General features: G+C 66.8%; 35 protein-coding genes and 2 pseudogenes (1 of these 37 only partly in view). 33 read left to right on the top strand and 4 right to left on the bottom strand.

The genetic code is table 11. The features are described 5' to 3' along the window. The 3 genes from ACZ69M_RS39350 to ACZ69M_RS39360 all read left to right on the top strand — a co-directional run. Positions 1–1,193, top strand: the 3' portion of a protein-coding gene (locus tag ACZ69M_RS39350) for a CocE/NonD family hydrolase (protein WP_470057647.1). It extends 472 nt beyond the left edge of the window; the window shows 1,193 of its 1,665 coding nt (coding positions 473–1,665); its start codon lies off the left edge, out of view; the stop codon is at positions 1,191–1,193. A gap of 297 nt (positions 1,194–1,490) precedes the next feature. After that, the gene (locus tag ACZ69M_RS39355; protein WP_470057649.1) at positions 1,491–3,050 is read left to right on the top strand and encodes a carboxylesterase/lipase family protein; all 1,560 of its coding nucleotides are present in this window, start codon (positions 1,491–1,493) and stop codon (positions 3,048–3,050) included. Between the two features lie 185 nt (positions 3,051–3,235). Continuing rightward, complete coding sequence (locus tag ACZ69M_RS39360) at positions 3,236–3,364, top strand: hypothetical protein (RefSeq protein WP_470057650.1); 129 nt, start codon at positions 3,236–3,238, stop codon at positions 3,362–3,364. Here ACZ69M_RS39360 and ACZ69M_RS39365 read toward each other — a convergent pair. Then, positions 3,358–3,990 (bottom strand): TetR/AcrR family transcriptional regulator, encoded by a 633-nt coding sequence (locus tag ACZ69M_RS39365; RefSeq protein ID WP_470057652.1) that lies wholly within the window; start codon positions 3,988–3,990, stop codon positions 3,358–3,360. The genes ACZ69M_RS39360 and ACZ69M_RS39365 overlap by 7 nt on opposite strands. Before the next feature lie 153 nt (positions 3,991–4,143). Here ACZ69M_RS39365 and ACZ69M_RS39370 point away from each other — a divergent pair, with 153 nt between their 5' ends. The 3 genes and pseudogenes from ACZ69M_RS39370 (at position 4,144) to ACZ69M_RS39380 (ending at position 7,406) form a co-directional block, all read left to right on the top strand. Continuing rightward, positions 4,144–5,883 (top strand): carboxylesterase/lipase family protein, encoded by a 1,740-nt coding sequence (locus tag ACZ69M_RS39370; RefSeq protein ID WP_470057718.1) that lies wholly within the window; start codon positions 4,144–4,146, stop codon positions 5,881–5,883. 33 nt (positions 5,884–5,916) lie between these two features. After that, positions 5,917–6,093, top strand: a pseudogene (locus ACZ69M_RS39375) (histidine kinase); the annotation flags it as partial. 83 nt (positions 6,094–6,176) lie between these two features. Further along, a complete protein-coding gene (locus ACZ69M_RS39380) occupies positions 6,177–7,406 on the top strand; it encodes a cation:proton antiporter domain-containing protein (protein WP_470057654.1) in 1,230 nt (409 codons plus the stop codon). A 508-nt stretch (positions 7,407–7,914) separates the two neighbouring features. Here ACZ69M_RS39380 and ACZ69M_RS39385 read toward each other — a convergent pair. Beyond that, positions 7,915–9,144, bottom strand: coding sequence for a hypothetical protein (locus ACZ69M_RS39385; protein ID WP_470057656.1), 1,230 nt, complete (start codon positions 9,142–9,144; stop codon positions 7,915–7,917). 602 nt (positions 9,145–9,746) lie between these two features. Here ACZ69M_RS39385 and ACZ69M_RS39390 point away from each other — a divergent pair. The 24 genes from ACZ69M_RS39390 to ACZ69M_RS39505 all read left to right on the top strand — a co-directional run bounded on the left by ACZ69M_RS39390 (position 9,747) and on the right by ACZ69M_RS39505 (position 36,078). Next, positions 9,747–10,526 carry a GntR family transcriptional regulator gene (locus ACZ69M_RS39390; RefSeq protein WP_470057658.1) on the top strand — a complete coding sequence of 260 codons (780 nt, stop codon included), beginning with the start codon at positions 9,747–9,749 and terminating at the stop codon, positions 10,524–10,526. A gap of 28 nt (positions 10,527–10,554) precedes the next feature. Then, entirely contained in the window at positions 10,555–11,061 is a 507-nt protein-coding gene (locus tag ACZ69M_RS39395; protein ID WP_470057660.1) for a VOC family protein, read from the top strand. 234 nt (positions 11,062–11,295) lie between these two features. After that, on the top strand, positions 11,296–12,366 hold the full coding sequence (locus ACZ69M_RS39400; protein WP_470057661.1) for a hypothetical protein: 1,071 nt from the start codon (positions 11,296–11,298) through the stop codon (positions 12,364–12,366). 99 nt (positions 12,367–12,465) lie between these two features. Beyond that, positions 12,466–13,251: an SDR family NAD(P)-dependent oxidoreductase gene (locus tag ACZ69M_RS39405; protein ID WP_470057663.1), complete on the top strand. Its 786-nt coding sequence runs from the start codon at positions 12,466–12,468 to the stop codon at positions 13,249–13,251. A 96-nt stretch (positions 13,252–13,347) separates the two neighbouring features. Next, a complete protein-coding gene (locus ACZ69M_RS39410) occupies positions 13,348–14,157 on the top strand; it encodes an SDR family NAD(P)-dependent oxidoreductase (protein ID WP_470057665.1) in 810 nt (269 codons plus the stop codon). Positions 14,158–14,195: 38 nt separating this feature from the next. Next, positions 14,196–15,266 (top strand): hypothetical protein, encoded by a 1,071-nt coding sequence (locus ACZ69M_RS39415; protein ID WP_470057667.1) that lies wholly within the window; start codon positions 14,196–14,198, stop codon positions 15,264–15,266. A gap of 79 nt (positions 15,267–15,345) precedes the next feature. Next, positions 15,346–16,512, top strand: coding sequence for a mandelate racemase/muconate lactonizing enzyme family protein (locus ACZ69M_RS39420; protein WP_470057669.1), 1,167 nt, complete (start codon positions 15,346–15,348; stop codon positions 16,510–16,512). A gap of 22 nt (positions 16,513–16,534) precedes the next feature. Continuing rightward, the gene (locus ACZ69M_RS39425; RefSeq protein WP_470057671.1) at positions 16,535–17,005 is read left to right on the top strand and encodes a VOC family protein; all 471 of its coding nucleotides are present in this window, start codon (positions 16,535–16,537) and stop codon (positions 17,003–17,005) included. Positions 17,006–17,071: 66 nt separating this feature from the next. Beyond that, complete coding sequence (locus ACZ69M_RS39430) at positions 17,072–17,836, top strand: IclR family transcriptional regulator (protein ID WP_470057673.1); 765 nt, start codon at positions 17,072–17,074, stop codon at positions 17,834–17,836. A gap of 390 nt (positions 17,837–18,226) precedes the next feature. Beyond that, positions 18,227–20,437 (top strand): glycoside hydrolase family 2 TIM barrel-domain containing protein, encoded by a 2,211-nt coding sequence (locus ACZ69M_RS39435; protein WP_470057674.1) that lies wholly within the window; start codon positions 18,227–18,229, stop codon positions 20,435–20,437. A 305-nt stretch (positions 20,438–20,742) separates the two neighbouring features. Next, positions 20,743–22,695: an alpha-ketoacid dehydrogenase subunit alpha/beta gene (locus ACZ69M_RS39440; protein WP_470057676.1), complete on the top strand. Its 1,953-nt coding sequence runs from the start codon at positions 20,743–20,745 to the stop codon at positions 22,693–22,695. Next, on the top strand, positions 22,692–23,660 hold the full coding sequence (locus ACZ69M_RS39445; protein WP_470057678.1) for a muconolactone Delta-isomerase: 969 nt from the start codon (positions 22,692–22,694) through the stop codon (positions 23,658–23,660). Before ACZ69M_RS39440 ends, ACZ69M_RS39445 begins: the two co-directional genes overlap by 4 nt. Before the next feature lie 257 nt (positions 23,661–23,917). Further along, positions 23,918–24,856 carry an ABC transporter permease gene (locus tag ACZ69M_RS39450; RefSeq protein ID WP_470057679.1) on the top strand — a complete coding sequence of 313 codons (939 nt, stop codon included), beginning with the start codon at positions 23,918–23,920 and terminating at the stop codon, positions 24,854–24,856. Between the two features lie 11 nt (positions 24,857–24,867). After that, positions 24,868–26,655 carry a dipeptide/oligopeptide/nickel ABC transporter permease/ATP-binding protein gene (locus ACZ69M_RS39455; RefSeq protein ID WP_470057720.1) on the top strand — a complete coding sequence of 596 codons (1,788 nt, stop codon included), beginning with the start codon at positions 24,868–24,870 and terminating at the stop codon, positions 26,653–26,655. After that, complete coding sequence (locus ACZ69M_RS39460; RefSeq protein ID WP_470057681.1) at positions 26,652–27,497, top strand: ATP-binding cassette domain-containing protein; 846 nt, start codon at positions 26,652–26,654, stop codon at positions 27,495–27,497. Before ACZ69M_RS39455 ends, ACZ69M_RS39460 begins: the two co-directional genes overlap by 4 nt. 124 nt (positions 27,498–27,621) lie before the next feature. Next, entirely contained in the window at positions 27,622–29,133 is a 1,512-nt protein-coding gene (locus ACZ69M_RS39465; RefSeq protein ID WP_470057682.1) for an ABC transporter substrate-binding protein, read from the top strand. 157 nt (positions 29,134–29,290) lie between these two features. After that, positions 29,291–30,067 (top strand): SDR family NAD(P)-dependent oxidoreductase, encoded by a 777-nt coding sequence (locus ACZ69M_RS39470; RefSeq protein WP_470057684.1) that lies wholly within the window; start codon positions 29,291–29,293, stop codon positions 30,065–30,067. A 5-nt stretch (positions 30,068–30,072) separates the two neighbouring features. Then, a complete protein-coding gene (locus tag ACZ69M_RS39475; protein ID WP_470057686.1) occupies positions 30,073–30,963 on the top strand; it encodes an SMP-30/gluconolactonase/LRE family protein in 891 nt (296 codons plus the stop codon). Between the two features lie 146 nt (positions 30,964–31,109). Beyond that, positions 31,110–31,916, top strand: a complete 807-nt coding sequence (locus tag ACZ69M_RS39480; protein ID WP_470057688.1) for an SDR family NAD(P)-dependent oxidoreductase — start codon at positions 31,110–31,112, stop codon at positions 31,914–31,916. A 47-nt stretch (positions 31,917–31,963) separates the two neighbouring features. After that, positions 31,964–32,824 carry an SMP-30/gluconolactonase/LRE family protein gene (locus ACZ69M_RS39485; protein WP_470057690.1) on the top strand — a complete coding sequence of 287 codons (861 nt, stop codon included), beginning with the start codon at positions 31,964–31,966 and terminating at the stop codon, positions 32,822–32,824. A 23-nt stretch (positions 32,825–32,847) separates the two neighbouring features. After that, complete coding sequence (locus tag ACZ69M_RS39490; protein ID WP_470057691.1) at positions 32,848–33,867, top strand: zinc-dependent alcohol dehydrogenase; 1,020 nt, start codon at positions 32,848–32,850, stop codon at positions 33,865–33,867. 42 nt (positions 33,868–33,909) lie between these two features. Further along, positions 33,910–34,347, top strand: a complete 438-nt coding sequence (locus ACZ69M_RS39495; RefSeq protein ID WP_470057693.1) for a hypothetical protein — start codon at positions 33,910–33,912, stop codon at positions 34,345–34,347. A gap of 271 nt (positions 34,348–34,618) precedes the next feature. After that, positions 34,619–34,987: a Mur ligase domain-containing protein gene (locus ACZ69M_RS39500; protein ID WP_470057694.1), complete on the top strand. Its 369-nt coding sequence runs from the start codon at positions 34,619–34,621 to the stop codon at positions 34,985–34,987. Then, positions 34,957–36,078: a Mur ligase family protein gene (locus ACZ69M_RS39505; protein WP_470057696.1), complete on the top strand. Its 1,122-nt coding sequence runs from the start codon at positions 34,957–34,959 to the stop codon at positions 36,076–36,078. The genes ACZ69M_RS39500 and ACZ69M_RS39505 overlap by 31 nt, the downstream gene beginning before the upstream one ends. On the opposite strand, the gene ACZ69M_RS39510 is transcribed toward ACZ69M_RS39505, so the two are convergent. Further along, complete coding sequence (locus ACZ69M_RS39510) at positions 36,075–36,731, bottom strand: glutamate ligase domain-containing protein (RefSeq protein ID WP_470057698.1); 657 nt, start codon at positions 36,729–36,731, stop codon at positions 36,075–36,077. The genes ACZ69M_RS39505 and ACZ69M_RS39510 overlap by 4 nt on opposite strands. Positions 36,732–37,074: 343 nt before the next feature. On the opposite strand from ACZ69M_RS39510, the gene ACZ69M_RS39515 reads away from it, so the two are divergent. Both ACZ69M_RS39515 and ACZ69M_RS39520 read left to right on the top strand, forming a co-directional pair. Next, on the top strand, positions 37,075–38,301 hold the full coding sequence (locus ACZ69M_RS39515) for an IS110 family RNA-guided transposase (RefSeq protein WP_470057700.1): 1,227 nt from the start codon (positions 37,075–37,077) through the stop codon (positions 38,299–38,301). Between the two features lie 128 nt (positions 38,302–38,429). Next, the gene (locus ACZ69M_RS39520; protein ID WP_470057701.1) at positions 38,430–39,683 is read left to right on the top strand and encodes an IS256 family transposase; all 1,254 of its coding nucleotides are present in this window, start codon (positions 38,430–38,432) and stop codon (positions 39,681–39,683) included. A gap of 61 nt (positions 39,684–39,744) precedes the next feature. Here ACZ69M_RS39520 and ACZ69M_RS39525 read toward each other — a convergent pair whose 3' ends face one another. Beyond that, the gene (locus tag ACZ69M_RS39525) at positions 39,745–40,485 is read right to left on the bottom strand and encodes a class I SAM-dependent methyltransferase (RefSeq protein WP_470057703.1); all 741 of its coding nucleotides are present in this window, start codon (positions 40,483–40,485) and stop codon (positions 39,745–39,747) included. Between the two features lie 58 nt (positions 40,486–40,543). Here ACZ69M_RS39525 and ACZ69M_RS39530 point away from each other — a divergent pair. Next, a pseudogene (locus ACZ69M_RS39530) lies at positions 40,544–41,053 on the top strand (transposase); the annotation flags it as partial.

Genomic DNA, 41,053 nt, shown 5'->3' on the forward strand with positions numbered 1-41,053 from the left:
GGGTAACGCTGGGTGCGATGCCGCTGTTCGGTCTCCTGTACTACCTGGGGTTCTGGAGCGACCGTCACACGTACGAGTTCGAACCGGATCTCGCCCGCCGGCCGCTGGTGGACGCGCTGGAGGAGGTCGTTGAGGCGATCGGCACGCGGATGACGATGTGGGAGACCACGTTCCCCGAGGTCAAGCAGGTCGACGCCTACCCCTTCGGTCACCCCTTCGACGGGCCGCCTCTTCCGGTGCTGCACCAGGTCGGCTGGTACGACAACTGCCTGCCGTTCAGCATCGGCGATTACGTGGAGCTCGCGGGCCGCGCGGACTGGGCCGCTCTGCAGTACCTCGACGCGGACTCCGTCGACCATGAGAATCATCATCTGGACGACTGGCCGATCACCGAGGACATGGACCACGCCGTCAGCGATGAGGCTCTGTCTGCGATGCTGCCCCGCTACCTGGACTCGCTGATCGCGTTCTTCGATGTCTACGTGAAGCAGGTCGCGGCTCCCGAGGTTCTGCCGCGGGTGCGGTGGCACCAGGGCAACCTCGGCTACCGCACCGCCGCTTCTTGGCCGCCGCCCGGCACGCGCACCCTCGATCTGCACCTTGGCGCAGCCGACACCGCCGGAACAAACGAGGCCGGCGGCGCGCTGACGGCCGAGCCGCCTGCCGGGGCCTCGGCCGGAACGTGGACGCATGATCCGCAGGATCTGGTCCCCAGCGTGGTGTCGGAGTCGTTCGGCCAGCTCGTCCACAGCGCCGACGAGACTGGCGTGCTCGGCCGGCCGGACGTGCTCACGTTCACCACCGAGCCCGCCCTCCAGCCGCTCGACCTCGCCGGACCGATCACCGCGACGCTGACAGTGGGCACCGACGGCCCGAGCGCTCACATCTTCCTGAAGGTGTGCGACGTCGCCCCGGACGGCACCTCCCGCATGATCGTTCGTGGCCAGGGCCTGATCGAGGGTGGCGACACCACGACGGTCTCCGTCTCTCTCACTCACACCGGCTACCGCCTCCTGCCCGGTCACAGCCTGCGCCTGCACGTCGCTTCCAGTGACTTCCCCCTTTTCGTCCCGCACCCGGGCACCAACGAGAACCCGTGGCTCGCCACGGGCGGGCAGAGCACCGTGCAGACCCTCCGTACCGGTGCGGGTACCTCCTGCCTCACTCTCACGGTCGTCGAGGACCTCAGCTAGACGCCGCTGCGGGGTTCTCGCCTCCGGGAACCCCGCCCCAAGGTGTCTGCCGTCCGGACCGCCTGCTTCAGCAAGACCGGCCCTGCCCTTCGGCCTGCAGATCAGCTCCCGCAACCACGACGACTTCTCTCATGGGCCTCGCCCACGCCTGGGAACAGCAGACCGGCTTCGTCCACAAACCACTGCCCTACTGCGAGCGCTCGACCTGCGGCTCCCTGCCCAAGACCTGTCCCTGCTCGATTCCACGAAAGGCAGCATCGTATGAGACGTCTCGTCCTCTCCCTCCTACTCGCAGCCATGACCATCACACCGGCCATCACACCGGCCATCACACCGGCCAGCGCGGCGGCCAGCGCGCCGACGGTCCGGACGGCGGAAGGCCCGGTGCGGGGCCAGCAGCTGACCGACCTGGAGGCGTACCGCTCGATCCCGTACGCAGCGCCGCCCACCGGCGACCGTCGCTTCCTGCCGCCGGTCCCGCACCGGGCATGGAAGCAGACCCGCGACGCCAGGCAGCCAGGCCCCGCGTGCATGCAGACCGACGAGTACGACCCCACCGAGAACAACTCGGACGTGCGGTCGGAGGACTGCCTCAGCCTGAATGTGTGGACACCGAAATCCGGTTCGGGCACGCGGCCAGTGCTGGTGTTCATCCACGGCGGCGCGTTCGGCTGGGGCAGCGCCCGCAACACCTTCCTGGACGGCTCGGCGCTGGCCAGGCGGGGCGACGCCGTGGTCGTCACCATCCAGTACCGGCTGGGCGCCTTCGGCTTCACCGAACTCTCCAACCTCGACAAGCGCTTCGCGGGCGGCGGCAACGCGGGACTGCTGGACCAGATCGAGGCGCTGCGCTGGGTCAAGCGCAACATCGGCGCATTCGGCGGCGACGCGGGCAACGTCACCATCTCCGGAGAATCGGCGGGCGGGGAGTCGGTGCGCATCCTGCTCGGCACCCCCGCCGCCCGTGGACTGTTCCACAAGGCGATCATCCAGAGCGGCATCAACAACCTCATGGATTCCACGCCGTCGAACGCGAAGCACATGACCCGCAAGCTGATGAAGGCCGTGAACGCCACCACGATCACGGACCTCCAGCGGGTCGACGCCCGGACGCTGGCCGAGAAGGGAGAGGCGGCGGGCGTCTTCTCCTACCCACACGTGGATGGCTACGCCTACCCGACGGCGCCGAACAGCATGGCTCCCGTGCCGTTGATGATCGGAACCAACCTGGACGAGATGCGCTACTGGACCGCGATGTGCGCAGCGCCCGGCGACAAGTCGGTCACCACCCCAGCCCTGATCAAGAACGTCTTCGGCGACAACAACACGCTGCGCGACTACTTCGGTGACCGCGCTGATGACGTCGTAGCCTCCTACCAGCGCGACTACCCGAGCCAGGAAGAGGCGGTCACCACCTTCCTGGGCGACGGCGACTTCCGTGCCTCCTCCATCCGGCTCGCCGAACAGCAGGCACGCCAGGCCCCCACCTACATGTACCTGTTCGGCTACCGCTCGCCGGTCAAGGGCAGGACCGGCAAGCCGTACGGCGCGGCGCACTCGATGGAGCTGCCGTTCGTCTTCGGCACTCTCGACAAGCCGGAAGTCCGTGCGGTGACTGGCCCGAACGCACCCCAGGACCTGGCCGACCACACCATGGACGCGTGGCTGGCCTTCGCCAGGTCGGGCAACCCGACTACAGCGCAGCTGTCCTGGCCGAGCTACAACGCCCTCACTCGCTCCACGATGCTGCTCGACCACACCAGTCAGGTCGTCAACGACCCCTACGCCGAGCAGCGCAAGGCTTGGAAGCGGGTGCCGTTCACACAGTTCCCCTACCCCCTGCCCTTCGCCGCCTAGACCACGGGGCCCCGCCCTTCCACGCCGATCCTCAGCCGCGACGCCATCGCCGAGCGCGCCCTGTAGATCATCGACGCCGAGCCAGTGGCGGACCTGTCCACCCGCAGGCTCGCCACTGGCTCGGCGACAGCAGTCCCTCGCTGTACCTCCACTTCGCCCGCAAGGACGAGATCCTCGACGCGATCGTGGAGCAGATCAACAACGAGATCCGTGTCAAGGAACGGTCGCTCGACCGGGCGAGCGCGCTCACCGGCTACGCCCACCAGCTGCGCGCCCCGCCGGCCGACAGCCGGGCGTCTCTCGCGCTTCAGTGATCACCCCGGCAGTCGTCGCCGACATCGCAGGGGCCCGGCCTGGCCCCTGCGAGCGCTCCGGGGCGCAACAGACGATTGAGATTGCGGGCGGCTCGGGTGAGGCGGTCGGAGGTCCAGGCCGTGGGATTTTCCAGGGTGCTGAGCATGGCGCCACGGGAGAGGAGGTAGATGAGGTCGGCGGCAGCCCAGGGTTCGGGGATACCGGCGGCTTCGGCGGCTTCACCGAGTTCCCGATGCCACCCGTCGAGCGACTGGTGGACGAAGGCCAGGTCCTCCGGATTGGTCTGGGGCTCGGTAAGCATATGCAGCAGGAGCGCGGCGAGGACTTCGTCCTCCTCGCTCGACCAGTCCGCCGCCCACTGGGACATGAGCTCGATCCGCTTGTCCGCAGTCAGCTTTTTCAGGCGACTCTCCTTGGCCGCCCACCGGTGCTCCACAGTGGCGAAGGTGAGAATCAGCAGTTCCCGCCGGTTGCGGACGTAGTGGGTGACCAGACTCGTCGAGCCGCCCATGGCATCGGCCACGGCCCGGATCGTGAGCCGGGCCGCCCCCCGCTCACGTACCACTCGTAGGGCAGCCTCGCCGATCTCACGCCTGCGCTCTGCACTCTCCACCTCGGCTGGCATATCGCTCCGTCTCCTCCACTTCCGCTCATGCGGGTCTCGCCCGACCTCATATCTTATCGTTTGCAACAAGGTTGTATATTAACGTTTGAAACAGTGTTGTAACTAACGGAGGTCGCCATGCACAGACTGCTGACGCTTATCGCTGCCCCCTTGATGACCCTCGCCTTCACCGCCCCCGCAGGTTGCGCCACGGGAGATTCGTCACCTGTGGTGACGACAACGGGTGGCCAGGTCCGGGGGACGTCCCGCGATGGTGTGCAGGCTTTCAAAGGCGTGCCGTACGCCGCGCCTCCGACCGGGGAGCGCCGGTTCAAGCCCCCGCAGGCGGTCGAGCCGTGGTCGGGCGTGCGGGACGCGACGAGGTTCGGCGCGGCGTGCGTGCAGCCGCACGCCAAGATCGTTCCTGACGGAACGAAGCTGTCGGAAGACTGCCTGACCGCCAACGTCTGGTCACCCGGTGCGACTACCGCGTCGGGCGGCCGTGACGGCGCCAAGAAGCCGGTGATGGTGTTCATCCACGGCGGCGGATTTATGGAGGGCACCGCCGCCGAGTCGATCTACGACGGTGCGAACCTGGCCCGCAAGGGAGTCGTGGTCGTCACGCTGCAGTACCGGTTCGGGCCGTTCGGCTATCTGGACCTGTCCTCCGAGGGGGACGAGTATGCGACCAGCGCCAACAACGGCCTGCTCGATCAGATCGCCGGGCTGCGCTGGGTGCGCGACAACATCGCCGGCTTCGGAGGCGACCCCGGCAACGTCACGCTCTTCGGAGAGTCGGCCGGCTCCATCTCCATTTTTTCGATCATAGGCAGCCCGCAGGCCGACGGTCTCTACCACCGGGCGATCCTTCAAAGTGGGGCTGCGGCCAACGTTTCCGACCGGAAGCAGGCCAGCAGGATCTCCCAGGCATACCTCGAGCTCGCCGGCGCGTCGACCGCCGCCGACCTGCGGAAGCTGAGCGCCGAGAAACTGCAGCAGGTGACGAACGATCTCTACGACAGCGACTTCTCCGACACCGCGTTCGGGCCCGTCGTCGACGGTGACGTCCTACCGGTGCACCCCCTCAAGCGCCTGGAGTCAGCAGACGGGCCGAAGGTGCCGGTCGTGATCACGACCACCCGGGACGAGGCCCGCTACTGGATCGAGGAGGTTCCCGAGATCGAGAGCATGCCGGAGAGGCTCTACCGGCCCTGGCTGGCCAACCTCGTCGGCGATGACCACGTGGACGCGGCCATCGCCGCCTATCGCGAGAACCGTCCCGACCTCACCGAGGCCCAGGTGGGCATGGCTCTCATCGGCGACGTAGCGTTCCGTGCCCCCTCCATTCGAACCGCAGAGGTCCTGGCGCGCCGCGGGGTCCCGGTGTGGATGGGCCTGTTCACCGCGACCTCACCCAAGGACGGAGGCAAGTACGGCTCGCCCCACGCCATCGACCTTGGCTTCGTCTTCGGCAACTTCTCCGCCGATCCCGACTTCTATGGCAGCGGCACCTGGCGCGACCGTCTCTCCAGCGAGGTCCAGGACCTGTGGACCACGTTCGCGAAGACGGGGAACCCGGGCCGCGCGGACTGGAAGGAGTACAACCTCGCCGACCGCCCGACCCTGATGATCGACAAGAAGACCACCGTCGAGAACGACCCGCTCGGCAACGAACGCAAGGTTTTCGACGCCCTGCCCTACGACGGCACCAAGCCGACCTTGCAGGACCTCGCCCCGCTGACCTATCCCGGGACCCCTCGGTACGACCCGCGCGTCCTCGCCGCTCTCATCGGCGCCCGTTGGACCGGCGCGGTCATTGCGGCATTCGTCGCGCTCCTGACCGGCACGACCTTCGGTGTCCGTTACCTCCTTCGGCGACGACGCGTCTCACGCGCGGCAGCGGACGCCGCGTGAACGTGCGCCGACACGTGAACGTCTGTCGCGGAGGAGATCGAGGAGGTCAAGGAGCACGAGCGGGCCCTGCACGCACAGACCGTCCTGGCCCGCGAACGTACCCAGCTCGCCCGCAAGATGCACGACGTCGTCTCCCACCAGGTCAGCCTGATCGCCGTCCAGGCCGGTGTCCTGCAGGTCGCATCCCCGGCGGCGGCTTCCAGGTCCGCCTGCGCCTCCCCGTACACCCCGGCTGACCTTGTCGACAGCCTGAAGCTCGAAGCGGATCCTCAATGATGGTCTCTGTTCTGATCGTGATCACAACCGTGGTGGCCGCGTGGTCACTCGTCGCCCGGCGGCTGGAGCCGTGGCACGTACGGGCCCCGATGGTCCTGGTGCTTGCGGGGGTACTCACCGGACTGTTCACCCACCACGAGCTCGCGGCCACCCTCAACTCCGAGGTCGCCCAGCACGTGGCCGAGGTCATTCTGGCGGTCCTGCTGTTCGTCGACGCCACCGAGCTGCCGGGCGGACGGCTGTTCGGCAACGATCCGGGGTCGGTGGCGCGGACCCTGTTGGTGGCCTTGCCGCTGAGCCTGGGCCTGATGGTCCTTCTGGGCTGGTTGCTGCTGCCCGCCTTGCCGTTGGCGTTGCTGCTGCTCATCGCGTGCATCATCGTTCCGACGGACTTCGCCCCCGCCGAGACCTTGGTGCGCGACCGGCGGATCCCGGCTCGGGTGCGCAACGTGCTCAACATCGAGAGCGGTTACAACGACGGGATCGTGTCGCCCGTCTTCCTGTTTGCGTTGATCCTGGTCGGCACGGACTCCACCACCCGCACTCCCGCGGAGGCGCTGGGCACGATTGTGCCGGCCGCGGCGAAGGCTATCGCCGTCGGCTTCCTGACGGGCCTGCTGATCGCATGGCTGATGAACCGGGCCGACCGCGCGCACTGGATGACGGAGCAGTCCCGCCGGATCATCGTGCTGGTCACGCCGCTGATCGTGTACACCGTGACGGTGGCGGTGGACGGCAACGGCTTCGTGGCCGCGTTCGTGAGCGGCATCGCCTTCCGGTACGTCCGGCAGGTACCGGTCCGTCGGCAGGGTGCTCCGGCTCCCGACGCTTCGGACTTCCAGCTCATCGAGGACACCAACGCGATGATGACGATGTGCATGTGGTTCTTCTTCGGCAACGTGGTGGTGCTCACGGTGGCCGAAGGCGTCTCCTGGCCCGTCGTCCTGCTCTCTGTCGGCGCACTCACCGTCGTGCGGATCCTCCCGGTCCTGCTCGCCTTCCTTGGATCGGGGTTCACTTGGCGCGACCGGCTCATGATCGGCGCCCTCGGACCACGTGGCACCACGTCCATCGTGTTCGGCCTGCTCGCCTTCAACGGCCTCCCCGACGGCTCTTTCGCCGTGACCGCCCTCAACGCCATGACGGTCACAGTGCTCGGCAGCGTCCTGCTTCACGGTGCCGGCTCCGTCGCCATCGCCCGATTCTTGAACAGACCGCGCGCACGAGCCGACGGACGCAAGGGCTGACTGGGCGTTCGATGCTGTTCAGCTGTCGTACGCAGCAGTTGTACGCGCGCCGAAACGAGTCGAGCTGCAGAACAAATCGAAGATCAACCGGGCAGTAAGCCTCAACGCCGACCCGGTAGCCGGGACCGGTGCTCGGGCGCGGCCGCCTTCGCCATCCGCACGGCCTCGGCGACCTTCGCGCCGAACGGGGTCGGTCGCATCCCGCGCCAGCGCGCCGCTCGCTCGGCGGGCGATGCGTTCCTTCGGCAGGGCCTGCATGGCCCTGGCGTAGTTCTCCCTTGCCGTGCCGGTGCCCATGGGCCGTCGCCGACGGGGGCGGTGGAGCGGGATGTTCTCCCAGGAGGTATCGGACGGCTAGCGCCCCCCGCGCTACCCAACGCCGCTATCGCCACCACCAGTTGATCCCCAACGCCACGACGAGGAACACCACCCGAACTTCGCCTCGGCCGAAGTGCCCGTGGTCATGCGAGGACGGGGCGAGGCGTGACGCCCAAGCTCCCCTCGTCCGTCATCGCCCAGAGCCTGTTTCCGTAGCGAAGCGGGCAAAGATCTCCGATACCCCCTGGAAGCCATCGGTCCGCTTCCAGGGCGGCATCTGCTGCGACCGCGGGTCGCTTGCTGGATAGGTGCTCACGATTGCGAAGGACGCCATGTCCAGGTCCTTCGCGCCCTCGCCGGTCGGCAGCGCCGGCTTGGAGAACTCGAACACGAACAGAGCGTCAACCTTCGAGCCCGTCATCAGGCCGATCTGCGTTTCGATGTACTCGGCCTGCTCGGCTTCGTCGCGCGTCGGGACGACGCCGTCCGTCCAAATTCCTGTGCCGTCGGGGTCCGCACCCTGGAGTACGGTGAAGCCGCCGGCGCCCCGCGCGTCGGCACCCGCGTACTTGCAGCACCCGAACTCCATGGCGGCGATCGGCTTGCCGTGCTTGCGGTGACGCTTGAAGATCGCGCGGTACTCCTTCTCCGTCTGGCTGTCCCGATACGCGTCGAGTCCGACGATGTCGAACGGGCTCCAGTCGACGTCCTCCCAAAGCCCAGCCGCGTACGACACGACGCCGTGGAAGTTCCTGCGGACGGCCGCTGCATAGGAGTGGAGCGTCTCGTTGAGCAACTCGGCCTTCTCCTCCAGGGTCTTCAGTGCCTCGGGCGAGCCAGGCGGCGTATACGCGAGGCGCGATTGTTCGGCCACCCACGCACCCCTCTCCGCGTATGAAGCGCCGGGGTAGATACCGTCGGTGAAGATCGTGAGTTCGCATCCGACGAGGAAGACGATGTCCACTCCCTCGCGTCTCAGTCGCTCGGCCGCCTGCGCTGCCTGCGCGACGTAGCTCCGCGTCTCGTCGAGGCCCGCATTCATCTTCCACGGGTTGAAGTAGACGGTCAGGCCGAACGCGTGGGCGATTCGCGTTGCGGTGACGAGCCGGTCGATCACTTCGCCCTCGATACGGATGGCATTGGCGTGGAGCTCGTTCGCGATCGAGTTGATGTCGTATCGGACCAGATCCTCATCGAAGGGTTCGACAGACAGGCCCTTCGGACCGAACCTCAGGCCGACGTCGTAGACGACGCCGTAGTGCCTCGGCCGATGTGGGGTCGAGCGCTGCGACGCCTGACTGGGAGTAGGGCTCTCCGCAGGCGGTGATCCGCTGATGGCGTTGAGCGTAAACGGTAGGGCGGCGACACCGCCGGCCGAGTACCGCAGCAGTTCCCTTCGGGCGATCGGGGATGAAGTCATGCTTGCCTCCGCTCGTGTCGTGACTACGTGCTGGCGTGACGCGCAAGGTCCTCGGCCGCGCCGGGGGTGGTCTGGCGGGTTCCCGCATGGTCAATTCCGATGCGGGACCGGGGGCGGGCAAGGTCGACGAAGCCGTGGGCGTCAGCAAAGCAACCTGCGGCGAGTATTGCAATACTGTGAGATTGGGTTTCAAATAATTGAACTTTGGTGGTGCGGTTCGCGGGCAGTGGCACCGAGCGGCGCTTGCGGGCCGGCCTGCCTAAGTGCGGAGCGCTGCAGTTTCGGATCCGGAATCCAGGAGTGCGATGCTTGCCTGTGGTCCGAGCCTGTGCGCCTTGGGCTGGCCCGCAGGTGTTCGTCGAGGGCTTCGATTGCTGAGGGAGATGCGTCGGCCCGGCGGGGCGAGTGTGGCTTTGACCAGCAACTTCGGGATGCCCGGGTCTTGGTGTGCCGACTGTCGAACGTAACCCGGTTGTCGCATCTGTGTATCGCCTGCGCAACCTTGTTGCGCTAAAGCGAAGTGTTGACTCTCGGTGCTCGAGCATCCATGCTGGCCAGAGTTAGCCCGGATCCTGGATCCGAAAGTTTCCACAGGAGTTGAGATGTCTGTCGCAGTGAGCATGCTTCGACAAGTCGGCACTGCCTCGGTGCCGCGCGACCGGCGCGCGACTCGCGACTGGGTGCTGCGTCAGCTGTACGAGTGGATCTTCAGCGGTGACATTGAACCCGGGGTTCCCTTGTCGGAGACGGAGCTCGCCCAGCGCGTCGGAGTCAGTCGGCAGCCGATCCGTGAAGCCTTGCGCCAACTGGAGAGCGACGGGCTGATCGAGGAGGCGGCGGGCAACGGTGCTCGGGCAGTAGTGGTGTTCGAAGAGCGGCACATAGCGGAGATCTATTCGATCCGTGCGGCGCTGGAGTCAGTGAGTTTCCGCGCCGCATGTTCCCGGATCACAGAGGAGCAACTTGCCGACCTGGAGCGAGTGCAGGCCGAGCTGGAAGGCAGGCTTCGCCACGGTGCGCCGGATCCGGGCATGTACGACGCGGCCCCCGACTTCCGCTTCCACGAAATCGTGGCCGAGGCCGCCGGAATGCCCCAGCTCCACGCCTTCCTGGTGAACGTATGGATCAAGACGTGGGCTCTCCTCAACCAGGTGCAGCTCGCCGGTACTTACCCCAACGAAAGAGAGATCGCTGACTCCTACCGGGATCGGCGACTGCTGCTCGACCTGCTGCGGGAGCGCGACGCGGAACGGGCCGCGGCGGCGGTCGTGACACACGTGAATCGCCGCAAGGACCAGCTGACAGCGGCCATCGAGTCAGGGCGGGGAGGATTCCGCCTTCCCGGTGTCATCTCACCCGGCCGCGCGGCGGTCTTCGCATGATTCCCCACGAGCAAGGGAGCGCTGAGTGATGGCAGTGCTTGGTGTGCTGCACGTCGGACTCACGGTGTCCGACCTGGACCGGTCGTCCGACTGGTACTGCCACGTGTTCGGCCTGAAGGAGGTGCATAGGCAGCCGGGTGACAACGACTACACCCGCACTCTGGTGGGCATCCCGGGCGCCGCGCTGCGGGTGGCCCAACTGGCGATGCCTGACCAAGACGCAGTGTGGCCGTCCAGTCACACGATCGAGCTCATTGAATACGTCAGAGAGCCTGGCGGCCGGGTGGCCCCACTTCCGAACGATGTGGGTGCGAGCCACCTGGCGTTCGTCGTAGACGACATCGACGCCATCTGCGCGCGGGTCACAGCATCGGGTGGAGTGCTGCGTAATCCGCCGACTGAGGTGACGGCTGGCGTCAACCGCGGGAGCCGGGCCTGCTATCTGCACGATCCCGACGGTCACACCCTTGAACTCATGGAGTACGGCGTCGAGCGGGCTGCGGCGCTGCGGGCACGGACGACAGCGTCTTCGTAAGCACGTTGGCGAAGCCACGGGGGACGGCGACCAGGCTGTGCGGACAGCACGCTCAGTACACGCACAGCCTGGTCGGCCACTCGCGTACGACGGCGGTCGGCCGACCTCCATCGTGTTGCCCACGGCCCCCGAAACCCAACTCTGCGCACATCCGGACCGGTAGCCACGACCCAGGTCCCGCGCACGCTCAGGGCTGACCCCGCCATAACCCCAACCCATCAAGGAGTGAGTTCCATGAAGTATCGCGGTGTTGTGTACGACGTTGGTCTGAGGTTCACCAAGGAGGCGCTGTCGGTCGCCCCCTTCTCCCGCGAGCTTGTCGAGCACGACATGCGTGCGATCGCTGACACCCTGCACGCCAACGCGGTTCGGATCGAGGGGGAGGACATCGACCGGCTGGTCGCCGCGACTCAGGTCGCGCACGCCTGCGGCCTCACTGTCTTCTTCAACCCGTGGAAGATGAACGCAGATGCCGACGAGACCCGCGTCTACCTGGCAGAGGCCGCCAAGGCGGCCGAGCAGCTCAGGAGGGACGGCGTTGACATCGTCTTCGTGACCGGCTGCGAGTACACCATCTTCAGCGATGGGATCTACCCCGGCTCGACGTACATGGAGCGCGGAATGTGGCTCGGTGCCCAGATGCAGGGGGCGGCTTTCGGGGCGCCGGCCGCTCTGCCCGATCCTCTGCCGGAGAAGGCGAAGCTGCTCAATGAGGCACTCAAGTCCTTCGCCGAGACCATTCGGGCTGACTTCCTCGGACAGGTGACGTACTCCGCGGGAGCGTGGGAGGACGTCGACTGGGGTCTGTTCGACCTCGTGGGTGTCGACTACTACCGCCACGGCGAGACCGACCAGGAGTACGTCGAGGGTCTGCGTCACCACCGGCATGGCAAGCCGCTCGCCGTCATGGAGGTCGGCTGCTGCGCCTACGAGGGAGCCGGAGTTCTCGGAGACGCGGGGTTCGCCGTACTGCAAGGTACGAACCCCGACGGCACCGGCATCTGGCGCGACGGAGTCGCTCCCACCCGCAGCGAGCGTGAGCAGGCCGACTACGCCGGGCGCCAGCTCGAACTCCTCAGCGGAGCAGGCGTAGACGCTGTCTTCATCTTCTGCTTCTCCTTCCCCGCCATGCGCACCGGCGAGGGGCAGCGGGACTTTGACCGCGCCAACTTCGCCCTGGTCAAGACCTACCCGGAGGACGACCCGAGGTCCAAGGCCATGCCGCCTTGGGAGCCCAAGGAGGCGTTCCACCGGGTTGCCGATTTCTATCGGCGTGAGGCTGAAGCCGCCAACCAGGGGAGCTGACCGCACAACAGACACCCGTGGCCGTAGGACTGCCACGTACGGAAGGCAGTCGTGGAACAGCCGTGGCTGATCCACTGAACCAATGAACTGGAGCTGGACATGGACGGAGAGCTGGCGGGGCGGGTCGCGCTCGTCACCGGAGCAGCGGGAGGCATCGGCGAGGCGACCGCCCGCCGACTGGCCTCACTGGGCGCGCAGGTCGTCTGCGCCGACGTCCGTTTCGCCGAGGCCGCGGCGATTGCCTCGGAGATCGGCGACGCGGCCATCGCGATCAACCTGGACGTGACGGAGCAAGCGCAGTGGAACGGAGCCTTCGCCGCCGCGCGAAGCGCCTTCGGCCCCGTGAATGTTCTGGTGAACAACGCCGGCGTGATGCCCTGCGCGTCGATTGCCGACATCACGGACGAAGACTTTGAGCGTGTCGTCGACGTCAACTTCCGCGGCCCATTCCTCGGCATGCGCACGGCAGGCCGCGAGATGCCCGAGACCGGGGGCGGCGTGATCGTCAACATAGGCTCCGTCGTGGCGACGACACCCGTCGAGACGCTCGGCGTCTACGCGGCGACCAAGGGTGGTATCGCGGCAATGTCGAAGGTCGCGGCGATGGAGTTGGGCCCCAAGGGCGTACGCGTGTGCGTGGTACGGCCCGGCACCATCGCGACAGCGATGAGCGGCCCGGCCGCGCCGGAGGCCCCCTTCAACCAAGTCCTCGCCCTTGGCCGGATCGGCTATGCCTCCGACATCGCGGACGCCATCGCGTTCGCCGCCTCGGACCGCGCTTCCTACCTCACTGGCACCGAGATCACCGTCGACGGTGGCTGGACCGCCGGACGGTACGCCGCGGAAGTCGTGGGCGCGGGGGCTTCCCTCGGCGCCATGGCCTGAGCGGCCACAGACGGCTGCGGCAGCAGCAAGCGGGGGGCCGCAGCCCCACCTGATCCGCCTGCAAACCCAGCTTGAACTTCAACAGAGGACAGACACATGGCAGGAGAAAGCGAAGGACCCGTCGCCCTGGTCATCGGCGGCGCGAGTGGGATCGGTGAGGCGACCGCCGATGAGCTGGCGCAGCAAGGGTGGCGCGTGATCGTGGCCGACCGGGACACCGAGGGCGCCGAGCGCGTCGCCACCCGAATAGGAAAGACGGGAACAGCGGCCCATGCCGTCGGCGTGGATGTCACCAGCACCTCTTCGGTGGAGGCAGCGACGCGCGACGCGGCCGAGCGCTGGGATCGACTCGACGCCGTGATCCCGTGCGCCGGCGTCATCGACCCCTCGCCGTCAGACACGCTTGAGGACGATTCGCTGCTCCGGATGCTCGACATCCACCTGGTCGGCACGATCCGCTGTGTGCGTGCGGCCTTCCCATATCTGTGCGAGGCCGCCGAGCCGGCGATCGTCGCCATCTCTTCGGTGGCGGCACACATCGGCACTCCGCACCGCCTCTCCTACACCGCGGCCAAGGGCGGTATCGAGGCGATCGTACGGACCCTGGCAGTGGAATGGGCTCCGTCCGGAATCCGTATCAACGCAGTCGCTCCTGGTTGGGTGAAGACCCCCATGATCGCCACAGCGATCGATGCAGGCCGACTCGATGCCGGCACGCTCGAGAAGCTCAGCCCGTTCGAGCGGTTGGCCGAGCCTGTGGAGGTCGCGCGGGCGATCACCTTCCTCGCCTCGCCGGCCGCCAGTTACGTAAGCGGCACCACGCTCCTCGTCGACGGCGCACTCACCGTACGCGGTCCGTGGCCGCAGGGGGTCGTTCCACCTCCTGTCCGCGGACGCCGAAGCTGAAGATGAAGAGAATGTCCACCACAGAGAAAGGCCAGAGGATGAAGTATTACGGAGTCGTCTACGACATCGGCTTTCGAGTGTTCGGAGAGGGCCCGTCGTCCGTCGAACCCTTTGTGCCGGACGTGGTCCGCAATGACATGCGGATCATCGCGGACGAGCTGCACGCCAACGCGGTGCGCATCGAGGGCGAGGACCTCGACCGGCTGATGCTCGCGAGCCGAGCTGCGGTCGATGCGGGACTCGCCGTCTTCTTCTCTCCGTGGAAGATGAACGTCGATCTCGAGACCTCCAAGCAGTACATCGCCGAGGCTGCAGCGCTGGGCGAGCAACTCCGCCAGGACGGCGGGGACATCGTGTTCATCACCAACTGCGAGTACTCGATCTTCTGCGACGGTGTGTACCCCGGATCAAACATCTTCGAGCGCAGTGCATGGGCGAAGAGCTACTTCGAGAACGGTGCGCTGCCGCTGACACCGCAGGCGCTGCACGACGATCTCCGCGAGCCGCATCGCCGACTCAACGACGCCCTCCGCGAACTCGCGGCCACCGTGCGGGAGTCGTTCCGTGGTCCGGTCACGTATTCCTCCGCGTCCTTCGAAGACGTCGACTGGACGACCTTCGATCTCACCGGCCCGAACTTCTACCGGGAGCGCCAGAACGACGAGGAGTACCTCGCCGGGCTCGAGTACTACCGCTCGTTCGGAAACCCGGTGATCGTGCCGGAGTTCGGGAGCTGCACCTACGTCGGCGCGGCGAACCTGGGTGCCCGGGGCTGGCGGGTCGTGGAAGACGTACTCCCCGACGGCTCCGCCGTGTGGCAGAACGACACCGTGCCGACGCGCAGCGAGCGCGAGCAGGCCGACTACCTCGAGCGCCAGCTCACCTTCTTCGAGGAGCACGACGTCCACGCCGCGTTCGTCTTCCTCTTCTCCCAGATCAGCCGACCCGGCGGTGAAGGGTCACGCGATCTCGACCTCGGTTCCTACGCGCTCGTGCGGTACTACCCGCCTGAGGATCCCCGAGCCCAGGAAACCCAGCCGTGGGAACGCAAGGAGTCCTTCCACCGAGTGGCCGAGATGTTCCAGAAGCTGGGCACCTCGAACGACTGAATCCGGCTCGGGTCTGAAGGGGTGGACCAGGACCGATCCTGGCCCACCCCCAGCCTCCTCTCAAACATGGAGCCAAGCTATGAGGCTGCAACCCGCGCGAGGCGAGAGCGAAATAACGGGTATCAATGAGGGCGTCGGTCAGCGCGTAGTGCTCGCAGAGATCGTCGGCTGTTCAATTTCGCTCCCCGCGCCAGTACGTCTTGGTGACGCCGTCTATGCCAGTCGCGACTATGTAGCTCTGAGGCTCGTCGACGATATGGGCACAGAGGGCCTCGCCTTCGGGTACACGCGGGGCACACCCCTCGCGGCAACGCTGGAGTCCATACTCCGCCCGGTGGTTGGCACGAGGGTCGGTGACCGGCAGGGAACCCTCCAGCGAATCCTGTCGGCGAGCCCGGCCGTGCGGCCGCTGCTCGTCCGCGCGGCAAGCCTCGCCGACATCGCGCTCTGGGACCTCGCCGCGAAGCACGCCGGCGCTCCGTTGGGCGATCTGCTCGGCGCCACACGCGATCGGGTGCCCGTGATGCCCGTTGCCGGGTACTTCCGCGACGTACGTGGTGACGAGTCCGTCATCGAGGAAGTGACCGAACTGGAACGGCTTGGTCACCGGCAGATCAAACTCATGGTGGGTGACCTGAGTTCGCCGAAGGCGATCGCATTCCTCAGCCGTGCCCGCGACGCGCTCGGGCCCCAGACACGGCTGGCGGTGGATGCGCATTACAGTCTCGCGACACTGCCCGAGGCCATCCGGACCGCCCGGGTGCTGGAGGACGTAGGCATTGCTTTGCTCGAGGACCCCTTTGTGCCCACGGAATGGCGCAGACTTCGCGAGCTGCACCGCGGCACCGGGATCGAGTTGGCTGCCGGTGAGGATGTCGTCGATCCGGTGCAGTACCGCGATCTCCTGGACAGCGTCGCAGTGCTTCGCGTCGACCCGACGACATGCGGCGGTATCCGCGCGGCGCTCAGCGGGATCGAGGCGGCGAGCCTGCGCGGAGTCGACGTCATTCCGCATGTGTTCACCGGCGTTTCCGCTCAACTGGCAGCCGCGTACCCGATCGTCACGAGTGTCGAGCACATCTCGTCGGCGAGCGGCTCGGACCCCATCGACCGCTACTTCGATGGAGAGATCAAGATCGAAGGAGGCGAGGCGATCGTGGACCGCAGGCCCGGTGTCGGCATCCACCTGGACTGGGAGCGGCTCCGCCGCGATGCCGTCTCCGTTGTCCGCATCGATGCGGCATGAGCCGCGAAGGGAGTGCACAGCCATGACAGCGAAATTCCGCCACTGCGGGCTCACCGTGAGCGACATCGGCCGGTCGCTTGAGTTCTGGCAGGACGCCCTCGGGCTCGATCTTGTGGCCAGGCAGTCACAGGACCGCGGCTACATCGAAGTCGTCACGCAGGAACCTGGCGCCCACGTACATCAGGCGCACCTGCGATTCCCCGGCAGCGACGACTTCATCGAGCTGCTGCAATACGTTTCCCCGTACGGCGAACCCAAGAAGCTGCTGCCGCGTGACCCCGGCGGCGGCCACGTCGCGGTGACTTGCGACGACCTGCCGACTCTCCTCGCGCGACTCGAGGCCGCCGGCGGACGGCGATTCACCGACCCCGTCGAACTCGACCGCGGAATCAACGCCGGCGCCCTCGTGGTGTATCTCCGCGACCCGGACGAACACATCGTCGAGCTGGTCCAGCCTCCGCGTATCCCGGCCCAGCCGCCTGATCGCAGGTGAAGGGATGCAGCCAAGTTCACGAACCGACATCGCCGATGTCAAATGGTGAACGCTAGATTTGAGAGTATGACTGATCAAGGACCGCTCGACGAGCCGCGGAGCCAGACACGTATTCAGTCCGTCAGCCGGGCGGTCGGGCTGTTGCTGGCCATCGCCGAGAGCTCAGACGGCGAGACGGCCAAGCGCCTGGCCGACCGCGCCGGACTGTCGCTGGCGACGACCCATCATTTGCTCACCACGCTGTGGGCCGAAGGCATGCTTGCCAAGGATGAGTCCCGCGTGTTCCGTCTCGGCCCGAAGGCTGCCGTCATCGCCGATGCCTACCAAAGGTCCGGCTGGGTGCCGCCGGAGTACCGCAAGGCGCTGCACTCGGTGGCGCACAAGACCGGAGAAGCCGCGTACCTGGGCGTCTGGCGCAACGGCGGGGTTCAGGTGCTCGACAAGGTCGAGGGCGCGCATGCCGTTCGAGTAGTCGGACTGGACGTCGGGTTCAGCAAGGACGTGCATGCCCGAGCGAGTGGCAAGCTGCTCCTCGCGTTCGCGCCGGAGGAGGTCCGGGCCGCCGTGCTCGACAGGATCCGGCTCCGGCAGGTGACCGAGCACACGATCACGAGGAAGGCTGACCTGCTCGCCGAGTTCGAGGCCATCCGGCAGGCGGGTCTTGCGTACGACCGCGAAGAGTTCCAGCAAGGTGTCAAGTGCGTCAGCATCCCGCTGTGGCGCGACGATGCGGTCGCCGCCTGCATCACGCTGTCTGCTCCTAGTCAGCGATTCGACGCTACTGAGGATGTGCTGGTCGCCGCGCTGCGGGAGGCTGCATCGGCTGTCTAGGACTCCCCGCGCCTCGTTCAGGGCCGCCCGGTCGTGATGCCCGGGCGGCCCTTTGCTGTTGGTACCAGATGTTCCCGTTCGTGAGCGCGAAGACCTCCAGGCCTCTTCTTGCGGAAGTCTTTTGTTTCAGGATTTGAAATGCACTATCACCATATTGTTTCACCGGCTATGGTTTGAGTGCTGGCACTGATCGTGCGGCGAGAGCGTGCAGGCGGACCTTGCGACACAGTCACACGCTCTTTGCGGTCTCTGCGCCGCCGACGGCCGGCCTTGCGCCGGACTGCGGGCTCGGCCGAACCGTTGGACCGCGACCACATGGCGTCAACGACAGATCGCGAGACCGCGCGCAGCGTCGCTGCGCCGGCTCGCGTGGAGAGGAACGCGTGAGGAATGCGCAGCATCATCAATCTTGACGGCGCCTGGACGGCGGCCGAAGGAAGCCTCGAAAAGATCCCGGAGGCGTTCGACCACACCGTGCCGGTGCCGGGTCTACTCGACATGGCCTCCCCCGCCTTTGCGGAGGTCGGGCTGCAGAGCAGTCTGCGCGAGGCATTCTGGATGCGACGTGAGTTCGATCTCGATCGCGACCCTGCGCCGCTGAACCTTCTGCGGATCGGCAAAGCGCGCTACGGCACGAAGGTGATCCTCAACGGCGTGGAGATCGGCGAGCACCGCCCCAACCACACTGTGGGCGAGTTCGATCTCGGTGGCGCGCTCCAGCGCGGTCGCAACGAGCTGCTCGTGCGGCTCGGACCATGGCGTGACGAGGAACCGACATCGGTGCCCGACGGACGCGACATCGAGGCGTACCTTGCTGTTCCAGGGATCTACGACTCGGTGGAACTGATCCTCGCCGAGTATCCGTACATCGACGTGGTCAAGACCGCGCCGGACCTGGATGCAGGGTCGGTGCGAGTGCTCGCTCGGCTCCGCGCTGGAGACGAGCCGGCCGTGTTCACGCTGGCTGCCGTGGTCGGAGAGGCGGCCTCCGGGGACAAGTGCGGCAGTGCGAGCAGCGGTGAACTCACCCTCGCACCGTACGAGAGCCGCGAGGTGGAGTTGGAGGTGGCGCTAGAGTCGCCTCGGCTGTGGAGTCCTGAGGATCCGTTCCTGTACGTCCTGGGCCTCAGCACCCCCGCCGATTCGTGCAGTGTCAGGTTCGGCATGCGATCGTTTGCCTTCGACAAGGCTTCGGGCTATGCGCTGCTGAACGGACAGCGGTACCCCATGCGTGGATCGGCAGCCGCGATGTTCCGATTCTTCGAAGATCCAGACCGAGGTGGCCGGCCGTGGGATCCCGCGTGGGTACGTAAGCTGCATCGCCAGTTCAAGGCCATGCACTGGAACACCATCCGGTACGCCATCGGGTTCCCGCCCGCCTTCTGGTACGACATCGCCGACGAGGAGGGCCTGCTCGTCGTCGACGAGTTCCCGCTCTTCTACATCGACCTCTCGGACGACGCGCCTGCAGTCGAAGCCGCCCGCGCCCTCGACCCGAGCGTGCGAGGCCGCGGTCTGCGCAGTATCACCGCAGGGCAGCCGCGTACGACCGAACCGGCGAGGGTGCCATGGCCGGAGGTGCTGACCGCCGACGCGATGGAGGCCGAGTTTTCGGAGTGGGTCGAGGGGCACTGCAATCACCCGTCGGTCGTTATGTGGGGGAGTAATTGCGAGGGGAGGTCCCCCGAGACCGGGATCCTCGTCGAGCGAATCCGCAAGCTCGACCCGCAGCATCGGCCCTGGGGCGACGGCTGGAGTGGTCCCCCCACCGACGCGGACCCCTACGTCGCGCACTGGTACCTGCAATGGAACGCCGCGATGCGCGGAGAGCCCGCCGGCATCGGAATGCTGTCGGGGATGCGCAAGACCGCGATCGGTTATCCGCTCGGCGGCGCACCGCAGGAGCTGCTGCCGCATCTGTGCACACCGAACAAGGACTTCGACGGCGTGCCGGTCAACACCGGCGGCAACGCTGTACTGCTGGAGGAGTACGGCTGGCTGTGGCTCACCCGCGACGGCAAGCCCACGCGCCTCACCGAGCCGATCTATGAATCGCTGGACGGCTGGCCGGCCGCGACCGTCGACGAACGCCGCTACACGCGTGCGCGCCTCACGGCAGCGGAGACCGAGTTCTTCCGGTGCAACCGCACACTGGCGGGTCTGCTGCTGTTCTGTGCACTGTCCAGTTCCCATGACCGGGTTTCGACCGCCGATGCCTTCACCGATGTCGAGTCCCTGGAATACGAGCCTCACTTCCTCCGGTATGTACGCGACGCGTTCGCGCCGGTTGCTCTCATGGTCGATGTGTGGGATCGCCAACTCCGCGGCGGCATCCTCCACGAGATACCGGTGACCGCCATCAACGACCTGCCCGACGACTGGAACGGCGACCTGGTCGTGCGCGTGCAGGACGCTGACTCGGGCGAGCTGGTCAGCGAGCAACGGCGCACCATCCGCATTCCGGCGCTGGGCCAGGAGCGGCAGCACTTCGGCCTGACGACGGTGATCCCCGACGGCGAGCACCAGATCATCGCTGAACTCACCGACGGCGAGGGCTACTCGGTGCGCAGCGTGCGCGACATCCGCATCGCTTCGGACTGACGCCGCGGGCTGTTCGGTGACCGCGCCGGGACACGTCGGGTGCCTTGTGGCGTCCGCGGCGCGGATGGCAGGAACCGCTGACCGCCGGAGCATCTCGATTGCCGCCCTGACGGGCATGCGGGGCGGCCATCGAGCGTGCCGACGCTGGCCTGTTCCGCGGGACGCGGTCCACCGCAGAACGGTAAAGGCTGCGAATCCCAGCGCCAGCCACTTGAACTAAATGAATGACACGTTCATAGTCTTGAAATCTAAGCGGATCGCGTGCGGTACGCCGCGTCCGTGGGCAAGTGAAAGAAGGGGCGATTGTGATCAAGCCGCTCGAGCTGTACCGGCGTATGGCCTTCATCCGGAGGTTCGAGGAGAAGGTCCTCGAACTGGGGCGGGAAGGGCACGTTGCCGGGTCCATCCACCTCTGCCTGGGGCAGGAGGCGATCCCGGTCGGAGCCATGGCCGCGCTGAAGCAGGGCGACCGCGTGCTGTCGACCTACCGGGGACACGGCTGGGCGCTCGCAGCGGGGGCCGACCCCTTCGCGGTCATCGCCGAGATCGCCCAGCGGGCCGAAGGCACCAACGGCGGCCGTTCGGGCTCGCCACTGCTGAGCGCACCCGAAGTCGGCTTCCTGGGTGAGAACTCCATCATCGGGGCGGGCCTACCCATCGCCGACGGTGTCGCGATGGCCTCACAGATCCGCGGCGACGGAAAGGTCGTCCTCACCTCGCTCGGCGACGGAGCCATGAACCAAGGCGCGACCACCGAGGCGATGGTGTTCGCGGCGGCGAAGAACCTCCCTGTGGTCTTCGTCTGCGAAAACAACGGCTGGTCGGAGATGACCCCGATCACCACTACGACGCGCGGCGAGCACCTCGCGACCAGGGCCCAGGGGCTCGGCATCGAGGCCCACATCGCCGACGGCAACGACCCCGTCGCCGTACGCGAGACCGTGGCGGAAGCCGCGGCCGTGTGCCGAGATGGTCGCGGTCCGGTATTCGTCGAGTTCAAGACGGCGCGGCTGTCCGGTCATTACAACAAGGATGTGCAGCACTACCGTTCCGCCCAGGACATCGAGGCGGCGGAGGCTACCGACCCGCTGAAGCGGTTCCGTGAACTCGAGGGCCTCTCGGACGCCGAGGTCGGGCAGGTCGAGGCGGAAGTGGCCGAGCAGATCGCCGACCTCGCCGAGCGTACCCGGAAGGCAGCGGTGCCGACGGGTGAAGACGTCCTGGAGCATCTCTACGCACTCGACCTGCCGAAACCCACCACGCGCGCCGCTGTCGAGCCCAAGGAAGTTCCGTACTTCAGGGCGGTCAACGAGGCGTTGAAGGACGCCATGACGCGCCGCTCCGAGGTGCTGGTGTACGGCGAGGACGTCGGCGTCGCCGGCGGGATCTTCGGGGTGACCCGCAAACTCCAGAAGGAGTTCGGCGAAGAGCGGGTCTTCGACACGCCGATCGCCGAGGCAGCCATCCTCGGCTCGGCGGTCGGCGCCGCCATGGAGGGCATGCGCCCCGTGGTCGAGATCATGTGGGCGGACTTCGCCTTCGTCGCGCTCGATCAGATCGTCAACCAGGCGTCCAACGTGCGGTACATCAACCGCGGCAAGGTGTCGGCGCCGCTGGTGATCCGGATGCAGCAGGGGGTCACGCCCGGCTCCTGTGCGCAGCACTCCCAAAGTGTTGAGGCGATCCTCGCGCATGTGCCGGGTATCAAGGTCGGCCTTCCCGCCACACCTCAGGACGCCTATTCGATGACGCTCGCGGCGATCGAGGACCCTGACCCGGTCGTACTCATCGAACACCGGTCGATGTACCAGGACTCCGGACTCGTGCGGTTCGAAGGACCGTCGGAGATCGCCGCCGGGGCCCGGTTCCACCGCGACGGACACGACGTCGCCATCATCACGTGGGGCTCGATGGTCGCGCCGGCTCTCCGCGCGGCCGAGCAACTTCAGGCCGAGGGCGTGCAGGCGACGGTCCTGGACCTGCGCTGGGTGCGCCCGCTGGACGAGTCGGCGATCGCTCGCGCCGTCAGCCAGTCCGGTGGTCGCGTCGTGGTCGCGCACGAGGCGTTCCTCCACGGGGGGTTCGGTGCCGAAGTCTCGGCGATGATCACCGAGAACCACTTCGATCAGCTGCGGCATCCCGTGGTACGCGTGGGTACGCCCGATGTGCGGATGCCCTCCGCTCCCGCCCTGCAGGAGCTTCTCCTTCCCAACGCGGAGTCGATTGCGGCGGCTGCACGCAAGGCAGTGGGAAAGTGACCGGCCTCGTCGAGTTCCTCGTCAATGTCGAAATCGACACCGGCGATCTCGACACCGCTTTCGTGGACCAGCTCCGCGCGGCGGAAGCCCGGCGTGCCGGGGAGCTGGTGGCCGACGGCAGTATCCACGCGCTGTGGCGGATCGAGGGACGGTGGGCGAACGCGGGCATCTGGCGTGCTCCTGATGAGGAAGCGCTACTGCGCAAGCTCGACAGCCTTCCATTGCGGCCGTACATGCGGATCGAGTGGGCCCAGCTCACCGAGCACCCGAGTGATCCCAGGCTCACACGCAAGCGCGATACGACGGCAAAGCCGGCGCGCGGTCGGATTCCGCTCGATCCGCTGCCATCGCTGAACCCGCGGACGCGCGGTGGCCGTGAGCGAAGAGGGCGCACCGAGCTGGCGGCGCTCCCTGTGCTGCCGGTTCGCGCGCGGGGCGAGCGACGCACGGCGTTGCTGGACACTGCGGCTACCAGGCGGCATGTCGACACCGCCGAGCGGATCACCGGTCGCATCGAGGTCGATGTCACGTCGGCGGGCGGGTGCGAGGACGCCGTATCGGCGATTGTGCAGTGCATCGGTGGTGCTGCGCGATCTTTGCCCGCTACGTGCGTCGCGTCATACGGATTCGCTTGCGTCGGCGGCCAGGTACTTCCTGACGCCCGCCCGCCGGCTGACGACGCGATCGTGATCGGCCTGGCTCACTCCGGGTGCCACGACGGTGTCGAGATCCGCCGCGAGCGCGACGACCACGATCTCGACATCCACATCGGCCCCGTCACGCCGCGCGTTGTGGCCAGGCCACTCGATGGTGGCGACGACGTCCTGGCGCTCCGCAGGCTCGTCACCATCGACGCTTCCTCTCGGTCAGCGCGGCTGTCCTCGGGCCAGATCGCGTCGCTTCTGGGCGACGTGAAGATGCGGATCGACCGGTGGGTGGCTGAACGCAATCAACGCCACGCATGACGACCACTCCGCCCCCCCCGTAGCTGACGCAAGCCGCGCGATAGCCGGTTCATCTACGACGGGCGACGCTGCCGACACCGTGGCGGACCGCTCATTCCGTACGCGGCGATGTGTCCCCCCGCGAGTTCTCACGCAGATCGCCAAATTCCAAGATCTACCCAACCGCTGACATGACGTCAGCTGCACGATGACGTGGAGGTAGTGATGTTCATGCTGGGTGGCTATTACCCGAACCCAGGGAGTTGCGAGGCCGGCGGATGATCTCATTCCTGCTGCGTCGTCTTGTGAGCGGGATCATCGTGATCATCGTTGTCACCTCCTTGGTGTTCTTCCTGACGTACGGTGCGAGTCTCGACATCGCCCGCAACATCCTGGGGCCGTCCGCATCCAACGCACAGGTCGCGGTCCTGAACGAGAAGCTCGGCCTGGACAGGCCCCTGTTCGAGCAGTACTTCGACTGGATCGCGCATGCCCTGCATGGGGACCTGGGTGTCTCCTACTTCACTTCCGAGCCCATCGGCTCGGCGATATCCAGTCGTCTCCCGGTCACATTCTCGATGGTGATCGTCGCACTCTTGATCACTCTGATCGTGAGCCTCGCGCTGGGCATCATCGCGGCGGCACGAGGTGGCGTCGTCGACCGCGTGCTGCAGTCGATCGGGACGATCTCGTACGTCTTCCCGGTCATCATCCTTGCGATCGGGCTCGTCTACCTTTTCGCCATCGTGCTGCGCTGGGTTCCCGCGATTGGGTTCGTACCCATCACCCAGTCACCGGGGGGCTGGCTAGCGTCGATCATCCTGCCTTCGATCACGCTGGCCATCGGCGGCATCGCCGGCCTCGCCGCGCAGATCCGCGGCTCGCTCGTGGACGAGCTCAGCCTGGACTACATCCGCACACTCCGCAGCCGAGGCGTTTCCGAGCGCGCGATCCTCTGCAAGCACGCGCTGCGCAACGCGGCCGGGCCGGCGCTCACCGTGTTCTCGCTCCAGTTCATCGGCATCTTCGGGGCATCGCTCTTCATTGAGCGGATATTCGCCCTGCCCGGCTACGGCGCCTACGCCATGAACGCCACCGTGCAAGGCGACCTCCCCGCGCTCCTCGGCGTCACGCTCGTCAGCGTCGTGCTCGTCGTCATCGTCAATCTGATCGTGGACATCGCGCAGGGGTGGCTGAACCCGAAGGTGAGGCTGTGATGTCGCAGCAGATGGGAACACTCACGCCAGACCAGCCGACCGTCGCACCTCCTCCCCGGAAGGGACGTGCCCTGCGCGCGCTCTTGCGCAACCCGATGGCGATCGGATCTGCCACCGTGCTGGCCGCCATGATGCTGCTCTGGCTGCTCGCCCCGCTCATCACCACCCACGCCCCCCAGTACAGCTCGACCGATCACATCAATGCGCCGGCCGGCACGCCGGGATGGCTGCTCGGCGGCGACGGCCAGGGGCTCGACATCTGGTCCCGGCTGCTCGCCTCGATCGGCGTCTCCCTCACAGCGGCGTTCATCGGAACCGCGGTCGCCGTCGTCCTCGGTGTTGTCTTCGGCCTCCTGGCCGGCTATGCGGGACGCACCACGGACTCGGTCACATCGTGGGTGTTCAACCTGGTCATGGCTCTGCCGACCCTGCTCATGCTCGTCGTACTGCTGCCCGCGACCCGAGGGTCGTACCAGCTGACGATGGTGCTTCTCGGCATCATGCTCGCACCCGGCGTCTACCGCCTCGTGCGGAACATGGTGATCGGTATCCGGCGGGAGCTGTACGTCGACGCCGCGAAGGTCGCGGGTCTGTCGACGCGGCGGATCCTGACACGGCACGTCTTCTTCGGGGTGCGCGGTCCGATCGTCATTCAGGCCGCGTTCCTCGCCACGGTCTGCATCAACGTTCAGGCCGGCCTCGCCTTTCTCGGTGTAGGTGCGAGTACCCCGAGCTTCGGCTCCATGATTTCAGCGGCTTTCGCTTCGCTGTACGGAAATCCCGTCCAGATGGTGTGGCCGACGCTCGGTCTGGTCGTCCTCACCGGGGCCTTGATCCTCTTCGCGAACGCCTACCGTGACGCCCTTGCCGGTGGTTCCGCTCCGGCGAGGCGCCGAAACCGTCGTGCGGTCAAGGGCGGTACGGAGCACGCAGACGAGGCCGCTTGCACGACGGAGCCCCCGCTTGACGAGGCGTTGCTGAGGGTGCGGGACCTACGCATCGGATATCCGCGCCCTGACAGGACACTGAAAGAGGTCGTGCACCAGGTCTCGCTGACCGTGAAGAGCGGCGAAGTCGTTGGCCTCGTCGGCGAATCGGGCTCCGGCAAGACCCAGACAGCGTTCGCGATCCTGGGCCTGCTGAACCGCCACGCCCACGTTTCCGCCAAGGAGCTGTCGCTGGGCGGCCGTCCCCTGCTGAAGCTGACGCAGGCGGAGCTTCGCGAGCTGCGTGGTCCGGACATCGCGTACATCCCACAAGAGCCGATGTCGAACCTCGACCCCTCGTTCACTGTCGGCTCCCAGCTTGTTGAGCCCTTGCGGCGCAAGATGTCCTCGGCGCAGGCGAAACAGCGCGTACTCGAGCTGCTGGCACGAGTGGGCATCCCTGACCCCGAGCGCACGTTCAACTCGTATCCGCATCAAATCTCCGGTGGCATGGCGCAGCGCGTGCTCATAGCCGGCGCTGTCGCCACGCGACCGAAGCTGCTGATCGCGGACGAACCCACCACCGCGCTCGACGTGACCGTCCAGGCCGAAATCCTCGACCTCCTCCGAGAGCTGCAGCGTGAACTCAAGATGGGCGTGCTCCTCGTCACCCACAACTTCGGTGTCGTTGCCGACCTGTGCGACCGCGTGGTCGTGATGCGGGAAGGCCGGGACATGGAGACGGGCGATGTGCGACGGATCTTCCGCCAGCCCGCACACGAGTACACGCAATCGTTGATCGATTCGATCCTCGACGCGGAGACCGTCCGCACCGATGCGCCGGCGCCCAGAGCGAAGGAAGGGGCGAGATGAACCACCTTCTACAGATCGACGACCTGAGGCTGCGCTATCCCAGTGGCCGATTCCGCCAGCGCTTGCCCGAAGTGCTCAAGGGAGTGTCCCTGTACATTGCGCCAGGTGAAACCCTCGGTCTGGTAGGCGAATCGGGGTCCGGGAAGACAACCGTCGGCCGCGCGGTGCTGGGCCTGGCACAGTCGACGGGCGGTGCGATCACCTTCGACGGCCAGGACATCACGCACCTGCCCGCAGGCCGGAAGCGGGAGAGTGCGCGCGACATCCAGGTGGTGTTCCAGGACCCCTACACCTCGCTCACCCCGGCGATGGAAGTGCGCGACATTCTCACCGAACCCCTCATCGCCCAGGGCGTCGCAAGGTCCGAAGCGGAGCGCCGCGTGGCGTCGCTCCTCGACCGCGTCGGCCTGCCGAAAGACAGCGCGGACCGATTCGCGCGGGAGTTCTCCGGCGGGCAGCGTCAGCGCATCGCGATCGCTCGTGCCCTGGTGCTCGAGCCTCGGCTCATCGTGTGCGACGAGCCGGTCTCGGCGCTGGATCTGACGACGCAGGCACGCGTGCTGGATCTGCTGATCGAGCTGCAGCGCAGTACCGGCGTCGCGTATCTCTTCATCACCCACGACCTGGCAGTTGTACGCCACATCAGCCATCGGGTGGCCGTGATGTACCGGGGCGAGATCGTCGAGACGGGTCCGGCCGACGCCGTCACGACGCACCCGCAGGACAACTACACCAAGCGTCTGCTGCTCGCCGCTCCCGTCGCCGACCCGGACGCGCAGGCCGAACGCCGCGCGGCCAGGCAGGCATTCCTCGAACGGATCGAATCCTCGGTCTCGTCCTGAGGCCGTTGACCGGACGGCCTGCCAGACCGCCGAGCATCTGGTCTTTCCCGGGCGCGAACGCCGCTCTCCCCTTGCAATACCCGTCGCTGTGACGGCAACGCAGACCATGACAGAGGAGTCACACGTGCGCGATTCAATCCGGCATCGCTGGGTCGGCCTGGCGGCCGCCGCAGCGGCCGTCGTACTTGTTCTGAGCGGATGCTCCGGCACCGCACCTGCTGAGTCCGAGAGCAAGCAACGCGTTCTCAGCATCTCCACGCGCCAGGCGCCGGCGAGCTTCGCCATCGGCAAGTACGGCGGCGGCGAGATCATGATCCAGACCTCGATCTTCGACACACTGCTCGCGTTCGACCAGCAGGGGGAGATCGTCCCGAACCTCGCGAAGAAGTTCGAGTACAACGCGGACCGTACGGTCCTCACTTTGACCATCCGGGGCGATGCCAAGTTCTCCAACGGCGAGGTCGTCAATGCCAAGGCGGTCGTCGACAACCTGATGGTGACCTTCAAATCCGGGAGCAGCGCTGGCTTCACAGGGGTGGAAACGATCAAGGCGCAGGCGGGGGACAGGGTGGTGGTCACGCTGTCGAAGCCCAACGCCTCACTTGTGCCGAGCCTGGCCGGCGTCGGTGGATTCGTCGCCGCACCCTCCACGCTCGGGACAGAGGCAGAGGCGACCAAGCCGGTGGGCTCGGGCCCGTACAAATTGAATCTGGCCAAGACCCAGATAGGCGAGAAGTACGTGCTGGACAAGGTCGACGGCCAGTGGCGGGCCGACAAGTTCCCGTTCGATCACATCGAGATCTCGGTGATCCCCGACATCACCGCCGCGGTCAACGGCCTGCAGTCCGGTCAGCTGGACCATGCGGTCGGCATCAGCCAGGACCAGTCCAAATCGCTCAAGGACCAGTTCACCACCGGCGTTGACAAGCCCACGACCTGGGGCAATATCTGGATCGCGGACCGCGAAGGCGACGTGGTGCCGGCACTCGGCGACAAGCGGGTGCGCCAGGCCATCAACATGGCCCTGGACCGCTCAGATGTGGAGAAGCTCTCACCCGGGCAGTCCCGTGGCGTCGACCAGATCTTCCAGGCCGACGGCGGTGCCTACCTGGCTGACCTGAAGGGCCGCTACCCGCACGATGTCAAGGCCGCTCGCAAGCTGATGGCGGAAGCCGGCTACGCGGACGGATTTTCGGTGACGATGCCGAGCACGCTTGCTTCGACACAGTACGAGCCGTTCCTGACCCAGTCCCTCGCTGACATCGGCATCAAGGTGAAGTGGAAGAACGTGTCGCTGCAGGACATCGTTCCCAACCTCTCATCGAAGAAGTTCGCGATGTTCTACTTCCCCTCCACGTACTCGGGTTCCGACGCTCTTGATGCCGAGTCGGCCCTTGGCCCGGTGTTCAACCCGTTCGGAACGTCGACTCCGGAGCTGACGAAGCTGCTTGACAAGGCGAACGCGACCGGTGCCAAGAACGCGTTCGCCGACGTCAACCGGTACTTCGTCGAGGAAGCCTGGTTCGCGCCGGTTGTCGCGAACACCTTTCTCTGGGCGCACAGCAAGTCGGTCGACTACACGCCCCCGATGGTCTGGGGCTACTCGGTGCAGCCCTGGACCATTGCAAAGAACTGACCACCCACGTCGCCCCGGTCGCTCTGCTGTCGCGAGGTCGCCAGCAGAGCGGTAAGGGACTGACAGCTCCAGCACAGGAGGCGTCCGTGACAGGCCGAATGGACACGTGGCCGGTTTCGTCAACGCCGAAAGAGTAGACGGAGAAGGAGGACCCGAGATGAGCAGGTTCGAAGGCAGGACCTATCTGATCACCGGCGGCGGGAAAGGCATCGCCGCCGCGCTTGTGGACCAGGTCGCAGCGGGCGGCGGCGCCGTAGCCGTGTTCGACATCGATGGTGACGCGGCGGCTGAGAAGGCGGCCAAGATCAACGCTGGCGGCGGGCGCGCGCTGGCGATCCAGGGTGACGCACGGGACGATGCGACCGTGCGATCCGCGGTCGCGGCGGTGGTCGAAGAGTTCGGGCGGATCGACGGACTCGCGGCCCTCGCGGGTGTGCTCCGTCTCGCACCGATCGCGGAGGTCCCCGACTCCCAATGGCACGAGGTCGTCGAGACCAACGTGCTGGGGCCGTTCCAGTTCATCCGCGCCGCGGTGCCGCACCTGCGGGCCGCCGGAGGTGGATCCATCGTGCTCGCGGCTTCGGCGATGGCCTTCGCGAGTAGCCCGACGGCCACGCTGTACTCGGCGTCGAAGGGCGCGATCGTCGCCATGACCAACTCGCTCGCGGTCGAACTGGCCGGCGAGCGCATCCGGGTCAACTGCTTCGCCCCGGGCACCGTACGTACGCCCATGGCTCGCGAGCTCGCCCAGATGCAGGGCGCCAGCGATATCGACGCCACAGTCGACTCCTATGGGCAGGGGCATCCCATGCTCCGCGTCATCGAGCCCGAAGAGGTTGCCCGGGTCGCGGCATTCCTCCTCAGCGATGAAGCGAGTGCGGTCACAGGATCGTGCTATGGCGTGGACGCGGGCCTGCTCGCGCACCTGGGGTGATCGGCATGCGTGAACTCACCACCATCGCGACCGGTCTGGCGTTCCCGGAGGGCCCCCGCTGGTATGACGGCTACCTGTACTTCTCCGACATGTACGGGCGGGAGGTGTTCAGGTACCGCGAAAGCACCGGCGTGGAGTCCGTGGCCGCGGTCCCCGCGCGGCCATCCGGCCTCGCCCGGGACGCCAGCGGCAAGCTGCTCGTTTCGTCGATGCTGGACCGTCGGATCGTCAGGCTCCGCGACGACGGTGGGCTGGAAACGTTCGCTGACCTGCGGGAATTGTGCCCCGGCCCGGTCAACGACATGATCGACGACGGCCGCGGCGGGCTCTACGTCGGGAACTTCGGGTTTGACGACGAGTCACGAGACGCGGTGATGACCCCGACCCGCCTCGTGCACGTGAACGCCGATGGTGTGGCCGCCCAGGTGGGCGAGCCGGTCATGTTCCCCAACGGAACGGTGGTGACGGGCGGCGGCACGACCCTGCTGGTTGCTGAGACCTTCAGTTGCCGCATCCTCGCATTCGACATCGCGGAAGACGGCTCTCTCAGCAATCGCCGCAACTGGGCCGTCTTCCACGAGCTGAAGAACGAATACGACCAGGCCGAGGCGCTCGGCAGCGGAGGGATTCTTCCCGACGGCATCTGCATCGACCGCGAAGGAGACCTCTGGGTTGCCGACGCGGGCGGCAAGGGCGCAGTGCGCGTAGCCGAAGGCGGCGAGATCCTGGACCGCGTTCCAGCACCGGACGGCAGTGCCGTGTTCGCCGTCGCTCTCGGCGGCGACCAGGAGGACACTCTATTCCTGTGCATCGGCCCTGCCATGGGCAGCGCCGACCTCGAAGTCGTACGAGCCGGCAGCCTCGCCGCATGCCGCCTGGACGGTCGGAAGGCATAAGCCCGAACGGCTGCAGTGCGTGCAACACCGCGCACAGTGCGGCGTTCACTTGACCCACACCCATCTGATCGGCAGCCCTGTCCTGCCCCCGGCATTTGCCGGTGCCGGTCGGATGGGTGTGCTCCAGCACATGAAAGGTCCAGTGCATGCAGGCTTCATCGGAATACACCGAGCCCACAGCGTTCGACGCCTCTGATCTCTTCAGCATTGAAGGACGAACCGCTGTCATCACGGGCGCAGCCCATGGCCTAGGTCTCGCGATCGCGACTGCCTTTGTCGGGGCGGGCGCGAAGGTGGGGCTCATAGATATCGACGCCGACGCGCTTGTCGGTGTCGAGGTGATGCTCAATAAGAAGGGACAGGCAGTCACCCACGCAGTGGACGTTCGTGACACGGACGCTGTGACGGCCGCGGTTCGCGCGGTCGCGTCGCAGTTCGGTGGGATCGACATCCTGGTCAACGACGCTGCGATCTTCCCTAGTGCGCCCCTGGCGGATATTGATCTCGACGAGGTTGCGACAGCACTCGATATCAACGTTGTCGGCTATCTGCGCACGGTTCAGGCAGCACTTCCATTTCTGCAGGCGAGCGGCCGCGGCCACATCATCAACTTCGGGTCGGTGACCTTCTTTCTGGGAAATCCAGACGGGCTGGGTGCCTACATCGCGACGAAGGGGGCGGTCGTCGGACTCACGCGTGCCCTCGCACGCGAGGTCAGCCCGCTGGGCGTGACGGCGAATGTCCTCGCGCCCGGCGCCTTCCCCACGCGCGCGGAGTTCGGCCTCTACGAAGACCAAGAGGCGTTCGACCGGTCGGTGGTCGAGAAGCAGTCGGTCAAGCGGCGTGGATCCGTATCCGACATTGCCGCCGCGGCCATCTACCTGGCGAGCGACGCCTCCTCCTTCGTCACAGGACAGACGCTCCTGGTCGACGGCGGGTGGACTTTCAACTGACACGGCCGCCGCGACGGCCGGCAACGCATCACGAGAGGAAGGAAATCATGGATAAGTACATGGGCAAGGACGTTGCGATGAGCGTCCTCTGCGAAGGTGCCACGACCGAGGTTCGCATCTCGCATCCCGAGGGGATCGCCGTCGACCAGGAGGGCAACATCTGGTGCGGTGGAGATCGCGGCGAGATCTACCGGATCGCCCCCGACGGAAGTAGCTGGGAGATCGTCGCGAGCACCGAGGGCTTCTGCCTGGGCATGGCCTTCGACCACAACGGTGACCTCTTCATCTGCGACATGAAGCATGCCGCGGTGTTCCGCCTCGAGGTGGCAACCCGCACGCTCACTCTCTTCGCGGACGGCGTCGAAGGACATCGGTTCCTCCTGCCCAACTACCCGGCCTTCGACCGCCAGGGCCGCCTGTTCGTGTCCGACAGCTGGAAGTTCGACGAACCAGGCCCCGGCATCCTCGTCTTCAATCCCGACGGATCCGGGGAGGTCTGGCACGAAGGGCCGTTCACCTTCGCCAACGGGCTGGCGTTCAGCCCGGACGGATCGACGCTCTACGTCGTTGAGACCTTCCGTAACGCCATCAGCGCCATAGCGGTGGAGGCCGACGGCTCGGCGGGGGACAAGCGCGACCTCGCCATCCTGCCCGGCATCTATCCCGACGGGCTCGCTGTGGGCGAGGACGGGTCGGTCTTCGTGGGTTGCTACGAACCGAGCAAGGTGCTCAACGTCTCGTTGGACGGCACTGCCACCGTCGTCGGCGAGGATGACTCGGCCCACACGCTCGCCCACCCCACGAACCTTGCCTTCCAGGGCCATCGCCTGTTGTCGAGCAACCTCGGCCGGTGGCATGTCACCGAACTCGCGGTGAACCTCGGCGGCGTCCCCCTCCCGCCGAAGTGACCACAGGAACGCCGGAACGGCGTATGGCCAAGGCCAAGGCGATAGTCAAGACCACCAGGGGCGCCGGCGGTGTGGAAATCCGTGACGTCTCCGTGCGCCCGCCGAGGGCGGGTGAGGCGGTGGTGGAGGTCGCCGCGGCAGGGGTGTGCGGGACCGATCTGCACATCATGGACGGCGAATGGCCTACTGAGCCCCCCGTGGTCATGGGGCACGAGACGAGCGGCACGGTCGTCGAGTGCGGCGACGGAGTCGGCGACGAGTGGCTCGGTGCGCGCGTGGTCGCGGAGGTCATCGTCGCAGACGGTACATGTCGCAACTGTCTGCGAGGCAGGCGCAACCTTTGTGAGAAACGCCGAGCCATAGGACGCCTCGCCGATGGCGCATTCACCAGGCACCTCACCATCCCGGTGCAGAACCTGCACCTGGTGCCCGACGGCCTCGAACTCCTCGACGCGGCGCTCGCCGAACCGCTCGCCTGTGTGCTCGGTGCGCTCGACTTCCCGCCCGTGGTAGCGCCCGGTGACCGTGTACTCGTGACCGGCCCCGGAACCGTCGGACTGCTGGCCGCGCAGGTGGCACGCCTGGCGGGAGGCACGCCGACGGTCGCCGGCACACCACGGGACTCGAAGCGGCTCACGGTAGCTCGGAATCTCGGATTCCCTGTCGTGGGAGACTCCGCGCCCCTCGACGCGAGCGCGGTCCGCGAACAGTTCGACGTCGTCATCGAGTGCTCCGGGGCAGTGGCTGCGGCGAATCTGTGCCTCACGGCCTGCGCGAAAGCCGGAACCTACGTTCAGCTCGGCATCTTCGGAGCCCCCGCGCCCATCGACATGGACCAGTTCTGCCTCAAGGGGCTGTCCCTCAAGACGTATTACGGCGCGTCACCGCATGCCCTCGACAAGGCGCTGCTGCTGCTGGCCGGCGGAGGGGTCGCAGCTCGTCCCCTCATCAGCCGGGTCGCCGCACTTGACGACTGGGAGTCCGTCTTCGAGCAGACACGCTCCGGCTCCGGACTGAAGTTCATCTTCGATCCGACCCTGTAGACCCAGCCCCTCGAGGCCACTCAACGGAGAATAGGCACTCTCATGACACACCGCACCACGCGGCATACCGTCCTCCTGGACGGCGTGTGGGACGTGGCGGACACCGTCTCCGCAACCGAACCGCCGACCGAGTACCAGCACCGCGTCCCCATGCCGGCCCTGACCCATTCGTCGACGCCGGAGTTCCCCGGAATCGACGAGTTCGTGACCCCCGAGTACGAGGTCGTCAAGGGACTCGTCGGCCTCCCATCGGACCCGCACCGCTTCACCGACGCCGGCACCCCGGGCCACCCGCGGAACTACTTCTGGTATCGCACGACCTTCGAGGCCCCTGCGCCGCGCGACGTCGCCACACTGCGGGTGAGTATTAGGGGTTCGGCCAGGAGTTCAGGGATGGGTGGGCGGGGCTTCTCTCCGTGTCGAATCCACCGACTCACGCGCGAGCGGTCGACAGCGACACTGCGGTGTCCCTTTTCCTGAGCCCGGGTGTTGATGCGGCGGGCCGTCTCACTATTGGTCCAACGGGCCGTGGCAAGGGCAAGCGCGAGTGGGTAGTTCGGTGTGTTCAAGTCTCACCACCTGGGCGACCGAGCCTGGCCTGGGGTGGGTGGCGGTGTTGCGAATGTATTCGCAACACCGCAGGTCGTAGACCGTGCGGGGGGGGAGGAAGGGACGGTGGCGGTGCGCCCCCAACCAGGGTGCGCTGGTTGCCAGTTGAGACGGCGGAAGTCGTCGTCGAGGAGGCTGTTTCATGGCAGAATCCGCAGTCCCGAAGATCGTTCCCAGCCTGTCGGCCGGTGAAGCGATCGACCTGACCCGTCCGCATTTCGTCGGGATCGCCGGTACGGGCATGCTGCCCGTAGCCCGCTTGTGCGTCGAGCGCGGGTTCGCCGTCTCCGGCAGTGACACCAAGGCCTCGGAGCGTATGGAGGAACTGGCCCGCCTGGGGGTGACTGTGCACATCGGACACGCCGCAGAGCAGGTACCCGCGGGCGTGACCGCGGTGGTGTTCACTCACGCCATCGAATCCGACAACCCCGAGATCCTTGCAGCCCTGGAGCGGGGCGTTCCCGTCGTGCACCGTGCACCGTGCACCGTGCAGCGGCACTGGACGCCCTGATGACCGGGCACATGGCGGTCGGCGTGCTGGGCACGCACGGCAAGTCCAGCACATCGGGCATGCTGGCCGTCACGTTGAGCCGCATGGGCCAGAGCCCGTCGTACATGGTGGGCGCGGACATCGAGGGGCCGGGCAGCGGAGGACGCGCGGGCAGCAGCAGCCTGTTCGTCGCGGAGATCGACGAGTCGGACCGCACGCTCCTCGGGGTGGGCGTGAATGTGGCGGTCGTCACGAACATCGGGTACGACCACCCGGAGAACTACGCCAACGCCGCGGAGTACGTGGACGTGTTCGAGGCGTTCGTGCGGGGCATGCGGGCGGGCGGCGCAGTGGTGCTGAACGCTGACTCGCCTGGCTGCCGCGACCTGCAGTCCCGGCTGAGTGCCGGGGACGGCCCACGGGTGGTGACGTTCGGAGAGTCGACGGACGCGGACTGGCGCCTGACGGAGATGGCCTGCACGGGCAGGCGCAGCACGGCGCTGCTGTGCGGGCCGCAGGGCCAGGAATTCCACCTGGCTCTGCGGATTCCGGGCGTCCATCAGTTGCTGAACGCCGCTGCAACGATGGCGGCCCTGGCCGTTCTGGGCCAGGACCTCGACCTGGCGGTGGAGGAGCTGGGCTACTTCGACGGCGTTCAGAGGCGGATGAGCTCGGCGGGCATGATGGCGGGCGTGCGGATCTACGACTCCTACGCCCACCACCCCACCGAGATCACGGCCGATCTGAAGGCCGCCCGCGCCCTCCTCACCGGGCAGGGGCGGGTGATCACGGTGTTCCGCCCCACCGGTCAGGCCCGGCTCGACGCCTTCGGCACCGAGTTCGCAACGGCACTGGCGAGCAGCGACGCCGTAGTGCTGACAGGCGACGCCCGGAGCATCAGTGAGGCGTCGCTGCGTGAGGTGTCCGTCTCCATCGGCCAGGCCGGCGGCGCGGTCTTGGCCGTGGAGACAGCGCGGGAGAGGGCCGTGATGTGCGCCTCGACTGCGGCCCGGGAGGGCGACGTGGTGGTGCTCATGGGGACTGGCGACCTGAACGAGTGTGGCGTGCTGCTCAGGCGCGCACTGTCCGATCTGACACCCACGGTGGTCTAGGCGCCCGCTGTCTCGGGGTCCGGTTGCAGCAGCGCGTCGGCGAGCTGCTGCAGCTGGACCCCTCGGGATGCCTTGACCAGTACGACGTCCCCGGGCCGGAGGGTGGAGTGCAGAAGATGCAGTGCGGTCTCCTGGTCGGGCACGTGGACGGCCGTCGCGCCGGCGGCACTCGCGGCCTTCTGTACCCATCCGGCCTCGTCCCCTCCCACCATGATGAGCTGGTCCAGATCGAGTCCGGCGGCGTGCCGTCCGATGTCCTCGTGCGCGGTGCGCTCGTCGTCGCCCAGCTCGTTCATCCGCCCCAGCACTGCAATGGCGCGCTGGTTGCGGCCGCGGGTCATCGTGGCGAGAGCGTCGAGCGAGGAGCGCATCGAGTGGGGATTCGCGTTGTAGGCGTCGTTGACGATCGTGACGCCGTCGGCTCGAGTGTGGGTTTCCATTCGCCAGCGTGACTGGGTGGTGGCTGCGGACAGGAGTTCGGCGATCTGGTCGACGTCGAGTCCGGCTTCGCGGGCCACGGCGGCTGCCGCGAGACTGTTGTGGACCTGAACATGTCCGACGAGTTGGAGGTCGACCCGCGCTTCGCCCTCGGGGGTCTGCAGCGTGTAGGAGGCCTTGCCGTGCTCGCCAAGGACGACGGCGACGGCGAGCAATGCTCAAGACCTAATAGCAGTGCACGGTGACGGGTGACCCCTACTCAAGACTCGGAGCCGGACTCCTCTCCACAGGCAGAGGGCCCCGCCGCCGTGCCCTCGCGGACGGCGCGTGTCGATCGCCTCCGCGGGGGCACTGATGATCGTGACCCGAGCCGCCCGTACGACCACCCGCTCCTCAACACGCGAGCCGCAGAGCTCTCTCCGAAGACCGGGGCCGTGCGGTCAGCTGGGGCCACGAACAGCTCATCGGATGTCGGGCCGCCGAGCCCTCCTATTAGGTCGCTGCGTGTCCCCGCACAGGCTCACACGCTGGGCAAACACTAGGAGAGAGGACACAGGATTGACGATCACCTGCGGGATCGACTGGGCGGAAAACCATCATGACGTGGCTCTGGTGGACGAGGCCGGGCAGCTCGTCGCCAAGAGGCACATCGGCGACGACGCGGAAGGCTACCGCCAGCTGCTGAACATGCTGGCCGAGGCTGGAGACAGTCCGAAAAACCCCATCCCGGTCGCGGTCGAGACCGTACGGGGCCTGCTGTTCGCCTGCCTGCGCTCCACCGGCCGGAAGGTGTACTCGATCAACCCGATGGCGGTCGCCCGCTATCGAGAGCGCCATCGCGTCACCCGCGCCAAGTCCGACCATGCCGACGCCATGGCGCTGGCCAACATTCTGCGGACGGACGCGGACGTCCACCGTCCGCTGTCCGCCGACTCCGAGCTCGCCCAGGCCATCTCGGTGCTCGCCCGCGCCCAGCAGGACGCGGTCTGGAACCGGGCCCAGCTAAACAACCAGCTCCGCTCGCACCTCAAGCAGTACTTCCCGGCCGCCCTGGCGGCCTTCCAAGTCCGGGGCATCGGACTGGACTCCCGGGAGGCGAGGACCGTGCTCGCTGCGGCTCCGGACCCCACGGCGGCCGCGCGACTGACGCGCGCCCAGTTGCGGTCGCTGCTGCGCAAGTCGGGACGGCAGCGCAACATCGACACCTGGATCGAACGTCTGCGGACTATCTTCACCGGCGACTACCTCCACCAGCTCCCCCTGGTCGAGCAGGCCATGGGACACCAGACCGCCGCTCTGGTAGGGCAGTTGGATGCTGCCTGCCGAGCGGCGGACGACCTTGCCGGTGCGGCAGCTGAGGCGTTCGACCAGCACCCGGACGCCGAGATCCTCAGCAGTTTCCCGGGCATCGGCCCGCTCACCGGCGCCCGCGTGCTGGGCGAGATCGGTGATGACCGCTCCCGCTTCCGCGATGCCCGCGCCCTCAAGGCATACGCCGGAGCCGCGCCGATCACCGTCGCCAGCGGCAAGAGCCACGCCGTGCGCCACCGCCGCGTGAAGAACCAGCGGCTGGCCGCCGCCGGCTACGTGTGGATCTTCGGAGCCCTGCCTTCACCACAGGTGAAGGAGCACTACGACCGGCGCAGAGCCCGAGGAGACCGGCACACCGCCGCCATGCGGCACGTGTTCAACCGACTCCTGGGCTGCCTGCACCACTGCCTGGCGACCGGCCAGAAGTTCGATCCCACCAAGGCATTCCCAGCTCTCGCGCCAGCCACTACTTGACTTCTTACCAAGCTCGGATGTCTGTGGATCGGACCCGGGTTGGACGCGAGGGGGCGTACCTTCCCGGGTGATCGATTGACTGGAATCGAGTACGCCGACGTTGGCCCGTCGGCTGGGAAGGTACGCCCATGCTCACGGTAATCACCGAGGACGGCTCGACGCGAGGAGGGTCCCTGATCGACGAGATCGTCCGGGAGGGTGCCAGGCGGATGCTGGCCGCTGCCCTGGAGGCTGAAGTCGACGCCTGCATAACTGAGTTGGCCGACCAGCGGGACGAGAACGGTCGCCGTCTGGTCGTGCGCAACGGCCACCACCAGCCAAGGTCGGTCACCACCTCTGCCGGGACCGTCGAGGTCAAGGCTCCGCGGGTCAACGACAAGCGCATCGACGAGGCGACGGGCGAGCGCAAGCGGTTCTCCTCGGCGATCCTGCCGCCCTGGGCGAGGAGGTCCCCGAAGATCAGCGAAGTGCTGCCGCTGCTTTACCTCCACGGTCTTTCCAGCGGCGACTTTGTGCCCGCGCTGGAGCAGTTCCTCGGCTCCTCGGCCGGGCTGTCGCCCGCCACGGTGACCCGGCTGACCACCCAGTGGCAGGCCGACCGCAAGGCATTCGGCGAGCGCGACCTGTCCGCCACCGACTACGTCTACGTCTGGGCCGACGGCATCCACCTGCGCATACGCCTGGAGGAGGCCAAGGCCGCCGTCCTGGTTGTGATGGGTGTGCGCGCGGACGGCACCAAGGAACTGATCGCCATGGCCGACGGCTACCGCGAATCCGCGGAGTCCTGGGCAAGCCTGCTGCGGGATGCCGCCCGACGCGGCATGCGCGCTCCCGTCCTCGCCGTCGGCGACGGCGCCCTTGGCTTCTGGAACGCGCTCAACGAGGTCTTCCCCACCACCCGTCACCAGCGGTGTTGGGTTCACAAAACGGCAAATGTCCTCGACAGCCTGCCGAAGTCGGCCCAGTCGGCGGCGAAGAAGGCCATCCAGGACATCTACAACGCCGAGGACAAGGAGAACGCGGCCGAAGCGGTCAAGGCGTTCGCCAAGCAGTACGGGACGAAGTTCCCCAAGGCCGTCAAGAAGATCGCCGATGACGAGGCCGAGCTGCTGGCGTTCTACGACTTCCCCGCCGAGCACTGGATCCACTTGCGGACCACCAACCCGATCGAGTCGACCTTCGCGACCGTCCGTCTGCGGACGAAGGTCACCAAGGGCGCCGGCTCCCGAACTGCCGCTCTGGCGATGGTGTTCAAGCTTGTCGAGTCCGCCCAGGCCCGCTGGCGAGCCGTGAACGCACCCCACCTGGTCGCACTCGTCCGAGCTGGAGCCCGCTTCGAACGCGGCCACCTCGTCGAACGCTCCGAGAACCTCGCGGCATGAACAAGTCCACTGCAGATATACAGATCTGCCTGAGTGTTGGGTCGGGGCGCGCCCTCTTGTGTTAAAGGTCCGCTACGAGAAGTCGGTAGCCGACGTCGAGTGCTTCGCAGTTGAGCAGGTCAGCATGGCGTTCGTGCCACAGGCCGGAGGACAGGTCGCTGGACAGCCGGGCCAGACCTGGGCGGAGGACCTCTTCGCCGGCCTGGGCGAGCATCGAGATGCCTGCTCGCACTCTCGGATCGAGGTATGCCTCAGGTCGGTGCCAGAAGGCAGCGCCGAAGCCGTCGGTGCAGTCGTGCGGGATCGAGACCGTCTCGACGCGGGAGTCTCCCAGCAGCTCAATCAGCCGATCGATAGGGACGGACCGTGTGTCGGTGAACGCGGCTACCTCGGGCAGGTACTCGTCCAGCAGCCAAAATCTGCGGAAGATGGCCTGGTCCCAAGTGAAGATGACGACGCGTTGCCGGGCGATCCGAAGGAGTTCCCCGATACCGGCTTCCAGGTTCGTCCAGTGGTGCACGGTCAGCAGGGCCATCACCGCGTCGGCCGAATTGTCAGCGAGGGGAATCGACTCTGCGGAGACCTGCAGAGCCCGCGCAGATCCGGCCGGACGTTGGGCGATCATCACTGCACTGGGTTCAACCGCCAACACCGTTTGCGGTGGTTCGTAGGAGCCAGCGCCAGCACCGACGTTGACGACAGTGCTGGCATCGCCGAGCGCCTCGTGGATCTTGACAGCGATCCGGTGGTCGGGGCGTCGCGTGTGATTGTAGGTCGCACCGATGCGGTCATACGTCGTCACGACTGCCAGTATGCCTCGCCACTCACCATCTACCGTTGCTGATGAGCCATCCACAAGTATTGACAATTTCTCTCCTCCGGAGTTCCGAGCGCGTGCCATCGCGCTGGTCCGCGCCGGCAAGCAGGCCAAACAGACGGCGGTTGAGCTCGGCATCCATCCCGTCACGTTGTCGAAGTGGTTGCGGCAAGACGACATCGACAACGGGCGGCGACCGGGAACGCCGTCGAGCGAATCTGCTGAGTTGCGGGCCGCTCGCCGGCGGATCCATGAGCTGGAAACCGAGCTGGCGATCGTCCGGCAGACGGCGAAGTTCCTTGGCAAGGACAAGCCGGCCCCAAAAGGCTCTACCCGGTGATCGACCGGCTCGTCGATGCCGGGGCACCGGTCGACAGGTGCTGCCGGATCCTTGGCGTCGCCCGGCAGAACTACTACAAGCACAAGCGCACACCGACCACTCCACGGCAGCTACGGCGGGACTGGCTGACCGGACTGATCCGAGAGGTTCACGTCGCTTCCCGCGGCACCTACGGCTACCGCCGCATCCACGCCGAGCTCACCCTGGGCATGG

The organism is Streptomyces sp. NPDC107454, assembly GCF_055582885.1.

What these genes read in the sequence shown, in the direction of transcription:
- ACZ69M_RS39355 (WP_470057649.1), top strand. Translation starts at nt 1,491, where the DNA reads ATGACCATCACACCGGCCATCACACCGGCCATCACACCGGCCAGCGCG.
- ACZ69M_RS39365 (WP_470057652.1), bottom strand. Translation starts at nt 3,990, where the DNA reads ATGCCAGCCGAGGTGGAGAGTGCAGAGCGCAGGCGTGAGATCGGCGAG.
- ACZ69M_RS39370 (WP_470057718.1), top strand. Translation starts at nt 4,144, where the DNA reads ATGACCCTCGCCTTCACCGCCCCCGCAGGTTGCGCCACGGGAGATTCG.
- ACZ69M_RS39385 (WP_470057656.1), bottom strand. Translation starts at nt 9,144, where the DNA reads ATGACTTCATCCCCGATCGCCCGAAGGGAACTGCTGCGGTACTCGGCC.
- ACZ69M_RS39390 (WP_470057658.1), top strand. Translation starts at nt 9,747, where the DNA reads ATGTCTGTCGCAGTGAGCATGCTTCGACAAGTCGGCACTGCCTCGGTG.
- ACZ69M_RS39395 (WP_470057660.1), top strand. Translation starts at nt 10,555, where the DNA reads ATGGCAGTGCTTGGTGTGCTGCACGTCGGACTCACGGTGTCCGACCTG.
- ACZ69M_RS39400 (WP_470057661.1), top strand. Translation starts at nt 11,296, where the DNA reads ATGAAGTATCGCGGTGTTGTGTACGACGTTGGTCTGAGGTTCACCAAG.
- ACZ69M_RS39405 (WP_470057663.1), top strand. Translation starts at nt 12,466, where the DNA reads ATGGACGGAGAGCTGGCGGGGCGGGTCGCGCTCGTCACCGGAGCAGCG.
- ACZ69M_RS39410 (WP_470057665.1), top strand. Translation starts at nt 13,348, where the DNA reads ATGGCAGGAGAAAGCGAAGGACCCGTCGCCCTGGTCATCGGCGGCGCG.
- ACZ69M_RS39415 (WP_470057667.1), top strand. Translation starts at nt 14,196, where the DNA reads ATGAAGTATTACGGAGTCGTCTACGACATCGGCTTTCGAGTGTTCGGA.
- ACZ69M_RS39420 (WP_470057669.1), top strand. Translation starts at nt 15,346, where the DNA reads ATGAGGCTGCAACCCGCGCGAGGCGAGAGCGAAATAACGGGTATCAAT.
- ACZ69M_RS39425 (WP_470057671.1), top strand. Translation starts at nt 16,535, where the DNA reads ATGACAGCGAAATTCCGCCACTGCGGGCTCACCGTGAGCGACATCGGC.
- ACZ69M_RS39430 (WP_470057673.1), top strand. Translation starts at nt 17,072, where the DNA reads ATGACTGATCAAGGACCGCTCGACGAGCCGCGGAGCCAGACACGTATT.
- ACZ69M_RS39435 (WP_470057674.1), top strand. Translation starts at nt 18,227, where the DNA reads ATGCGCAGCATCATCAATCTTGACGGCGCCTGGACGGCGGCCGAAGGA.
- ACZ69M_RS39450 (WP_470057679.1), top strand. Translation starts at nt 23,918, where the DNA reads ATGATCTCATTCCTGCTGCGTCGTCTTGTGAGCGGGATCATCGTGATC.
- ACZ69M_RS39455 (WP_470057720.1), top strand. Translation starts at nt 24,868, where the DNA reads ATGGGAACACTCACGCCAGACCAGCCGACCGTCGCACCTCCTCCCCGG.
- ACZ69M_RS39460 (WP_470057681.1), top strand. Translation starts at nt 26,652, where the DNA reads ATGAACCACCTTCTACAGATCGACGACCTGAGGCTGCGCTATCCCAGT.
- ACZ69M_RS39470 (WP_470057684.1), top strand. Translation starts at nt 29,291, where the DNA reads ATGAGCAGGTTCGAAGGCAGGACCTATCTGATCACCGGCGGCGGGAAA.
- ACZ69M_RS39475 (WP_470057686.1), top strand. Translation starts at nt 30,073, where the DNA reads ATGCGTGAACTCACCACCATCGCGACCGGTCTGGCGTTCCCGGAGGGC.
- ACZ69M_RS39480 (WP_470057688.1), top strand. Translation starts at nt 31,110, where the DNA reads ATGCAGGCTTCATCGGAATACACCGAGCCCACAGCGTTCGACGCCTCT.
- ACZ69M_RS39485 (WP_470057690.1), top strand. Translation starts at nt 31,964, where the DNA reads ATGGATAAGTACATGGGCAAGGACGTTGCGATGAGCGTCCTCTGCGAA.
- ACZ69M_RS39490 (WP_470057691.1), top strand. Translation starts at nt 32,848, where the DNA reads ATGGCCAAGGCCAAGGCGATAGTCAAGACCACCAGGGGCGCCGGCGGT.
- ACZ69M_RS39495 (WP_470057693.1), top strand. Translation starts at nt 33,910, where the DNA reads ATGACACACCGCACCACGCGGCATACCGTCCTCCTGGACGGCGTGTGG.
- ACZ69M_RS39500 (WP_470057694.1), top strand. Translation starts at nt 34,619, where the DNA reads ATGGCAGAATCCGCAGTCCCGAAGATCGTTCCCAGCCTGTCGGCCGGT.
- ACZ69M_RS39520 (WP_470057701.1), top strand. Translation starts at nt 38,430, where the DNA reads ATGCTCACGGTAATCACCGAGGACGGCTCGACGCGAGGAGGGTCCCTG.